Origin of the sequence: Micromonospora phaseoli (assembly GCF_900109115.1) — a bacterium.
Classification (GTDB): domain Bacteria; phylum Actinomycetota; class Actinomycetes; order Mycobacteriales; family Micromonosporaceae; genus Micromonospora; species Micromonospora phaseoli.
The window spans coordinates 148194-205864 of record NZ_FNYV01000003.1; the positions used below are offsets into that span (position 1 = coordinate 148194).

A 57671-nucleotide genomic window follows, 5' to 3' on the forward strand; every position below is an offset into this window, starting at 1 on the left:
CGAGGCGTACGCGCTCCTCGACCGGGTGTTGCGTACCACCCGGGATCCGCATGCCCGGGCCGACGCGCTCGTGCAGCGGCTCTCCGCACTGATCAATCTCGGTCGCACAGCGGAGTACACCCGCGCCATCGAGGAGGCCTCCGCGGCGGTACGCGATCTTGCCGAGCCCTACCTGCACGGGCACCTCAACGCGCTGGCCGCGCTCGCCGCCCACCACCAGGGCGCGCTGGACCGCTGCGTCACGCACCTGGTGAAGGCGGCCCGGGCGCTCGGGGCCGTGGAGGACCCGGACCGGGACACCGCCTGGGGTTGGCACGACCTCGCGATGGCCTACTCCTACCTCAGCTTCCACGGTTACGCACTCGGCGCGATCGAACGTGCCCGGCAACTCGGCACCGCCGCCGCGATCCCCGAGGAGACGTTCGCCGCCCCGGGTATCCGACTGCGCAACGCGGTTGCCCTGGACCATACCGGCGACAGCGACGGTTGCCTGCGGGTACTGCGGGACGTCGCCGGCGACCTCGACCGGTTCGTCTCCGCCGGGCGCGCCGACCGGCTGCGCCCCAGCAGCCTGGCCGCCTACGGCTATGCCGCGGCCCGCCGGGCCGCGCTCGGCGACGGCATCCCCGCCACCGGGGGCAGCGCCCCGGACCGACTGCTCGGGCACGGCGCGGACAGCGCACGCGCCCGCGACATGCGCCAACTCGGCCAGGTCTGCCTGGCCATCGCCGACGGACGTCCGATCGAGGCGGTCACCCGGCTGGAGACCGTCCACGTCGCCGCCGAGACGCTCGGCGCGGCCGAGCCGGCCCGGCTGCGCAGCATGGCTCTGGGACGGGCGGGCGACCATGCGGCGGCGCACCGGGCCGACCGGCTGGCCTTCCGGCTCGCCGCCCAGCGCCACGACCGGCTCCGCGACGTCTACATCGACGGCATCGCGGCCCGGATCGACCACGAGGAGATGCGGCGCGAGGCGGCCCGGTTCGAGGGCGAGGCGCTGACCGACCCGTTGACCGGGCTGCCGAACCGGCGCCGGCTGGAGCGCTACATCGCGGCGGTGGTCTCCCGGGGTGAACGGGTGGTGATCGGCGTCTGCGACCTCGACGGGTTCAAGGCGGTCAACACCCGGCACGGGCACCACTCGGGGGACCTGGTCCTCCAGCGGGTCGCCGGAGTGATCAACAGGGTGATGCGCCGGGGAGATTTCGTAGCCCGCTACGGCGGCGACGAGTTCGTGGTGGTGCTGCCCGGCGCGGGGATGTCCGAGGCGGCCGAGGTGGCCCGCCGCATCGATGCCGCCGTACGCACCGAGGACTGGGAGTCACTGGTACCGGGCACCCCGGTCGGGGTCAGCATCGGCCTGTCCGAGGTCAGCGCCGCCGGACCGGGCCAGCGGGACGCGCTCGGCGCCGCCTTCGAGGCCGCCGACCGGGAGATGCTGCGGGCCAAGACCCGACCGCGATCCGCCTGAGCGGGTCAGCGACGGGCCAACTCCGCATCGCCGGCCAGGCGGGCCGCCCGATCGGCCTCGCCGAGGGCGTCGAGCACGCCGTCCAGGTCCCCGGCGAGCGCCAGGTCGAGGTTGTACGCGGTGTACCCGATCCGGTGGTCGGTGATCCGGTTCTGCGGGAAGTTGTACGTGCGGATCCGCTCGGAGCGGTCCACCGTCCGCACCTGGGCCTTGCGGGCGTCCGACGCGGCCGCGTCGGCCTGCTCCTGGACGGCGGCGAGCAGCCGGGCGCGCAGGATCCGCATCGCCTGCTCGCGGTTCTGCAACTGCGACTTCTCGTTCTGGCAGGAGACCACGATGCCGGTGGGCAGGTGGGTGATCCGCACCGCCGAGTCGGTGGTGTTCACCGACTGGCCGCCCGGCCCGGACGAACGAAACACGTCGATGCGCAGCTCGTTGGGGTCGACGGTGACGTCGACCTCCTCGGCCTCCGGCAGCACCAGGACGCCGGCGGCGCTGGTGTGGATGCGTCCCTGCGACTCGGTGACCGGGACCCGCTGCACCCGGTGCACGCCGCCCTCCCACTTCAACCGGGACCACACGCCGTTGCCGCCCTCGGGCACGCCCTTGGTCTTGATCGCCAACGAGACGTCCTTGACGCCGCCCAGGTCGGAGTCCTGAGCGTCGAGCACCTCGGTGAGCCAGCCGTGCCGCTCGGCGTACCGGGTGTACATGCGCAGCAGGTCACCGGCGAACAGCGCCGACTCCTCGCCGCCCTCGCCGGCCTTGATCTCGACGATGACGTCCTTGGCGTCGTGCGGGTCGCGTGGCATGAGCAGCTCGGCGAGCCGTCCCTCCAGCCCCGGCAGCGTCGCCGCGATCGACTCCGCCTCGGCCGCGAAGGAGGCGTCCTCGGCGGCCAACTCCCGCGCGGCGGCGAGGTCCGCCTGGGCCCGCCGCAACTCGCCTGCCGCCTTGTTCAGCGGCACCAGCTCGGCATAGCGCCGGCCGACCCGCCGCGCGGTGCCCTGGTCGGCGTGGATGGCGGGATCGGCCAGCCGCTTCTCCAACTCGGCGTACTCGTCGAGGAGTGCGGCCAGGCGTTCGCTGCTCATGCTGGGGATAGCTCCTTGGACGCGGGGAGACCGGGACACAGACGGACGACGCCCGCGCCCGGCGGGAAACCGGACGCGGGCGTCGGACGAGGAGCTACTTGGCCTTCTTGGCCTGAACCTTGGCGTACTTCTGCTGGAACTTCGCGACCCGGCCAGCGGTGTCCAGGACACGCTGCTTGCCCGTGTAGAACGGGTGGCACGCGCTGCACGTCTCGACGTGGATCGAGCCGCCCTTGGCGGTGCTGCGGGTGGTGAAAGTGCTGCCGCAGGAGCAGGTGACCTCGGTGGTCACGTACTCCGGGTGAATGTTGGACTTCATCTCGCCTCGGTCCTCTCGTCGTGGTCGCCGGGTCGCCCTGGTGCGCCGCTCGCGCACTCATCGGGCGTGAACCGGAACCGGTGGCCGATTGACCAGTCTGCCATGGGCATCGGCCGACCCGGAAAGCGGGCCGTACCGCTGGTCCGACCAGGTCAACAGCGGGCCGTAGGTGAGCATTCCCGCCGCCCCGCGAGGCATTCCTGTCGCCCGGCCCAGCTCGAACTACAGTCACTCGTTGTGACGCAATCGGTGCGCCGTGGCTCACGTGGTCAACGTGTGGTGCGGGCCGGCTGGGACGCGCGTACGCCGAGGGGCGCGGCCGGTCTCGGCCGCGCCCCTCGGCGCTCTGTTCCGGCGGAGGTCACTCCCCCGGCGTCGACTTGGCGATCTGCATCAGGAACTCGATGTTGGTCCGGGACTGCTTGAGCCGGTCCAACAGGAGGTCGAGCGCCGCCTGCGAGTCCAGCGAGTGCAGCACCTTGCGGAGCTTGTGCACGATGGCCAACTCCTCCGGCGCGAGCAGGATCTCCTCCTTGCGCGTACCGGACGGGTGGATGTCGATGGCCGGGAAGGTCCGCTTGTCGGCGATCTTCCGGTCCAGCTTCAGCTCCGCGTTACCGGTGCCCTTGAACTCCTCGAAGATGACCGTGTCCGCCATGGAACCGGTCTCCACCAGGGCGGTGGCGAGGATGGTCAGCGAGCCGCCGTTCTCGATGTTGCGGGCCGCGCCGAGGAACCGCTTCGGCGGGTAGAGCGCGGTGGAGTCGATACCACCGGACATGATCCGGCCGCTGGCCGGCGCCGCCAGGTTGTACGACCGACCGAGCCGGGTCACCGAGTCGAGCAGTACGACCACGTCGTGGCCCAGCTCGACCAGGCGCTTGGCCCGCTCGATCGCCAGCTCGGCGACCGTGGTGTGGTCCTGCGGCGGACGGTCGAACGTGGCCGCGACGACCTCGCCCTTGACCGAGCGCTGCATGTCGGTGACCTCTTCGGGCCGCTCGTCGACCAGCACCACCATCAGGTGACATTCCGGGTTGTTGTGGGTGATCGCGTTCGCGATCGCCTGCAGCACCATGGTCTTGCCGGCCTTCGGCGGCGAGACGATCAACGCCCGCTGCCCCTTGCCGATCGGCATGACCAGGTCGATCAACCGGGTGGTGAGGATGTGCGGCTCGCTCTCCAGCCGCAGCCGCTCCTGCGGGTACAGCGGAGTGAGCTTGTAGAACTCCGGCCGGCGCTTGGCCTCGTCCGGCTCCATCCCGTTGATGGTGTCCAGCCGGACCAGCGGGTTGTACTTGTCGCGCCGCTGATCGCCGTCGCGGGCCGCCCGCACCGCACCGGTGATCGCGTCACCGCGCCGCAGGCCGTACTTCTTGATCTGGGACATCGACACGTACACGTCGTTCGGGCCGGCCAGGTAGCCGGTGGTCCGGACGAAGGCGTAGTTGTCGAGCACATCGACGATGCCGGCCACCGGGACGAGCACGTCGTCGTCGCCGACCTGCGGCTCACGACCGCCGCTGTCGCCACCGGGCTCGCCACGGTCACTACGGCCCCGCCGACGGTCCCGGAAGCGGCTGCGCCGGCTGCGCCGACCGCCGCTGTCGTCGTCGTCACCGTCGTTGTCCCGCTCGGCGCGCTGCCCACGGTCACCACGGTCACGATCGCCGCGCTCGCCACGGTCGCCACGGTCGCCGCGCTCGCCACGGTCGGCGGCGCGCTCCCCACGGTCGGCCTGCTCGCCACGATCGGCCCGCTCGCCACGATCCGCCCGCTCGCCACGGCCAGCCCGCTCGCCACGATCGGCACCCCGATCGCCGCGGTCAGTCCGCTCGGTGCGCTCGCCACGGTCAGTCCGCTCAGTGCGCTCGCCACGGTCAGTCCGCTCGGTGCGCTCGCCACGATCGGCGGCACGCTCGCCACGGTCGGCCCGCTCGGCAGTACGCTCGCCACGGTCGCGACCGGACCGGCCCTCGGACCGCTCGCCCTCGGCGGCCGGCTCCTCGGTGCGGGTTTCCGCCACGGCGGTCCGGCTGCGCCGGGTACGACCACGGCCCTCGCTCTCGACGCTCGCCGCCGGTTGCTCGGCGCCACGGCGCTCAGCCTCCGGCCGCTCACCCGCGTCCCGTACCTCCGCGTGGACCTCCTCGCGGGCCGGTGCGGCGGCCGCCGCGACCTCGGCCCGTGGTCGAGGGGCCCCGGCGGCGCCGCCCTGCCGCTCGGTGATCGCGCTGATCAGCTCGCCTTTGCGCATGCGAGCCGTGCCCGAGATGCCGAGCGACGCGGCCAGGCTCTGCAGTTCCGGCAGCAGCATCGCCGACAGACCCGTGCCGCTGCGCCGGCGACGGGCAGGGGCAGCGGTGGTGGCATCGCCAGCGACGTTGGAAACATCCGACGTCACGTCGGTGGTGTCGCTCAATGGATTCCTTCCCTCGGTAAGGCCGGGGCTGCCCGGAATCGACAACAGGTGGCCGGGCGGCCTCGGTGCACCCGCCTCGCATGACGCTTCGCGGGAGTCTGTAACACAGCAGCCGGTCGGTAGCCCGACCCACCGGAGGAGCTGGCGAGCGGGTTTCGCCGTCTGCGGCGACCAGTGAAGACTGCGGTGCGGCGTGGGCCTAGGCAGGGGTGACGGGCTTACCGCCGAAAGCTTCGGGGGTGCGCCGACCCGCAGGAGATCGCATGCTTCGCGGCTGTGCTAAGTCTAGAGCGTAATCAACTCTTCCGACCTGCGGCAACAGGGTCCCGCTCCGCGTGTCCGAGTCTACCCCGCCCGACCTGTGCGCCGCGTACCTCTACCGCCAACCGTAGCAGTTGCCAGTCTGTTCCCGCATCGAAGCCCTCGGGCAGCTCGGACAGGGCGAGCACGGTCGGTCCCGCCCCACTGACCACAGCGGCCACGCCAGCCGCACGCAACTCGCTGACCAGGGCCGCCGTCGCCGGCATCGAGGGCGCACGGTAGTCCTGATGCAGCCGGTCGACGGTGGCCGGCAGCAACAGCGCCGGCTGCGTCGTCAACGCGTGCATCAGCAGCGCTGCCCGACCGGCGTTGAACGCGGCGTCACCGTGCGGCACGGTCGCCGGCAGCGCCGCGCGGGCCGACGCGGTCAGCCCGCGCTCGGCGGGGACCAGCACCGTCGGGCGTACGCCGTCGCCCACCGGCATCGACACCGCCCGCGCGCCGGACGGTTCCGTCCAGGCCACGGTGAAACCGCCGAGCAGACAGGGCGCGACATTGTCCGGATGGCCCTCGATCTGGGCGGCCAGCCGCAGCGCGGCGTCATCGTCGAGACGGCGTTCCCCGTCGATGACCAGCGCCCGGGCCAGCAGCACGCCGGCGACGATCGCCGCCGAGGAGGAGCCGAGCCCGCGCGCCTGCGGGATGCGGTTCACGCACTCCACCGCCAGCCCCGACGGCTGTCCGCCGAGCACGTCGAAAGCCGCCCGCATCGCGCGGACCACCAGGTGCCCGTCGTCGGCCGGCAGCTCGCCGGCGCCCTCTCCGGTCACCGACACGGCCACGCCACCGGCCGTCACCTCAGCGGCGACGTCGTCGTGCAGCGCGAGGGCGAGGCCGAGCGCGTCGAAGCCCGGGCCCAGGTTCGCACTGGTGGCCGGGACCCGGACCCGGACCGGGCCGGCGGCGAATGTGGTCGGCACCCGCTCATGCTAGGGCAGCGCGGCGCGCTGCGGCGGGGCGGCCGGTGCGCTGAGCGAGAGGTTCCGGGTGGCGACCCGCCAACCGATCGCGTAGGTCAGGGTGACCAGGCCGCAGCCGGCCAGCACGACCCGCTCGTCCACCACGTCGACCACCGCCGCCACCGCCAGCTGGCTGACGGAGATCGCCAGGGTCGCCAGCATCATGTCGGTGGCGAAGACCCGGCCCCGCAACCGGTCCGGCACCTCACCCTGCAACGCGAAGTTCGACATCACCCAGTTGCTGCCGCCGGCGAAGTGCGCCACGAAGACCAGGACGAGCACCAGCGGAAACCAGCTCACCAGCGAGGTACCGAGGTAGGCCAGACCGTACGCCGACATGGACAGTGCCAGCCCGGGCAGCAGCCAGGCGCGCCTGGTCAGCAGCCGGCGCATCAGGATCGGGCCGACCAGGGCGCCGGCACCGCGTACGGCGAACAGCAGGCCGGCGCCGAGCGCGCCCACCCCGTACACCCCGGCGAGCAGCGGGAAGACGGTCAGCACGCCGTTGCCGAGCCCCACCGCCGACTTCACTGTCACCAGTGCCAGAACCCGCGGGCGGTGCCCGATGTAGGCCAGCGCCTCGCGGATGGCCGCCCAGGTCTGCGGCGTACCATCCGGTTCGCGCGGCGCCTGCAACGGCCGTCGGATGAGCGTGGCCAGGCCCGCGGCGACCACCAGCCCCACCGCGCCCACCCAGAAGCACACGTACGGCCCGGCGACGGCGCTGAGCACGCCGCCGAGCGACGCGCCGACGATGGTCATCGTGCCCCAGGCCGACCCGGCCACCGCGATGCCCGCGGCCATCTCCTCCGGGTCGAGCACGTTCGGCAGGGCGGCCTGCGCCGCCGGTGAGTAGAACGCCTTGGCCACCGCGACCACGCCGATGCCGAGCATCGCCAGCCAGGCCGTGCCGGCGCTGCGTACGCCCAGCAACAGCAGCACACCGACCAGCGCCGCCACGTTCGCGACAATCATGATCTTACGCCGGTCGAACCGGTCCGCGATGGTGCCCGTGTACGGCAGCAGCAACGCCACGATGCCGGTGTCCACGGCGAGCACCAGGGCACCCCACACCCCACTGCCGGTCAGCTTCGGCAGCAGCACGAGCAGCGGCACCATGACGAACCAGTCGGCGCCGAAGACCACCAGCTCGGCCAGGAACAGGTTGCGGAAGTTCCGGTTGCGGGTGAGTACCGAGAGGGTGGACGCCACCAGCGGACCCTACCGGGCCGCCGCCGGCCGCCGAGTCGGCGTACGGACACCGCCCCCAGCGGCCGGACGAGCGGCTACTCCCCCTTGGGGAAGGGAGAGTTGCGGCCCTTCGGCAGCCGGAGCACCTCGAACTGGTCGGTGTTCTCGATCAGCGCCCCGGAGGGCGCCGCCGGGACCGGCCGGCTCTCCGCGGCGCTCGCGGCACCGACCCCGGCCGCCACCGGAACCCGGTCGGTCGGATCCGGCTCGGTGCCCGCCGCAGGAGCACCCTCCGACGCCGGGCGCTCGTCGCCGCCACCTGCGCCGAAGCGCCGTCGACGCCAGGCGCCCCACGACATCTTGGTGTCCTCCACCATGGCGTACAGCGTGGGCACCAGGATCAGCGTGAGCAGGGTGGAGGAGAGCAGTCCACCGATCACCACGAGCGCCAGCGGGCGGGAGATGAACCCGCCCTCGCCGGTGAGCCCGAAGGCCATCGGCGTCAGCGCGAAGATGGTGGCGATCGCGGTCATCAGGATCGGCCGCAGCCGGTGACGTCCGCCCTCGACCACCGCCTCCCGGACACCCATCCCCCGGGCGCGGTACTGGTTGACCAGGTCCAGCAGCACGATCGCGTTGGTCACCACGATGCCGACCAGCATGAGCACGCCGATCAGCGCCGGCACGCTCAGGGCGGTGCCGGTGGCCAGCAGCAGGGCGACCGCACCGGTGGCCGCAAACGGGATGGAGACCAGCAGGATCAGTGCCTGGACCACGCTACGGAACGTGGCCATCATGATCAGGAAGACGATCGCGATCGCGGCCAGCACGGCCAGGCCCAGGTCCGCGAAGGTCTCCCGCTGCTCGGCGCTGACGCCACCGAGAGTGAGCGTGGCCCCGGGCACGTCGATCGCGTCGAGCTCGCGTTGCAGCTCGGTGCTGATCGCGCCGAGGTCGGAACCGGCGACCGTGCCGGTCACCGTGACGCTGCGCTCGCCGTCGATCCGCCGTACCTGCTGCGGTCCCTCGGCCTCGACGACATCGGCGACGTCGTCCAGCTTGAGCGGGCCGACCGGCAACGCCCGCAGCTCCTCCACCGTCGCCGGCGGCTGCGCGGAAAGGCGCAGCACCACGTCCCGCGCGTCGCCGTCGATGGTCAGCTGCCCCAGCGGCGTACCGCGGAACGCCTGCGACACCAGCTGGCCGACCGCGGCCTCGGTGAGCCCGGCCCGGCTGACCGCCTCGCGGTCGACGGTCACGTCGACGCGCGGTACCCGGTCGGCGAGGGTGCTCGAGACGTCCTCGACGCCCTGGATGCCGGCCAACGCGGTCCGGGCCCGCTCCGCGGCGGCGGCGAGCGCCTCCGGGTCGGCCGCCCGCACCACCACGGCCAACTCGTTGCCGGACGCACCGCCCTGACCGGCCGGGAAGGTGATCTCGCCAGCCTCGGAGCCGAGCGCCGCGAACCGGTCCCGCAGGACTCCGCGCATCTCCTTGGCGTCGGTCTCCTCGCCGAGCAGCAACGCGTAGCTGGCCACGTTGTTGCCGGCGCTGCCGGCCCAGGGCGTGTCCCCACCGCCGGCGGTGACCTGGTACGACTGCACTCCCGGGGTATCCGCCAGCACCGCCTCCACGCGACGGGCCGCCGCGTCGGTGCCGGCCAGACCGGTGCCCACCGGCAGCTCCTGCCGGATGTTGAGGGTGTCCTGGCCGGAGTCGTCCAGAAAGTTGGTCTCCAACTGGCGGGCCAGGCCGAAGGTGCCGACCAGCACCAGCAGGCCCGCTGCCAGGGTCGCCCACCGGTACGCCCGCCGGCCGGTCGCGAACCGGATGACCGGCAGGTACGCCCGCTGCAACGGGCTGCGCAGCTCGCGCTCCTCGGCGGCCCGGCGCACGGCCGCCGCGTCGACCGCGCCGGTCACCGGCTTGAGGAACCAGTACGCCAGCACCGGGATCACCGTCAGCGACACCAGCAGCGAGGCGAGCAGCGCCACGGTGACCGTGATCGCGAAGGGCGCGAAGAGCTGACCGACGAAGCCGCCGACGAGTGCGATCGGCGCGAAGACGGCCACCGTGGTCAGCGTCGAGGCGGTGACCGCGCCGGCCACCTCACGGACGGCGGTGAGGATCGCCTCCCGCTTCGGTCCGCCGTACGACAGGTGGCGTTTGATGTTCTCCAGCACCACGATCGAGTCGTCCACCACCCGGCCGACCGCGACCGTCAGCGCGCCGAGAGTGAGCAGGTTGAGCGAGTAGTCGCCGATCCAGAGGGCGATCAGCGCGACCACCACCGACAGCGGGATGGAGACCGCGGTGACCACCGTGGAGCGCACCGACAGCAGGAACACCAGGATGACCACCACGGCCATGATCAGGCCGAGCAGGCCCTCGGTGCTCAGCGTCTCGATGGACTTCTCCACGAACGGTGCCTGGTCGAGCACGACGGTCAACTCGGCCCCGGTGGCGGCCCGCAGGTCGGCGAGGCGGTCGGCGACCGCGTGCGAGATGTCCACCGCGTTGCCGTCCGGATCCGCGGTGACCGCGATGCCCAGGCTCTCCCGACCGTTGGTACGGGTGATCGCGGTGGCCGGGGCGAGCTGCTCGGAGACCGTGGCGACGTCGCCGAGACGCACCGGCCCGGCCTTCTTCACGGGCGGGGCGACGATCACCTCGCGCAGCTCCTCCACACTGGTCAACGGCGCGCCCACCTGCACCGGGAGTGCCCGGTCGCCGTCGCGCACGGCACCGGCCGGCACCGCCACCCCGTTGGCCTTGAGCGCGGTGCCGATGACCGTCGGCTGCAGCTTCGCGCGGGCCAGCTTGGCCGCGTCTGGCGTGATCACCACGAGGTCGTCCCGTACCCCGGTCAACTCGACGCCGCGGACGCCCTCGATCGCCTCCAACTCCGGCACCACGGTGTCGCGCAGCTTCGCGGCGAGCGCCCGCTCGTCGCCGTCGCCGGCGGCGGCCAGCACCACCGCCGGCAGGTCGTCGGTGCTACCCGCGATCACCTGCGGGTCGACGCCGTCGGGCAGCTGGGTACGGCTCAGCGCGGTCTGCATCTGGCCGACCACGTCGTTGAGGTCGGTGCCGAACTCGTACTGCACCTGGACGGTGGTCAGGCCCTCCCGCGAGGTCGAGATCACGGTGTCGAGGCCACCGATGCCACGCAGGCTGTTCTCGATCGGCTCGGTGACCTGGGTCTCGACGACCTCCGGAGCGGCACCGGGGTACGGGGCCACGATGAACGCGGCCGGGAACTCCAGTGACGGTAGAAGTTGCTGCTTCAGCGACGGTACGGCGTACACACCCAACGCGGTGGTCACCACCGCGATGAGGGCTACCAGCCCCCGGTTGGCGAGGCTGAATCTGGCGAGCAGCGACATCGGTGTGACTCACTCCTGAGGGAGGCGGTCGAGGGGTAGGAGCAGTGTGCCCGACCCGGTCCGCCCGCCGACCTCCGGGGCGGGCGCGGTTCCGCTGGTGCCGATGCGCAGCGACGCCACCAGGTCCCGGTACAGCTCATCGCCGTGCAGCAGGGTCGCGTGGTCGCCGACAGCCCGGATCCGACCGCGGTCCATCACCACGATCTGGTCGGCGTCGAGCACGGTGGACAGCCGGTGGGCGATGGTCACCACCGCGCCCGAGGCGGCCCGTTGCCGGACGCACCGGGCGATCGCCGCCTCGGTCAGCCCGTCGACCTGCGAGGTCGCCTCGTCGAGCAACAGCACGTCCGGGGTACGCAGCACGGCCCGGGCCAGCGCGATGCGCTGACGCTCACCGCCGGAGACGGTGGTGGCGGTCAGCGGCGTGTCCAGGCCGAGGTCCAGCGCAACGACCTTGTCGTGCAGGTCCACCGCGCGCAGCGCGGCCCACAGTTCGGCGTCGGTGGCGTCCGGATGGGTGAAGCGCAGGTTGTCGCCGATCGTGCCCGGTACGACCGGCGCCTCCTGCTCGACGTAGGCCAGCCGGCCCCGGATCTCGCCGGGGGTGTGGTCCGGGTAGGCCCTGCCGTCCAGCAGCAGCCGGCCCCGCTCCGGTTCGAGGAAGCGCAGCAGCAGCGAGAAGAGGGTGGTCTTGCCCGCGCCGGAGGGCCCGACGATCGCGGTGTGGCCGACCCGGGGGATCTCCAGGTCGATGTCGCGTACCGCGGGCGGCACCCCCGGGGCGTACCGCGCGGTTACCCCCCGGAAAGCCAGTACGGCGGCGGAACGCGGCGGCTCAGCTCGCGCGGCATGCCCGGGAGCGGCCTGCCCAGCCGGCGCGGTGCCGGCCGCCGGTCCGCCGGGCTCGACCGCGATGGCCTCGATCTCCCGCAGCCGGCCGGCCGCCGCGATGCCGGCCTGCATGGCGGTCATGTTCTGGGTCAGCTCACTGATCGGGCCCATCAGCTGGAAGGCGTAGAGCAGGAAGGCGATCAGCGTGGAGACCTCGATCAGGCCCCGCTCGGCGCGGGCGGCGCCGAATCCGAGGATGACGATCACGGCGAGTTGGATGCCGGTCCAGGAAGTGGTCCAGACCAACGCGGCGCGCCGGGCGGCGTGGATGCCGTGCCGCGCCGAATCCTCGGCGTGGGTGGTGATCAGCGTTGCCTGGCGCTGCTCGGCTCGGCTGGCCTTGACCGTCCGGATGGCGCGCAGCGAGCCCTCCAGTGCCCCACCGAGGCGTCCCACCGACTCCTGCGCCGCCTCCTGGGCCCGGCCGATCGACGGCAACAGCAGCCCCATCAGCACCGCGACGGCGACCACCGCGATCATGGTGATGCCCAGCAGCACCACATCCAGCGTGCCCATCAGCACCAGCGTCCCGAGCAGCGCCACCGCACCGTTGATCAGCCCGACGAGGCTACCGGAGGCCTGGTGCAGCAGGCCCGGGTCGGAGGTGGCCCGGGTGACCAGCTCACCGCCGGACCGGCGGGTCAGCTGATCGATCCGGGCGACGAAGTAGCGCCGGATGACCCCGGCCCGCGCGTCGAGCACCACCCGCTCGGCGATGCCGCCCATCAGCATCCACTGCCACAGCGAGATGGCGGCGCCGACGACGACGAGGGCCAGCAGCACGGTCACCGGGCGGGCCAGCGAACCTCCGGTGCCGAGAGTGTCCAGCACCCATTTGGTCACCAGCGGGGTGGCCAGCCCGGCCGCGTTGGCCACCAGGCCGAGCAGCAGCCCGAGCAGCATGGCCGGCCAGTGTGGCCGGAGGTACGCCAACAGCAGGCCGGTGCGGGCCCGCTGCTCGGCCGGCTCGGGATCGGCACCGGCCGGCTGAGCCTCCGGCTGAGGGTCGGTCTGGGCGGGAACGGCGGTCTCAGTCACCCCGCAATGGAACATCACTGTTCCACTACGGGCAAGCTAAATTCCGAATCTGGACATTGGTAACCTCTGGCCGTGGTGACTACCGAGGAGAGCGGCAGCCGGGCGCGGACCCGGCAGGCCATCCTGCAGGCGGCGATCGAGGTGCTCAGCCGCAACCCGGCCGCCAGCCTGGCCGAGATCGCCACCGCCGCCGGTGTCGGCCGCACCACCCTGCACCGCTACTTCGCCGAGCGGTCGGACCTGCTGGCCGGCGTGGTCGCCGAGGGCGTCACCCGGCTGAACCGGGCCACCCGCCGGGCGCGGTTGGACTCCGGCAGCGGCGCCGAGGCCCTGCACCGGCTCTGCGCCGAGTACTTCGAACTGGGCGACCTGCTCTCGCTGATCTTCGCCGATCCGCAACTGGTCGCCGACCCGGCCTGGGCCACCGAGGTCTGCGACGACGACTTCCACGGCGTGGTCGCCCGGGGCCACGCCGACGGCAGCATCGACCCGGCCCTACCCTCGACGTGGTTGCAGTCGGTGCTCTGGGCACAGCTCTACGCGGGCTGGAGCTACCTGGCCGAACACGACGTGTCGCGACACGAGGTGCTCGGCCTGGTCACGCGTACCGTCGCCGGAGCCGTCGCCCTCCGCCGCTGACCCGCCCCCGCCGGCTCAGGCGAGGTCGAGGGAGCGAGCCGCGGCGAGCGGATCGTTGGCGATGGTGACCGGCACGGGGGCGGTCGAGATGGCCCACTCCGGGTCCTTCAGGCCGTGCCCGGTGACCGTGCAGACCACCGTGGCGCCGGACGGCACCCGACCGGCGGCGGCCTGCTGGAGCAGACCGGCGACGCTTGCCGCGCTGCCCAGCTCCACGAAGACACCGACCTCCCGGGCCAGCAGCCGGTACGCCGTCAGGATCTCCCGGTCGGAGACCGCCTCGATCAGACCGCCGGAGGCGTCCCGGGCGTCCAGGGCCTTCGTCCAGCTCGCCGGGTTGCCGATCCGGATCGCGGTGGCGATGGTGGAGGGCTCGGCCACCACCTGGCCGGTCACGATCGGCGCCGCGCCGGCCGCCTGGAAGCCGTACATCTTCGGGGTACGGGTGGCGTTGCCCGCATCGAGATCCTCGGTGTAGCCCATCCAGTACGCGGAGATGTTGCCGGCGTTGCCGACCGGCAGGCAGTGGATGTCGGGGGCGTCGCCGAGCGCCTCGACGATCTCGAACGCCGCCGTCTTCTGACCGTGCAACCGGTCGATGTTGACCGAGTTGACCAGCGCCACCGGATAGTCCTGGGCGAGCTTGGCCGCCAGCGCCAGGCAGTCGTCGAAGTTGCCGTTGACCTGGAGCAGCCGGGCGCCGTGCACCAGCGCCTGGGCAAGCTTGCCCAAAGCGATCTTGCCCTGCGGCACCAGCACCGCGCAGGTCACCCCGGCGCGGGCCGCGTACGCGGCGGCGGAGGCGCTGGTGTTGCCGGTGGAGGCGCAGATGATGGCCTTGTTGCCCGCCTCGACCGCCTTCGAGACGGCCATCGTCATGCCCCGGTCCTTGAACGAGCCGGTCGGGTTGGCGCCCTCCACCTTGAGGTACACGTCGCAGCCGAGCCGGGCGGAGAGCACCGGAGCCGGCAGCAGTGGCGTGTTCCCCTCGTGCAGCGTGATGACGGGCGTGGCGTCGGTGACCGGCAGCCGGTCCCGGTACGCGTCGATCAGACCCCGCCACATGTCGCTCTCCTCGCCTCTCACAGCCCGCCCTCGACCCGCAGCACACTCGCCACCGACCGGACGATGTCCAGGCCGCGCAGCTCCTGCACGGTCGCCGCCAGTGCCGCGTCCGGCGCGACATGGGTCACGATGACCAGCACCGCTTCGCCGGCCCCGCCGGCGGAACCACCGGCTGGCCCCTGCCGCACGGTGGCGATCGACACGTCGTGCCGGGCGAACACCCCGGCAACCGATTCCAGCACACCGGGACGATCGGCCACGTCGAGGCTGATGTGGTAGCGGGTGAGCGCCTCCCCCATCGGCCGTACCGGCAGGTCGGCGTAGGCGGACTCGCTGGCCGCGCGGACCCCGGCAAGCCGGTTGCGGGCCACCGCCACCACGTCGCCGAGCACCGCGCTGGCGGTCGGCGCGCCGCCGGCGCCGCGCCCGTAGAACATCAACTGCCCGGCCGCCTCCGCCTCGACGAAGACCGCGTTGAACGCGTCACCGACGCTCGCCAGTGGGTGGGTCAGCGGGATCATCGCCGGGTGTACCCGGACGCTGACCGTCTCCTGGCCCTGCCCGTCGGCACCCCGGGCGGCGATGCAGAGCAGCTTGATCGTGCAACCCATCGCCTTCGCGCTGGCCACGTCGGCGGCGGTGACCTCGGTGATGCCCTCCCGGTGCACGTCGGCGGCGCCGACCCGGGTGTGGAAGGCGAGCGAGGCGAGGATGGCGGCCTTCGCGGCGGCGTCGAAGCCCTCCACATCGGCGGTGGGGTCGGCTTCCGCGTACCCCAGCTCGGTCGCTTCCTCCAGGGCCTCGGCGAACCCGGCGCCGGTGGCGTGCATGGCGGAGAGGATGAAGTTGGTGGTGCCGTTGACGATGCCGGTGACCCGGGTGATGCGGTCGCCGTGCAGCGACTCACGCAGCGGGCGCAGCAGCGGGATGGCGCCGGCCACCGACGCCTCGTAGTAGAGGTCGCCGCCCCCCTCGACCGCCGCGTCGTGCAGCGCCCCGCCGTCCTCGGCGAGCAGCGCCTTGTTGGCGGTGACCACGCTCTTGCCGGCCCGCAGCGCCTCTACCAGCCAGCCGCGCGCCGGCTCGATCCCGCCGACCACCTCGACCACCACGTCGACGTCGTCGCGCTTGATCAGCCCGAGCGCGTCGGTGGTGAACAGGGCCGGATCGATCGGCAGGTCGCCTCGGTCGCGCCCGATCCGGCGGACGGCGATGCCGGCGATCTCCAGCGGGGCACCGATCCGGGCGGCGAGGTCGGTCGACTGCTCGTGCAGCAACCGGACCACCTCGGCACCGACGGTGCCGCAGCCGAGCAGGGCGAGGCGCACAGGTGACGTCATCCCACATCCAAAGCGAGCAGGTCCTCTTCGGTCTCCCGTCGAACGATCAGCCGGGCCCGGCCGTCACGTACCTCGACCACCGGGGGGCGGGGTACGTGGTTGTAGTTGCTGGCCATACTGCGGCAGTAGGCACCCGTGCCGGGTACCGCGACAAGATCTCCGGGCTGCACGTCGGCGGGCAGGAATTCATCCTTCACCACGATGTCCCCGGACTCACAGTGCTTTCCCACCACGCGGGCGAGCATCGGCTCCGCGGTGCTCGCCCGGGAGGCCAGCGTCGCCGAGTACGACGCGTCGTACAACGCGGTACGGATGTTGTCGCTCATCCCGCCGTCGACGCTGACATAGGTGCGGATTCCGTCGACGTCCTTGACCGTGCCCACCTGGTAGAGGGTGAACACGGCCGGGCCGACGATCGCCCGGCCCGGCTCGATGGAGAGCTGCGGCACGACCAGCCGCTCCGCCGCGCACTCCGAGTCCACGATCTTGCGTAGCCGCTTGGCGAGGTCCTGCGGGGCCGCCGGGTCGTCCTGCGAGGTGTACGCGATGCCGAAGCCGCCGCCGAGGTCCAGCTCGGGCAGCTCGATTCCGCGCGCGTCGCGGATCTGGGCCTGCAGGGCGAGCACCCGGCGGGCGGAGACCTCGAACCCGCTGGTGTCGAAGATCTGTGAGCCGATGTGTGAGTGCAGCCCCCGCAGCTCGAGCACGCCCTCGTCGAGGATGCGCAGCGCGGCGGCGATGGCCGCCCCGCCGGCCAACGAGAAGCCGAACTTCTGGTCCTCGTGGGCGGTGGCGATGAACTCGTGGGTGTGCGCCTCCACGCCGACGGTGACCCGGATCAGCACCCGGGGCCGCACACCGCGCTCGCGGGCCAGCGCGGTGAGCCGGTCGATCTCGGCGAACGAGTCGACGATGATCCGACCGACCCCGGCGTCCAGCGCCCGGCTCAGCTCGGCCGTCGACTTGTTGTTCCCGTGGAACCCGATCCGCTCCGGCGGCATCCCGCCGGCCAGCGCCACGGCCAGCTCACCGCCGCTGCACACGTCGAGGAACATGCCCTCCTCGGCGATCGTCCGGACCACGGCCCGGCAGAGGAAGGCCTTACCGGCGTAGTAGATGTCCTCGGTCGGGAAGGCCGCCCGGAAGTCCCGGCAACGCGACCGCAGGTCGTCGGAGTCCAGGACGTAGACCGGGGTGCCGAACTCGGCGGCGATGTCGCGTACGCCCAGGCCCGCGACGGCAAGCGAGCCGTCTTGGCCGCGCGTCACGTTGCGCGGCCACAGCTGCGGCACCAGCGCGTTGACGTCGGCCGGGGCACGCAGCCAGGCCGGTCCCCGGTTGCCGATGTCGCCGTGCAGCGCACCCGCCTCGTGAGCCCGCATGGGTTACATCCTCTCCGGGGCCGAGACGCCGAGCAGGCGCAGGCCGTTGGCGATGACCACCCGGGTGGCGTCGTTGAGCCAGAGCCGAGCCCGGTGCAAATCGGTGATCTCCTCGTCGCCGCGGGGCAGGATCCGGCAGTTGTCGTAGAACCGGTGGTACGCCCCGGCCAGGTCTTCCAGGAAACGGGCCACCCGATGCGGTTCGCGCAGCTCGGCGGCGGCGGCCACCACGGCCGGGAACTCGGCGAGCGCCTTGAGCAGCTCGTTCTCCTTGTCGTGGTCGAGCAGCTCGGGGCGGAACGACTCGGCGTCGCCCCGGGTCAGGCCGACCTCGGCGGCGTTGCGCCCGACGCTGGCCGTCCGGGCCGCCACGTACTGCACGTAGTAGACCGGGTTGTCGCGGGTCGCCCTGGTCCAGAGTTCGATGTCGATGTCGATCGGCGAGTCGGTGGAGTAGCGGGCCAAGGCGTACCGGGCGGCGTCCACGCCGATCGCGTCGACCAGGTCCTCCAGGGTGATCACGGTGCCGGCCCGCTTGCTCATCCGCACCGGCGCGCCGTCGCGGACCAGGTTGACCAGCTGACCGATGAGGATCTCCAGGGTCTGCTCGGGGTCGTCACCGAAGCAGGCTGCCATCGCCTTCATCCGACCCACGTAGCCGTGGTGGTCCGCGCCCAACATGATCACGACCCGGTCGAAGCCGCGCTCGCGCTTGTCCAGGTAGTACGCGCAGTCCGCGGCGAAGTACGTCCACTCGCCGTTGGACTTGCGCAGTACCCGGTCCTTGTCGTCACCGAAGTCGGTGGTGCGCAGCCAGGTCGCCCCGTCGGAGTCGAAGAGGTGGCCCTGCTCGCGCAGCCGGGTCAGGGCGTGCTCCAGCTCACCCCGGTCGTGCAGGTCCTTCTCGTTGAAGTAGGTGTCGAACTCGACCCCGAAGGCACGCAACGAGGACTTGATCTCGGTGAACATCAGCGCGACGCCCTCGACCCGGAAGACCTCCTGGGCGGCGGCGTCGTCCAGGGTCAGCACGTCCGGCCGCCGGGTGGTCACCTGCTCGGCGATCTCGGCGAGGTACGCCCCGCCGTAGCCGTCCTCCGGTGCCGGCTCCCCCTTGGCGGCGGCGAGCAGCGAGCGGGCGAACCGGTCGATCTGGGAGCCCGCGTCGTTGAAGTAGTACTCGGTGCCGACCTCCGCGCCGGTGGTGCGGAGCAGCCGGCTCAACGCGTCACCGACGGCCGCCCAGCGGACCCCGCCGATGTGCACCGGGCCGGTCGGGTTGGCCGAGACGAACTCCAGGTTGATCTTCAGGCCGGCGAGCCGGTCGCTACGGCCGTACTCCTCGCCGGCCTCGACGATCGAGCGGGCGAGCTGGCCGGCGGCGGCGGCGTCGAGCCGGATGTTGAGGAAGCCCGGACCCGCGATCTCCACCGACTTGATCCCCGGCGCTCTGCCGAGGTGGGCGGCCAGCGCGGCGGCCAGCTCACGCGGCGGCAGACCCACCTTCTTGCTGAGCTGAAGCGCCAGCGTGACGGCATAGTCGCCATGATCGGGGTTGCGGGGGCGCTCCACCGTCGTGTGCTCCGGCAGCACGGAGCGGTCCAGCCCTCGTTCGGCGAAGACGGCGTGAGCGGCGACGAGGACTGCTTCGGCGAGTTCTGCGGGAGTCACCGACCCATGTTATCGGGGGTAGACTCGGTCCCCGCGGCGGCGACCCGGCATCGGGGGCCGGGCCGCCGGAGCCCCTGACCGACCGACCTGACGAGGACCGATGAGCATCAGCACCCCGGGCGGCCCGCAGCGCCGCCCGACCGTGGTCAGCACCGGCAAGAAGCCGGCGGCGGGTCGGCCCGCCGCCGACGCCAAGCCGACGGCCGCCAAGGCCGGCTCCGGCAAGCCCCAGCGGGCGGGCGGCGGCAAGGGGCCACGCAAGCCGGTCACTCCGGTCAAGGTCAGCCAGGGCCGCCCCTGGGGGCCGATCGCGATGTTCGTCGCGGTGGGCGTGCTCGCCACGGCGATCATCGGATTCGGTGCCTGGGCGACCTTCAAGGGGAGCCAGTCCTGGGAGGACAAGGCAGCGGAGATCGACGGCATCGTGAACTACCGGGAGACCGACCCGGAGGGCATCAGCTACGAGTCGCACCAGTCCGGCCCGATCGAGTACAAGTACAGCCCGCCGGTCGGTGGCGCCCACAACAACGCCTGGCAGCGCTGCCTCGGCGACGTCTACGACGCGCCGATCGCCTCCGAGCACGCGGTGCACAGCATGGAGCACGGCGCGGTCTGGCTCACCTACCGCCCCGATCTGCCCGCGGCCGAGGTGGAGCGGTTGGCCGGCCTGATCCGCAACAACGACTTCATGCTGATGAGCCCGTACGAGGGCCTGGACGCGGCGGTCTCGGTCCAGGCGTGGGGCTACCAGCTCAAGGTCGACAGCTCCGACGACCCGCGGATCGAGCAGTTCACCACCACGCTGGCACAGAACGCCTCGATCGAGCCGGGCGTGCCCTGCTCCTCCGGCAACTACACGACCGGCACCGGCACCGAACCACGCGAGCTCGCACCGCCGACGGGTGGCTGACGTGTCCAGCGCGGTACAGGAGCCACCGGTGACGCAACGGACGGAACCAGCGGAACCCCGCCGGTCAGTCCGGACGCTGCGCTACCTGACCCTGGCCCTGACCGCGCTGCTCCTGCTCGGCGTGGGCTGGACGGCGGCCACGCTCACCACCGGCCGCACCCCGGGCGAGGAGTCGGCCGAGGCCGGCTTCGCCCGGGACATGTCCCGCCACCACGCCCAGGCGGTGGAGATGGCCATGATCGCGTACGACAAGGGGCAGGATCCGGCGATCCGGCAGATGGGCTACGACATGGCCCTGACCCAGCAGGCCCAGATCGGTCACATGCAGCGCTGGTTGCAGGAGTGGGAGCTGCTGCCCACCGGTTCCCGGCCGGCGATGGAGTGGATGCCCGATGGCGTGCGGGTGGGCCAGGACGGGCTGATGCCCGGCATGGCGACCCGTGACGAGATCACCCAGCTGCACGAGGCGCCGGATGCCGAGGTCGACCGCCTCTTCATCCGGCTGATGATCAACCATCACCTGGGCGGCGTCCACATGGCCGACGGCCTGCTCAAGGTCTCCGACCGCCCCGAGGTGGTCCGGATGGCCCAGGCGATGAAGCAGACGCAGCAGAAGGAGATCAACGAGCTGCGCAAGCTGGAGCTGGCCGCCGGCGGCTGAGCCTCCCACCGCACTCCCGGCAGACGACGCCGCCCCGCTCACCCGTCGAGCGGGGCGGCGTCGTCTGGGCAGTGCCCGCACCGCGACCGGGATCGTAGGCTCCGATACGCCTTGATGGCATAAGACCGATTTTCCCTCTAGGGGTTACTTCGAGCGAAGTGCACTCGTTGTCCAGCACGTGGGGGTTGCACTCAGAGACGCACGGCGTTCGGTCACCAGCTGGTGCCGGCGCCACACCATCGGCGGTGACGGGGCGGTGGCAGCCGTCCGTCGCGGACAGCGGCAGGGCGAGCCGGGAACGCTCAGCCGCGAACAGGAGCTGGAACTCATCGACACCCTCCGGGGCGTCCACCCCGACGCGTTCGGCCTGGACGAGGAGCTGTGGACCCGCCAGAGTCTGCACATCCTCATCGAACGGCACTTCGGGCTGAAGCTGGACGCGGGAGTGGTCGGGACGTACCTGCGGGCCTGGGGGCTGGGCCCACGCGAGCCCCGGGAGCGGGCCTGCGGACTCTGCGTCGGCGCCGTCGAGCGGTGGGTACGCGGCGAGTACCCGGCCATCACCCGGGCCGCCCAGGAGCACCTGGCCGAGGTCTACTGGATCGGTCGGGTCCGGCTACGCGGCACCATGCCGGCGGCCGACGTGATCTCGGCCGTCTCCTCGCGGGGGCGGGTCCGGTTCATGATCACCACGCCCTCGGTGGACCCAGCGCTGTACCGCGACTTCGTGCTCCGGCTCAGCGGTCCGGAACAGCGCACGGTCCACCTGATCGTGGACGGCTCGTGGGCCCGCAACGAATGGCCGCGCCGGCTTCCCCGCCGCATAGTGCCGCACCCGCTGCCCAGTTGCGGGCGCGCTCAGGCCGCCTGACGGCCACCGGTTGACCATCGGCGGCCGGAGCCGACCCGCCGATACCGATTCGGCGATCGGGTACGCGGTTTGCTAGTCTTCTCCAGTCGCTGAGCCCCCGTAGCTCAGGGGATAGAGCACCGCCCTCCGGAGGCGGGGGCGCAGGTTCGAATCCTGCCGGGGGCACCACGCCTGAACAGCCGAAACGAAAACCCCGACCGGGTAATCCGGTCGGGGTTTATGGCTATCTCTGCACGAGGTCGGGACCTTGGTCCCGCCGGCTTCGGGCGCTCTGGCCCGCGCGCCGCTGCCCCTCCCGGGGCGAGAGTGGTCATGTAGGAAGCTGACCACGGAGGCAACGATGACCATCCAGCACGGTACCCACCGATCGATCGAGCGACCGCTCGAGCACGCCGAACTGCCCGGCGCCATGTTGACCACCACCGCCGCCCGCGCCCTGGCCGTGCTGCGGATCTCCACCGGGCTCGTCTTTCTCTGGGCGTTCCTCGACAAGACCTTCGGCCTCGGCTACGCCACCCCGGCCGAGCGGGCCTGGATCAACGGCGGCTCGCCCACCAAGGGCTTCCTCGCCAACGTCGAGGTGGGACCGTTGCAGTCGATGGCCCACTCGATCGCCGGAACGTGGTGGGCCAACACGCTGTTCATGGTCGGCCTGGCCGCCATCGGCCTCGCCCTGGTCGCCGGCGTCGGCCTGCGGATCGCCGCCGCCTCGGGCACCCTGATGATGGCGCTGATGTGGCTGGCCGAGTTCCCGCTGGCCCGGTTCACCGCCGGCGGCGACCCGACCGGCTCCACGAACCCCGTCGTCGACTACCACCTGATCTACGCCGTCGTTCTGGTCGCCCTGGCCGCCGCGTACGCCGGCCACACCTGGGGCCTGGGCCGCCGCTGGGCCCGGCTGCCCTTCGTGCAGCGCCACCGCTGGATGCTCTGATCCGCTCGACAACCGCTGGGCCGGACCGCCACCATGGTCCGGCCCAGCGGCGCGTCGGGCGGTAGCGATGGCCTCCTCCTCCGCAGTGCCCACCACGGCCAGGACCCGCCTCCACCGCCCTGTTGCCGGTCTCTCTCAGTCGGCGGCGGCGCGTCTGGCGCGGGCCCGGCGGCGGCCCTCGTGCATGGCCTGCACCCTGGGCACCGGGATGGCCCGCCCCTGCTCGACCAGGTCGGCCGGGAGGTGCTGCGGCGGCGGCATCAGCTCCACCCACGGGTCCCGGTCCGCCAGCAGCGCACCGGCCGTCCGGATGGTGAAGTCGCCCGGCGTCACCGACTCCAGGTCCGCCCAGGGCACCGGGAACGAGACCGGCACGCCGGGCCGCAACCGAGGGCTGTACACCGACACGACGGTCGCCCCGCCGGTGCGGGTGGGATCGACGAAGACCTTGCCACCCCGGTCCTCCCGGATGAACGCGGTGGTCGCCAGCGCCGGGTCCAGGCGTTCCGCCCGGGCGGCCAGGGCCCGGGTGGCGGCGGCCAACTCCTCGGCGTCGGGGCCGGGCGCGACCGGGACGAAGACGTGGACCCCCTTGGCACCGCTGGTCTTCACCGCGCCGGCCAGCCCGGCGTCCGCGAGAGCCTGCCGAACCAGCAGCGCGGCGGCCACTGCGGCGGCGAACCCGTCGCCCTCCGGCGGGTCGAGGTCGAGCACCAGGTGGGTGGGGCGGCTCAGGTCGTCGGCCGTGGCCAGGGTGGGGTGGTACTCGACCGCCCGCTGGTTGGCGAACCAGAGCAGCGTCCGGCGGTCGTCGCAGAGCCCGTACGAGATCTCCCGGCGCGACGCCTCGGCCCAGATCGGCACCCGGCGTACCCATTCCGGGGTGTAGCGCGGCAGGTTCTTCTGCATGAACGGCGGCTGGCCCGGGCGCACCCGGACCACCGACAGTGGACGGCCGCGCAGCTGCGGGACGATCCGGTCGGCCACAGCGTCGAGGTAGTCGACCAGGTCACGCTTGGTCGCCTCCGACCCGTCGAACAAAGCCTGGTCGAGGTTGGTCAGCGCCACCCCGTCCCGGGTCTCGTCAGCTCCAGTCACCCGATCACCATCCCGGTCGGGCACCCGGTGGTCAACGGGACACGGCCACTGATCCGTCTGTGCTCTCAGCTCGACAGGCTGCCCACCCGGTACGTCGCGCGCCGCGAGGGGCCGCCGCACACCTGGAGGGGCCGCCGCGCTCAGCCGAGTGGCCCGCCGGCGGCCACCGCGGCCAGCAGCCGGGCGGTGTACGCGCGGGTCGCCGCGTACACGCCGGCGCCGTGGCTGACCCGGGCCACGCCGAGCGCGGCCAGTTCGGCGACCGTCGGCGTCCCCGGCCGGGCCAGCACGTTCACCGGCGCCGCCACGGCCTGGACGACGGACCGCAACTCGGCCGGTCCGGCGAGCAGGATCGGGTAGACGCAGTCCGCGCCGGCTGCCAGGTACCGGCAGGCCCGGCGGACCGTCTCGCCGAGCCAACCGGCCGGCTCGCCGGCCTGCCGGAGGAAGACGTCGACCCGGGCGTTGACCACGATCGGCACCCCGGCTGCCTCGGCGGCCGCCCGCACTCCGGCCAGCAACTCGGTCTGCCGGCCGTCGTCGACCAGGGCGCCGGACCGTGGGTCGGAGTCCTCCAGGTTGAGCCCGACCGCGCCGGCTTCGAGCAGCCGCTCGACCAGTTCGGTGGGGCGCAGGCCGTAGCCGCGCTCCAGGTCGGCGGTGACCGGTACGTCGACCGCGCGGGCCACCCTGGCCACGGCGGCGAAGATCTCCCCCACCGGGGCGTCCTCACCGTCCGCGTAGCCGAGCGACTCGGCGACGGCCGCGCTGCTGGTGGCTACCGCGGCGAAGCCGGCGTCGACGACTGCCCGGGCCGAGCCGGCGTCCCAGGCGTTGGGCAGCAGCAGCGGATCGCCGGGTCGGTGCAGGGCACGCAGTGCGGCCGCCCGGGCCGCCGGGGAGGTGGTCACAGGTCGATTCTCGGCGCGGCGCAGCGCCGCCCGGAGAGCCAATTCGCCGCCGCTGGCTGTGTGGTGAAGGACACTGATCTGACCGATCGGTCAGCTCTGACCGATCGGTCAGGCATGCTGGGGCCATGGTCCGCTCCACCCCGCAGACGCACGGCGACATCCTGGCCGCCGCGTCGAGACGCTTCGCCGTCACCGGCTACCGAGGGACTTCGTTGCAGGACATCGCCGGCGAGGTGGGCTGTTCCAAGGCTGCGGTGCTCTACCACTTCGCCAACAAGGAGGCCATCCTCACCGAGCTGATGGCCCCGGCGATCGGCGTGCTGCGGTCGCTCGACGACCAGATCGCCGCCCAGCCCGACCCGGCCTCGGCGCAACGGGTCGCCGCCGAGGGCTTCGTCGACCTCGCGGTCCGGTTCCGCAGCGAGATCGCCCTGCTCCGCGGGGAGTTCCCGGAGCTGCTGCAACAACCGGTGTTCGCGCACATCCAACTGATCTCCGAACGGCTCATCGACGCCCTCGCCGGCCATCCCGAACGGCCCTCGGCCCGGATCACCGCGCTGGTGCTGCTCGCCGGCATCGCCGAGACCTGCGGCCAGTTCGCCGACGTACCCGACAAAGAACTGGGCGACGCCCTGCTGGCGCTGCTCCGACGGGCGCTGGAACCCGCCCACTGACCGTCCCACAAATCCAAACGACCGAGGGAAAGGACCTCATGGCGACCCTGCTCTACCGCCTTGGCCGGGGCTCGATGCGCCGCCGGCGACTTGTCGCCGCGATCTGGCTCGTCGTACTCGTCGGGCTCGGCCTGGCCGCGGCGACCCTGCGTGGCCCGACGGCCAGCAACTTCACCATGCCCGGCACCGAATCGCAGCAGGCGCTGGACCTGCTCAACGAGCAGTTCCCGGCCGCGGCCGGCGCCACCGGCACCATCGCGGTCAAGGCACCCTCCGCCGGCCAACTCGGGGCGCCCGAGGGCCAGGAGGTGATCCAGGCGATCACGGCCGAGGCCGCCACGGTGCCCGGCGTGGTGGCCGCCGTCGACCCGTTCCAGGTCGGCGCGGTATCCCCCGACGGCCAGTACGCCCTGATCCAGGTGCAGTTCAGCGTCGGCGCCGACCAGGTGACCGAGGAGCAGCGGGAGGCGTACGAGGAAGTCGGCGCCGAGGCCCAGGCGCAGGGTTGGCAGGTGGCGCCCGGTGGCGAGGTGCTCAACACCGAACCCGAGGTCGGCTCCACCGAGGCGATCGGTGTCGCGGTGGCCCTCGTCGTCCTGGTGGTCACCTTCGGCTCGCTGGTGGCGGCGGGAATGACCATGCTCAACGCGCTGATCGGTGTCGGGGTCGGGATGGCCGGGCTCTTCGCGCTCAGCGGCGCGGTCGAGCTGACCACCACCGCGCCGATCCTCGCGCTGATGCTCGGCCTCGCTGTCGGCATCGACTACTCGCTCTTCATCACCTCGCGGTACCGGCAGAACCTGCTCGACGGCCTCCCAGCCGACGAGGCGGTGGGCCGAGCGGTCGGCACCGCCGGCTCGGCGGTGGTCTTCGCCGGCGCCACCGTGGTCATCGCCCTGGCCGGCCTGGCGGTGGTGAACATCCCGTTCCTGACCGTGATGGGTCTGGCCGCCGCCGGCACGGTGACGATCGCGGTACTGGTGGCGATCACCCTCCAGCCGGCCCTGCTCGGCTTCGCCGGACGCCGGGTACTGCCCCGCCGGCTGCGCTCCGCGATGCCGGCGACCACCGCCGGCGTCGAGGACGACACCAACCAGCAGAGCGACGTGACGAGCCACCGTGCGGCACCGGAGGCCGCCGCCGTCACCGGCGAGGACCGCTCCACGTTCGGGTTCCGCTGGGCCCGCCTGATCACCCGCTTCCGGATCCCGGTGATCCTGGTCGGCGTGCTCGGCCTGGGGCTGCTCGCGCTGCCCGCGTCGGACATGCGTCTCGCCCTCCCCGACGCCGGCACCGCGCCGGCCGGGTCAGCCGCCCGGGTCTCCAACGACCTGATCACCGAGGGCTTCGGGCCGGGCTTCACGGGCCGCCTCGCGGTGGTCGTCGCCGGTGACGACGCCCAGGCCACCGCCGCGGCCGTTCCGCAGGTGACCGCCCTGGTCCAGCGCACCGACAACGTGCTCGCCGTGGCCCCGCCGCAGCTCAGCCCGGACGGCCGGACGGCGCTGCTCGGGGTGATCCCGCAGACCGGCCCGACCGACCCGGCGACCGAGACGATGGTGCACGACATCCGTACCGCCGTCGGCGGGGTAGACGGCGCGAACGTGCTGCTGACCGGGGTGACCGCGATCGGCATCGACATCTCGGAGAAGCTCTCCGACGCGCTGCCGATCTACCTGGGCCTGGTGGTCGGCCTGTCGATCCTGCTGCTGATGCTGGTGTTCCGGTCCCTGCTGGTGCCGGTCAAGGCGGCCCTGGGCTTCCTGCTCACCGTCGCCGCCACGTTCGGCATCACGGTCGCGGTGTTCCAGCAGGGTCACCTCGCCGACCTGGTCGGGCTGGACACGCCGGGGCCGCTGATCAGCTTCCTACCGATCCTGCTGATCGGCATCCTGTTCGGTCTGGCCATGGACTACGAGGTCTTCCTGGTCTCCCGGATGCGGGAGGACTTCGTCCACGGTGACACCGCCCAGCAGGCCACCATCAACGGGATGGGGCACGGTGCGCGGGTGGTCACCGCCGCCGCGCTGATCATGACGTCGGTCTTCGGTGGCTTCGTCTTCCTCGACGATCCGGTGATCAAGTCGATCGGCTTCGCGCTCGCCATCGGCGTGGCGATCGACGCCTTCGTGGTCCGGATGACCATCGTTCCGGCGGTGATGTCGCTGCTCGGCAAGGTCGCCTGGTGGCTGCCTCGCTGGCTCGATCGGGCGCTGCCCAACGTCGACATCGAGGGCGAGAAGCTGCGCGCCCAGCTCGACGAGAAGGTCCCCGCCGGCACCTGAGGTGTAAGGAGGGGCCCCCTGTTAACGCCTGGTGCATAGCAGGGGGCCCCTGTTAACGCCCGCCCCCAACGCCGCACGCCGGAAACGCCGCACGCCGGCAACGCCGCACGCCGGAAACGCCGCACGCCGGGCAATGCTCGCGAGGCTCACACGCCGGCCGGGTACGTCTCCATCTCGCCCGGGCTGGCCAGAGCGGGCAGCGGGTGCAGCGCCGTGGTCTCGTCGCACCAGATGAGGGCGTCGTACCGCTGCCCCAGCCGGGTCGGCACATAGTTGCCCCACGACTCGAACGACGGGTCGTAGACCACACCGATGGCCCGGTGGTCGAGGGTGTCGGTGACCCAGCCCGGCTGGTCCGGCCCGCCGAAGACCAGCACCGCCCGTTCCGGCATCAGCTCGTGCAGCCGGTGTTCCACCGAGCCTTCGCGGGCCGGCGGCACCACCATCGCCTCGGCGGGCGATCCCCAGCGCGGCGCGGCGATCACGGTGCCGCGCCAACTGCCGAACCCGATCAGCACCACCCCGTCGGCGCCGTGGCGCTCCCGGGCCAGTTGACCGATGTTCACCATCCCGTCGGTGGCCATGTCGGTCGCCCGCGCGTCACCCACGTGCGTGTTGTGCGCCCAGACGACACCCCGGGCACCCGGCCCGTAGCGTTCCAGCAGCCGGTCCAGGGTGTCAGCCATGTGGGTGTCCCGGACGTTCCACGACCCGGGCCCACCGGCGACCATCTCCCGGTAGTAGCGCTCCGCGCCGGCCAACACCTCCGCGTTCTGCCAGGCCGAGAAGGCTCCCGGTCCGTCGGTGGCGGCGAATTTCCGAGTACGCGCGAGCAGCCGGATCACCTCCTGCTCGCATCGGGCGGAGACGAAACGGCTCGCCACCCCGTACTCCTCGACCCGCTTGCCGTACGGCTCGAAGCACCGGTACGCGTCCTGCGCGGCCTCCAGCGAGGCCGGGTCCTCTTCGCCGAGATAGTCGAAGATCGCCTGCATCGACTCCCAGAGGCTGTAGACGTCGAGGCCGTGGAACCCGACCCGGGACGGCTGCGCGCGCTCCATGTTCCAGGAGCGCAGCCACCGACAGAAGCGGGCGACCTCGGCGTTGGCCCACATCCAGGTGGGCCAACGCTCGAAGCGTTCCAGGGCGATCTGCGGCTCGGCCAGTCCGTCGGTGGCACCGGTCACCGAGCGGTGCACCCGGTCGCAGTCCGGCCAGTCGCCCTCCACCGCCACGAAGGAGAAGCCGCACTCGGCGATCAGGCGGCGGGTCAGTTGCTCCCGGATCCGGTAGTAGTCGTAGGTACCGTGCGTCGCCTCCCCGATCATCACCACCCGCGCGTCCCGGACACGCTCCAGCAACGGGTCGAGGTCGCTCGGCGCGCCGAGCCGCTGTACCTGCATGCCTGCGGCTACCCGGGTCCCGGTTGGGCAAACGCCCCGGCTCGGCGGTGCTGGGCCGGGGCGGTGGCCCGGGTACCCGGCCGGGCACGACCTCAATCTGTCAGCGGGCGCGCAGCAGGCGGTGCAGCACCAACCACTGCTCCGGCCAGACATGCCCGACCGGGGTGTCCGGGTCGAGCCGGCTGGCGCGCAGCGCCGCCATCAGCCGGGCCCGCCGATGCTCGCGGGCCAGCGAGGCCGCGAGCGAGCCGCCGACCCCGCTGAACCCGAGCTCCACCATCCGGCGGTACGCCGGCAGGGCCGGCGCCGGCAGCAGCGGCTGCTCCCGACGCTCGATGCGCAGGATGCCGGCGTCGACCCGGGGCACCGGACGGAACGCGGCACGTGGGACCCGCCCGGCGAGCCGCCAGCTGAACTCCGGCCAGGTCAGCACCGTCAGCCGGGTCCACCGGCCGTAGTCACCGGCCCGGCGGCGGGCGTACTCCAGTTGGGTCAGCAGGGTTGCCTGACGCAGCCCCGGCGCGGCCAGGCACCAGCGCACCACGGCCGCGGTGAGCGACCACGGGATGTTGCCGACCACGGCGAACTCCGCCGGAGGCGCTGCCGCGGCGAGGAAGTCGGCCTGACGGTACGTGACATTCGGCAGGGCCGCGCAGACCCGGGCCAACTCCACGCGGGCGGCGGGATCCACCTCGTACGCCATCAGGTGCCCGCAGCGTGCGGCCAGCGGGCGGGTCAGTTGCCCGCGCCCGGCACCCAGCTCCAGCACCAGGCCGCCGGGATCGGGGCGGGCGGCGTCGACGAGCCTCGCGATGGCGGCCGGGTCGACGAGGTAGTTCTGCGAAAGTACGCGACGGGACCGGTCGCGTTCGGTGCTGCGGAGGCGGCGGGGCGCCATGGCGTCGTCCTGTCTGTCGCCGTCGGGGCGACGGATCCGGACAGGCAGCCGTCATCGGGGCCTGTCCGAGCGGTTCGGGACTCGGACGGCCCTGGTCATGGCGCGAGAGGTGGCACCGTGATGCGCGGTGCCGGGAACGTACGCGAAAGGCGTCAGTCGCGGGTCGCGCCGGCCAGGGCCGGACGCCGGACTCGCAGGCGGGCCGCCAGCAGCGGCCAGTACGCGGCCGGCGAACCGACCGCGTTGATCAGAGCGTGCATACCCATGCCCGCGACCCTAACCACACCCACCCCAACCCCGCCCCCCAATTCCCCACGCCCCACCAGCCCTTGTCGATCATGACGTCGACGGGCGGCTTGGAGATCAAACGGCCCCGATCGGGGGAAGTAGGTCTACCTCCGAGTCAGGCGGATAGCTCGACGACGGTGGCTTGGGTGCGGGCGGTCTCGGCGGCGGCGAGCACCGCCACCACCTCGCGACCGAACCGCACGTCGCAGCGGTGATCCCGGGTGCCGGCGTCGACCTCCGCCAGCAACTGGTCGATCGCCACTGCGAACGCCGTCGCGGCGCTTCCGCCGCCGTTGGGGAGCCTCTCGATGCCGTTCTCTCCGTAGAGCACGAACTCCGCGGCGACCGATTCCGGCGGCGCGTCGAGGGTCAGCGACACCGTGCTGGTGGCTCCGTCGGCGTGGCTGAGCAGCAGGTGGACCAGGCCGCCGGGCCCGTCGGTGGCCGCCACCCGGGTGACCCGGCCGAGCACCGGCAGCAACACCGCCAGGGCGTGCGGTCCGATGTCCCACAGCGCGCCGTGCTCTCGGCGCCACGGCGACTGGGCGTACGGGCTGCTGGGCTGGAAAATCGAGGCGAAGCGGATGACGTTGGCGGTGTGCCAACCTCCGGCCGCCGCGGTCGCTGCGATGAACCCGGCGACGTCCGGCTGATAGCGGCCGGTGAAGAAGACCACCGAGGCCGCGCCCGATCCGGCTGCGGCCTCGACCACCCGGTCGGCGTCGGCGACGGTCAGCGCCAGCGGCTTGTCCAGCAGCAGGTGCCGGCCGGCGGTGGCGGCCCGGACCGCGATCTCCGCCTGCACCTGCGGGGGCAGCGCCACGGCGACCGCGTCGCACGCCTCGATCAACGCGTCGACGTCGTCGAAGGCCGGTACGCCGTAGCGGGTGGCCAGCGCGGCGGCCTTGTCCTGGTTGCGACCCCAGACGCCGGCCAGCTCCGCCCTCGGGTGTGCCTCAAGCGCCGCAGCGTGCGTCTCCGCCGCCCAGTGGCCGGTGCCGAACAACCCGAACCGCATCACGTACCTCCGCCGTCGCCTGGCCGCGGCTGGCCCACGGCAAGGTCCACGCTAGCCTCCCGGCCGGCCCGGCCCGCCGCCCCCGCTGCCTTTCACGCCCTCCGTTGGAGCCCGCGTCCGCCACCGCCCGGCCTACGCGGGCTCTTACTACGTGGGTTAGTAGAGTGGCCCGGTGATCGGAACGAGCACCGGGTGGACCCGGTGACCGCCGCGCCCGCCACCGGGTCGCCGGTCGACGGCGGGCTGGCGGTGGCCGCCATCGTGCTGTCGCTGTTGGTCGCCGGCTGGGCACTGGTGGCCACGCTGCGCCACCGGCCGCCGGACCGGGTACAGCTGATCGGACTGGCCGTGCTGGAGCTGCTGCTGCTCGCGCTGGCGGTGGTGGCCGCCGTGGCGCTCGGCGGCGGCGAGCGGCCGGGCGAGCCGGGGACGTTCTTCGGGTACCTGGTGACGCTGATCTGCCTGCCGCCGCTGGCGGCGGTGCTGGCCCGGATGGAGCCGACCCGCTGGGGATCGGCGATCGTCTGCGCGGTCTGCCTGGTGACGCCGGTGGTCGTGGTCCGGCTTCAGCAGACGTGGGAGGTGCTCGGTGGCTGAGGTGGGGGCCGCCCGCATGCGGACCAACGCCGGTCCCGGGCGACTCCTGATCGCGGTGTACCTGCTCTTCGCGATCGCCGCCACCAGCCGCGCCGGGCTGCAGATCGCCACGCGGTTCGACGAGGCGCCACTGGCGTACCTGCTCTCCGCACTCGCCGCGGTGGTCTACATCGTGGCGGCGGCGGGCCTGGCGCGAGCCGGGCACGCGGGCCGTCGGGTCGCCCTGGCCTGCTGCGCCGTGGAGCTGGTCGGCGTGCTCGGGGTCGGCGCGTTCAGCCTGGCCCGCCCGGACCTGTTCCCCGACGAGACCGTCTGGTCCGGATTCGGCAGCGGCTACGGCTACATCCCGCTGGTGCTGCCGGTCCTCGGCCTGGCCTGGCTCTGGAAGACCCGTTAGGAAGGGCCCCTTCCTAACGCCTGGGGTAGAGGAAGGGGCCCTTCTTAACACCGGTCAGTCCTTGGGACCGCCGGCGACGTAGACCACCTGGCCGGAGACGAAGGACGCGCCCTCGCTGGCCAGGAACGAGATGGTGTGGGCCACGTCCTCGGGCCGGCCCACCCGGCGGACCGGAATTTCCGACACGGCGTGCTTCTGCATCGCCTCGAAGTCCACCTTCATCCGGGCCGCGGTGGCCGCCGTCATGTCGGTGACGATGAACCCGGGCGCGACCGCGTTGACGGTCACCCCGAACGGTCCCAGCTCGATGGCGAGCGTCTTGGTGAAGCCTTGCAGACCCGCCTTGGCGGCCGAGTAGTTGGCCTGGCCCCGGTTGCCCAACGCCGAGGTGCTGGAGAGGTTGACGATGCGGCCCCACTTCGCCTCGACCATGTGCTTCTGCGCGGCCTGGCTGAACAGGAAGGCGCCGCGCAGGTGTACGCCCATGACCGTGTCCCAGTCGGCGTCGGTCATCTTGAACAGCAGGTTGTCGCGGAGCACGCCGGCGTTGTTGACCAGCACGGTCGGCGCACCCAGCTCGGCGGCGACCCGCTCGACGGCGGCCTCCACCTGGGCGCGGTCCGCCACGTCCGCGCCGACACCGAGCGCCCGGCCACCGGCCGCCACGATCGCGTCCACGGTCTCCTTCGTCGCCGATTCCTCGATGTCGACCACCGCGACGGCCAGGCCGTCGGCGGCCAGCCGCCTGGCGGTGGCCGCCCCGATCCCCCGCGCCGCGCCCGTCACGATGGCGACCCGTTGCCCCTCCGACATGCCTACCTCCCGGTAACCTCGCTCGACGGCAGGAGCCTAACCCACCCTGCGGGTTGGCCAGGAGGACCAGGATCACGAGGACCAGGAACGGCAGAGCCTGATCCAGCGGTAGCCGTGGCCGGCGAGCTTCAGCTTGTCCAGCTTGCCGACATCGTCGTAGTTGCGGTCGGCGAGCACGTCGATGGGCAGGTCCGCCTCCGGCCGGAGCAGACTGAGGTCCACCTCGACGTCGGTGGTGCCGAGGTTGTGCAGGAAGACCATCGTCCCGGTCGGCCCGTCCGCACGGTGCGCCAGCACCCCCGGGGGCATCGGGGTGTCGATGTGGTTGGTGCGGCCGAAGCCGATCTCCGGGGCCTCCCGCAGCGTACGGATCATCCGCTCGAACCAGGCGAGCAGGGAGTTGCGGTCCCGACGCTGGAGGGTGACGTTCACCTTCTCGTACCCGAACTCACCCTTGTCGATGACCGGGCGGACCAGCTTCTCCGACTCCGCCGTGGAGAAGCCGGCATTGCGCTGGTGCGACCACTGCATCGGGGTACGGATCGCCTCCCGCCCCGGCAGCGACAGGTCCTCCCCCATCCCGATCTCCTCGCCGTAGCGCAGCACCGGGGTGCCGCGCAACGAGAACTGCAGGGAGTACGCCAGTTCGATGCGCCGCCGGTCGTTGCCCAGCATCGGCGCCAGCCGGCGGCGGATGCCCCGGTCGTAGATGCGCATGTGCTCCTCGGGACCGAACTGCTCGTACACCTCGTTGCGCTGTTCGGCGGTGAGCCGAGAGAGGTCGATCTCGTCGTGGTTGCGCAGGAAGGTGGCCCACTGCCCGCCCTCCGGCAGCGCCGGGGTGTCGCGCAGCGCCTCGATCACCGGCTCCGGGTCCTGCCGGGCCAGGGCCAGCATCATCCGCCCGTTGAGCATGAAGTCGAAGAGCATGTGCACCCGGTTCGCCGAGCCGCCGCTGTCGCCGAAGAAGGCGGGAAGATTGTCGGGCTCGACGTTCGCCTCGGCCAGCAGTACCGCGTCGCCACGACGCCACTGCACGTGCTGGCGCAGCTCGGTGAGGAACTCGAAGTCCAGCTCCGGGCTCGGGTCGCCCGGCTCGGTGCGTTCGATGATGAACGGCACCGCGTCCATCCGGAAACCGGCCACGCCGAGCTGGAGCCAGAACGACATGATCTTCTTGATCTCGTCGCGTACCTCGGGGTTGGTGGTGTTGAGGTCCGGCTGGAACTTGTAGAAACGGTGGTAGTACCAGGATTTCGCGGTCCGGTCGTAGGTCCAGGTCTCGTGCTGCTCACCGGGGAAGACCATGCCCTGATGCCGGTCGGCCGGTTCCTTGTCCGACCAGACGTACCAGTCTCGGTACGGCGAGTCCGGCGACGAGCGGGCGGAGACGAACCACGGGTGCTGGTCGGAGGTGTGGTTCACCACCAGGTCAATGATCACCCGGATGCCCCGGTTGCCGGCCTGGTGCAGCAGTTCGGCGAAATCGCCCAGGGTGCCGAAACGGGGGTCGACGTTGTAGAAGTCGGTGACGTCGTACCCGTCGTCGTCGTTGGGCGACGGGTGGATGGGGTGCAGCCAGAGGCAGGTCACACCGAGCCGGGCCAGGTAGTCCAGCCGGCCGATCAGACCCCGGAAATCCCCGACCCCGTCACCGTTGGAGTCCGCGTACGTGTCGATGTCGAGGCAGTACACGACCGCCTCCGAGTACCACCTGTCAGACATGCCCCAGAACCTTCTCCCGAGCGGGGCAGCGGCAAACCCCGGCGGCTCGGTACGGTGCCGTGATGCGCAGCGTCGAGTGGTCCAGCGGCACCTGGTGGGGACAGCCGGTCCGGGCAGTCGAGGAACCGGACGGTGCGCTGAGCGTCGAACCGGGATCGGGCAGCGACCTGTGGCGCCACACCAGCTACGGCTTCGTACACGACGACGCTCCGGCGCTGCTCGCACCCTTCCCGGCCGGCAGCGCGGTGGAGGTGGACTTCCAGCTGGGCTGGACGGGGCAGTTCGACCAGGCCGGCGTGCTGGTCCGGGTGGACGACCGGAGTTGGGTGAAGGCCGGGGTGGAGGTCAGCGACGGCCAACCCCAGGTCGGCGCGGTGGTGACCCGGGACTTCTCCGACTGGTCGGTGGCGCCGGTACCGGACTGGGCGGGCCGGGAGGTGACCGTGCGGGTCAGCCGGGCCGGTGACGCGCTGACCGTACGAGCGCGGGTCGCCGGCGAGCCGTGGCGGCTGGTCCGGCTCGCTCCGCTGGCCCCGGAGGCCACGGCCTCGGCCGGGCCCTACTGCTGCTCGCCAAGCCGGGGCGGCCTGACCGTCCGGTTCACCGGCTGGCGGCACGGCCCGGCCGACGAGGCACTGCACCCCCAGGAGTGACGACGCCGACCCGCGGTGTGCAGGGCCTTCCCGACGGGTAGGACGGCCTTTCACGCCGACCCGCGGAGGCAATCCCATGGCAGTCGCCCAGGACGTCGATCCCGGCCAACTCGGTGGGCTGACCGGGTGGGTCGCCGGGGTGATCGAGGCGAGCGGCGAGGTGGGGGTGGCCCTGCTCGTCGCCCTGGAGAGCATCGTCCCGCCGATCCCGAGCGAGATCGTCCTGGCCATGGCCGGATACCTGGCCGGTGAGGGCCGGTTCAACGTGGTCGTGGTGACGGTGGCGGCCACCATCGGCTCGGTACTCGGCGCGCTGATCCTCTACTGGCTCGGCGCGCTCGTCGGCGAGGACCGGCTCAAGCGCTGGCTCGACCGGCTGCCGCTGGTCGACCTTGACGACCTGGAGAAGGCCGACCGGTGGTTCGAACGGTACGGCCGCCGGGCGGTGTTCTTCGGCCGGATGGCACCGGTGATCCGCAGCCTCGTCTCGGTGCCGGCGGGGGCGAACCGGATGCCGCTGGTCGAGTTCGTCACGCTCACCACGCTGGGCAGCGGCATCTGGAACGGGCTCTTCATCGGTCTCGGCTACGCGCTCGGCTCGCGGTGGGACCAGATCGACCGTTACAGCTCCTGGTTCGACTACGGCATCCTCACCATCCTGGCCCTCATGATCATCTCCTGGGCCGTCAAAAAACACCGCCGCCGCTCCCACCGCCCCCGCCCCACCCACTCCCCCCACTAACCCCACCCTGCCCCCTGCCCCCTGCCCCCTGCCCCACCCCACCCCACCCCACCCCACCCCCGCGATCATGCAGTTGTGGCACCGGAAATAGTCAGTTATGCGACTTTTGTGAGGTGCCACAACTGCATGATCGGCACGAGGGTCAGGTCCAGTCGTTGTGGGGGGCGGCGGGCGGTGAGGCCAGGGACTTCGCGGCGGGGCTTGCTAGGGGAGGGTACGGAGGTGGGGGGCGACGGTGCGGGCGAAGGTGTTGCCGTTGGTGACGTCCCAGTTGACCGACCAGGTCATGGCGCCACGGAGGCCGGGGTAGGTACGCGGCGGGCGGAAGCTGCCGCAGTTGGTTGCCCTGGTCAGGCAGTCCAGCGCGGCGTTGACCACGCTGGGCGTGACGATGCCTCCGCCGGCCGCCCCGGCACCGGCCGGTAGGCCGAGCCCGACCTGGTCGGGCCGCAGCCCCGCCTCCAACTGGATGCAGGCCAGCGCGACGATGAAGTTGACCGTCCCCTGGGCGTACGCGGCGTTGTTGTCACAGCCGAGCATCGCCCCCGAGTTGTAGAACTGGGTGTTCACCACGGTCAGGATGTCCTTGATGTCCAACGCCAGCTTGAAGTAGCTGCTGGCCGGGTTCTGCATGTCGATGGTCTGGGGTGCCATCGCGATGATCAGACGGCTGCCCACCTTCGACCGTAGCGACCGCAGCGCCTGCGCCATGTACGTCGGGTTCAGCCCGTTCTCCAGGTCGACGTCGATCCCGTCGAAGCCGTAGCGCTGAATCAGGGCGTACACGCTGTCCGCGAAGGCCACCGCGGACGCGGCGTCGTTGACCGCGACCCGGCCGGTCTCACCACCGACCGAGATGATCACCTTCTTGCCCCGACTCTGCAACGTCCGCACGTCGGCTGAGAACTCGGCGTCGGTGTAGCCGCCGAGGGCGGCGGAGAGCCCGGGGTCGATGGCGAAGCCGACCGCGCCGGGGGTGCTGGTGGCATCGGCGAACGCGACCGCGACCAGGTCGTACTCGGTGGGCACGTCGCGCAGCCGCAACTCCACCGCGGGGTTGTCGAAGTTGTGCCAGTAGCCGGTCAGGATGTGCTTCGGCAGCCCGGTGACCGGCGGCGGGCTGGTCGGCGGCGGCGTGGTCGGGGGTGGCGTCGTGGGAGGCGGCGTGGTCGGGGGCGGCGTGGTCGGGGGCGGCGTTCCACCGCCGCAGGCCGACCCGTTGAGCTGGCAGTTCGCCGGTACGCCGGGACCGCTGCCCAGGAAGCCGAAGGAGACCGAGGCGCCGGGAGCGACCGTGCCGTTCCAGGACCGGTTGGTGAAGGTGTACCGCTGTCCGCTGGAGGTCAGCAACGCGTCCCAGTATGTGCCGACCGTGGTGCCGGCCGGCAGGTCGAAGGCGAGACTCCAGCCGTTGACGGTGGCGCCGCCACCATTGGTGATCGTGTACTTCCCTTCCCAGCCCGAGCCCCAGTCGGACGTCTTGACGAACGTGGCGGTGACTCCGGCGGCGTAGGCGGCCGGTGCCAGCCACACCGCTCCGAGCGCGGCGGCCAGCGCACCGACCACCGACATCACCAGGGTTCTGGACCGTTTCATGCAAGCCTCCCGGCTGGACAGAAATCCATCAGCATCGACCTGGCGCCCATTATTAAGACTGTTAACTATTTCTGTCCAGAGCTGGCGGAAGGTTGTTAAGAGGGGCCCCCTGCTCTACCCGAGGCGTTAACAGGGGGCCCCTCCTTACACCTCAGCGGCGGAAGTGGAACCAGTTGACGTTGACGAAGTCGTTGGGCTGGCCGCTGCTGAACGTCAGGTACACCGTGCGCCGGCCGGTCACGCCGGAGACGTTGCCCGGCACCGAGCGCCAGCTCTGCCAGCCGCCGGTGTTGGCGATGGCGAAGCTGCCGATCGTCGTACCGGTCGGGCTGTCCAACCGCACCTCGACCAGACCGCTGACCCCGGCTGCCGCGCCGGAGGCCACCCGGGCCACGAAGTCACGTGGCCCGCCGGAGCCGAACTCCACGTTGTCGAAGCGGACCCAGTCGCCGTTGCGCAGTGCCCCGATGTTCTGGCCACCCTCGGAGCACGCCTCGACGATCACGCCGTTCTGCGCGTTGAACGACTCGGCCTGGATGGTCGCGTACGCGTCGCGCACCCCGCTCGGAGGCGGCGTCGTCGGCGGAGGTGTCGTCGGCGGCGGGGTGCTGCCGCCACCCCGGCTGTAGACGGCCACGTAGTCGACCAGCATCGGCCGGCCGGGCACGGTCGCGGCGGTCGGCGTCGTGCTGCCGGCCACCCCGTTCGGGAAGGCCCCACCCATCGCCACGTTCAGCAGCAGGAAGTAGCCGGCGTGGCTGGTCATCTGCGACCAGTACGGCTCACCGACGCGGCTCTGGCTCACCGTGTGGTACAGCTGGCCGTCGACGTACCAGCGCAGCTGCTGCGGGCTGGTCGAGGCGTCCCACTCGAAGCGGTAGGTGTGGAAGGCCGACTGGCAGGTGCTGCCGGGGCAGGCCCGAGAGGCGCCGATGCCGTTGAACTCGTCGCACGGGCCACCGGGCGCGACACCGCAGTGCAGCACGCCCCAGACCGAGTTGAGCCCGTTGACGTTCTCCATCACGTCGAACTCGCCGATGCCCGGCCAGTTCTGGTAGTTGCCCCGGTAGGGCGAGCCGAGCGCCCAGAACGCCGGCCAGTAGCCGGAGGCGGCGGCGCCGGTGACGTTGGGCATCTGGAGGCGCCCCTCGATGGCCAGCACCCCACCGGCCGGGGCCTTGAAGTTGCTGCGGACCGTCTCGATACGCGCCGAGGTCCAGTTTCCGGCGCCGTCGCGCAGCGGGGTGATCCGAAGGTTGCCGGCACCGTCGTGGCTGACGTTGGCGGTGCTGTTGGTGTACGTCTGGATCTCGCCGGTGCCCCAGTTGGGCGGGCCGCCCGGGTAGCTGGTGCCGGTGTCGATGATCCAGTTGCTGGCCGACGGGAGGGTGCCGGCGGCGCCGGTGAAGTCGTCGCTCCACACCAGGCTCCAGCCCGACGGGGGCGGTGGCACGGCGGCGTCGGCGGTGGCGGCGAGTCCGGCCAGGGCGGTGGTGGCGGCGGTGAGCAGCGCCAACGCCAGCGGCAGCCGGCGTCGTCGCGCAGGCGGGGCGGCGGGTGCCGCCGGGGCAGGTGTCATCGGACGTGCCTCTCTACGGGACGGGATGAGAGAGCGCTCTCTGAGGAGTTGTACGTCCCGCCGGGACAGTTGTCAATGTCGATCGATCGACACTCCCGCGCCTCGACAACCGGGCCGGACGGGGAAGGAGTTTCCCGCGCCCACCACTGTGGGTAATTGCCGGCCGACCGGAAGCGGACGGACCGCCCCGGCACGAGCGGACGGTGGTAGCGATGGTCAGTCAGGTGGCGGCGGCCCCGAATCCTCCGGTCGAGGAAACCAACCTGCTCACCGTGGGTGTCGAGGAGGAGTTCCTGCTCGTCGACCCGCGCACCGGCGCCGCGGTGCCGGCCGTCGACGCGGTACTCGAGGAGGTGCCCGCCGAACTGCGGGGGCAGGTGGAGCGGGAGTTCCAGACCAGCCAGATCGAGATCGGCAGCCCACCCGGGGTGGAGCTCTCCTCGATCCGTCACTCCCTCGGCCTGCTGCGCACCGCGCTCGCCGACGCCGCCGAGCGGGCCGGCGCCCAACTGCTCGCCATCGGCACCGGGCCGGTCGACGGTCCGGTGCCACCGGTGGTCGACAAGCCCCGCTTCGACCGGATGATCGAGCGGTTCCGGCTGCTGGTACCCGGGCCGGGCAACAACGGCATGCACGTACACGTGGGAGTGCCGGACCCCGACACCGGCGTGCAGGTACTCAACCATGTGCGGCCGTGGCTGCCGATCCTGCACGCCGTCACCGCCAACTCACCATTCGCCCGCGGGGCGGACACCGGCTACGCCAGCTGGCGCTCGGTCGAATGGGAACGCTGGCCGTCGGTGGCGCCGACCCCCTACCTGGTCTCGCACGAGCACTACCAACGGCTGATCCGGCAGCTGATCGGCAGCGGCGTGATGCTCGACGAGGGGATGCTCTACTGGTACGCCCGGCTGTCGGCCAGATATCCAACGGTCGAGCTGCGCATCGGTGACGTCTGCCCGACGGTGGACGACGCGGTGCTGGTCGCCGCCCTGGTCCGTGGGCTGGTGGCGACCGCGATGGACGACATCGCCGCCGGCCGGCCGGCCCTGCCGACCGATCACCACCTGCTGGTCGGCGCGCACTGGCGAGCGGCCCACGACGGCCTCGAAGGATCGGCGGTCGACCTGACCAGTGGCGAGCTGCGGCCGGCGTGGGACCTGCTGCACCAGCTCGTCGGGCGACTCGGCCCGGCCCTGGAGCGGCACGGCGACCTCGCCGAGGTGACCGCTCTGCTGGAGGGGCTTCGGCGGCACGGCACCGGCGCGGCGCGGCAGCGTTCCGTGTACGCACGCACCGGTCGGCTGGAGGATGTGGTGGTGGACGTGGCACGACAGACCCGGGGTACGAGCCCGGAATGACAGGAGGGGTGGTGCCGTGGCGGAACGGTTGATCGTCGTCGGCGGGGATGCCGCCGGCATGGCGGCCGCCTCGCAGGCCCGGCGTCGCCGGAGCCGGGACGACCTGGAGATCATCGCGTTCGAGCGAGGACACTTCACCTCGTACTCGGCGTGCGGGATCCCGTACTGGATCAGCGGCCTGGTGACCGACCGGGAGCAGCTGGTCGCCCGCTCGCCGGCCACCCACCGCGAGGAGTTCGCCATCGACGTGCGGCTACGGCACGAGGTGGTCGGCATCGACCTGGTCCGCCGCGAGGTGGTCGCCCAGGACCTGGACGGCGGCGGCGAGGTCCGCGAGCGGTTCGACACCCTGATGTACGCCGCCGGCGCGATTCCGAAGAAGCCGGACTGGGCTCGCGGTGACATCGCCGGAGTGTTCGGGGTGCAGACCCTCGACGACGGCTCGGCGCTGCGGGCATGGCTGGACGCCGACCCGCAGCCCAGGAGGGCGATCGTGGTCGGCGGCGGCTACATCGGCGTCGAGATGGCCGAGGCGCTGGTCCGCCGCGGGATGTCGGTCACCCTGGTCGAGCGCGACGAGCAGCCGATGTCCACCGTCGATCCGGACATGGCCCGGCTGGTCACCGAGGCGATGCACGGGTTGGGCGTGACCATCCGTACCGGGGTGCGGGTCACCGGCCTGTCCGAGCACGACGGCCGGGTGTCCGAAGTGGTCACCGACGACGGGCCGATCCCGACCGACCTGGTGGTGCTCGGCCTCGGCGTAGCACCCAACACCGCGCTCGCCGATGCGGCGGGCCTGCCGCTCGGACCGACCGGCGGAATCCGGGTGGACCGCCGGATGCGGGTCACCGGGATGCCCGGCGTGTGGGCCGCCGGTGACTGCGTGGAGACCCTGCACCGGGTCAGTGGGATGCCGGTGCACGTGCCGCTCGGCACCCACGCCAACAAGCAGGGCCGGGTCGCCGGGATCAACATCGGCGGCGGGTACGCCACCTTCGCGGGCGTCATCGGCACGGCCGTGACGAAGGTCTGTGACCTGGAGGTGGGCCGCACCGGGCTGCGTGAGCGGGACGCCGAGGCGGCCGGCTTCGAGTTCGTCTCGGTCATCGCCGAGTCGACCAACCGCGCCGGCTACTACCCGGGCGCCCGGCCGATGACGGTGAAGCTGATCGCCGAGCGTCCCAGCGGACGGCTGCTCGGCGCCCAGATCGTCGGCTGGACCGAGGCGGCGAAGCGGATCGACACGCTGGCCGTGGCGTTGTGGAACAACATGACGGTGGACGAAATGACGGCCCTGGACCTCGGCTACGCCCCGCCGTACGCCCCGGTCTGGGACCCGGTGCTGGTCGCCGCCCGCAAGGCCGTGGACGCGCTCGCCCGCTGAAGGCGCTGGGTGGATCTGTGGTCGCTCGACGACAACAGATCCACCCGGATTCCTGTCGGTGGGCAGAGTTAGGGTGGGCGCGCCGCCCGGTCAGGGCCAACGCGAACCCCTCGGAGGATCCCCCATGTCGCAGGAGACGACCTACCTCGAACTGTCCGAAGTGGACGGTGGAGCGCACAAGTTCTACGAGGTGGTGGTCGACGACGCCACGTTGACCGTGCGCTACGGCCGGATCGGCGACCACGGCCAGGTGCAGACCACCGGTTACCCCGACAACGCGCGGGCGCGGGCCGTCGCGGCGAAGAAGATCGGCGAGAAGGTCCGCAAAGGGTACGCCCCGGCGGTGCCCGGCGTGCGACAGAAGCGTGCCGTCTCCCGGCGGCAGATCGTCAGCACCCGCTCGACCGCCCGCACCGCCCCGGTGCTCTGGCGTTACGACTCCGGCGCACCCGCGTTCGGCATCTTCATCGACGGGCGCACCTGCATGGTGGGCAACGAACGAGGGGTGATCACCACCCTCGACCATGACGCCCGGGTGCTGGACCAGGTCCGCCTGCCCGAAGGGGTGAAGTGCATCGTGGCCGACGACGCCTGGATCTACGCCGGCTGCGACGACGGCAACGTCTACGACCTCTCCGGCAAGATCCCCCGCGTGGCGTACGCGATCGCGCCCGACATCGACATCTACTGGCTGGACATCCACGACGGAGTGCTGGGCGTCTCCGACGCCGACGGCGGAATCGCCGCCATCGACCACGAGGACGAGTTCCTCTGGCGCCGGGGCGGGCGCGGCAGGTCGGCATGGATGGTCCGCTGCGACACCGACGCCGTCTACCACGGCGACTCGACCGGAGTCAGCGGCTACGACTGGCGCACCGGGCGGGAGCTGTGGCACACGCCGACCGGTTCGGTGCTGTTCGGCTGGCAGGAGCGCGACGCCGTGTTCGCCGGCACCGCGACCCGCGAGGTGGTGCGGATCGACAAGGACGGTCGTACCGCCTCCCGGACGTACCGCGCCGACGCGCCGGTCTTCTCCTGCGCCACCGCCTCCGACGGCGAGTACGTCTTCGCCGGCGACAGCCAGTCGTCCATCTACTGCTTCGCCGCCGACGGCACCCGGCTGTGGAAGCTCGGCACCGGCTGCGGCTCGGCCTACTCCATGCAGTACCACGAGCAGCGCCTCTACGTGGTGACCACCAGCGGCCACCTGGCCTGCATCGACGCCAGCGAATCCGCGATCCGGGCGGCGGAGGCGGGCAGCGTGCCCGAGGTGGTCGACGTCAAGGCACCGGCCCGACTGCCGGAGACCGCCGCGTACCACCAGGTCGAGGTGGTCGGCGACACCGGCGACGGGGTCGTCGTGGAGTGCGTCGAGCAGGGCGGCCGGATGCGGGTGCACGTGCTCTCCACCGGCTACCACCGGGGCTGGTCGGTGCAGTTCCCCAAGGGCATCCGCGAGCCGGGGGCACGCTACCTGGTCACCGAGATCCGCGAGTCCGGCCGAGGCGGCTTCTACCGGGCGTACGGCGACATCCGCCGCCTACGCTGACCCGGCCGCAGGCGGTGGCGGATCGAGTCGGGGCAGTTGGCGGGGCGATCGGGTGGCGACACCGATTCAGGTTGTCGCGGCAATGCGCCTCAGCCACGATGGGCCGATGACCGACGCGTTGCGGATCCCCGACGAGTTGACCTGGCTGCACGGCATGGCGGGCGGTCCGCAGTGGTTGGCCGAGCTGCCGGATCGGTTGGCCACCTGTGCCCGGCGCTGGTCGCTGCGGGTCGGGCCACCGTTCGGGTACGCCATGGCGTCGCTGGTGGTGCCGGCCGACCTACCGGACGGCACCCCGGCGGTGCTGAAACTGCAGTTCCCCGACGCGGAGAGCGAGCACGAGGCGACCGCGCTGCGCCGCTGGGACGGCGACGGTGCTGTCCGGCTGCTCGCCCATGACCCCGACCTGCGGGCGCTGCTGGTCGAGCGCTGCCACCCCGGCACGCCGCTGCACGCGCTGCCGCTGGACGAGGCGCTCGACGTGGTGGTGGGGCTGCTCCCCCGGCTCTGGGTGCCGGCCGGTGAGCCGTTCACGTCACTGGCCGAGGCGGCAGCCGGCTGGACGGTAAGGCTGCCGGTCAAGTGGGAGCGGGCCGGCCGGCCGTACGAGCGCCGGCTGGTCGACCTGGCGCTCGACCAGCTCGCCGGGCTGGCCGGCAGCCAGGGCGAGCAGGTGCTGGTCAATCAGGACATGCACGCCGCCAACGTGCTGCGGGCCGACCGCGAGCCGTGGTTGTTGATCGACCCGAAGCCGCTGATCGGTGAGCGGGAGTTCTCGGTGGTGCCGATGGTGCGCGGCATCGAGCTGGGCCACTCGAAGGCGGCGGTCCGTCGCCGACTGGACCGGCTCAGCGACGAGTTGGGGCTCGACCGCGAGCGGGTACGCGGCTGGACGATCGGCCAGACCATGGCTTGGAGCATCACCGGCGACGAGGTTTTCGACGATCACGTCGACGTGGTCCGCTGGCTCCACGACTGACGCGCGCCCGACAAGCCCGACGCGCGGCCCCGCCGGACGCTCGACGGACGTTAACAGGGGGCCCCTGCTATACCCCAGGCGTTAGTAAGGGGCCCTTCCTTGCACCTGGCACCGGGGGCACCAGTAGAGGTTGCGGGCGGCGATGGTGCCCCGGCTGACGGGGGTGCCGCAGACGTGGCAGGGCTGCCCGGGGCGACGGTAGACGTACACCTCGCCGCCGTGCCGGTCGACGCGGGCCGGGCGGCCCATCGCCTCGGGCAGGTGGGCGGGGCGGACGGTGTCGATCCGGCCGGTGGCCACGGCGAGCGTCATCAACTCGACCAGGTCGGCCCAGATCGCCTGCCAGCCGGTGCGGGTCAGCGACCGGCCGGGCAGGGTCGGCGACAGCCCGGCGCGGAACAGCGCCTCGGTCACGAAGATCAGACCGGTGCCGGCCACCACCGACTGGTCCAGCAGCAGCGCTGCCAGCGGCGTCGAGCTGCGGGAGATCCGGGCGTACGCCCGCTGCGGGTCGGCGTCGGCGCGCAGCGGGTCGGGGCCGAGGCGGGCCCGGAGCACCGCCACCTCGGGTGGGGTGAGCAGTTCGCAGGCGGTCGGGCCGCGCAGGTCAAGCCAGTGCCGGTCGCTGCTCATTCGCAGTCGGATCTGCCCCACCGGCTCCGGTGGCTCGCCGTCCCCGTCGGTGACCTTGCCGTAGAGGCCGAGGTGCACGTGCAGCGTCAGCTCATCGGCGTAGTGGTGCAGCAGGTGCTTGCCGTAGGCCTCGGTGCTGTCGAGCACGGTGCCGGAGATGCGGGCCGCGCCCTCGGCGAAGCGGCCCTGCGGGCTGGCGGCGAGCACCTTGTCCCCGCCGAACAGCTCGGCGTGCCGCGCCGCCAGGCGATGAATGGTGTGTCCCTCTGGCACGAGCACCAAGGGTAACCACCACCCAGCGTGACCAGCGGGAAGGAGGGGCCCCCTGTTAACGCCTCAGGTATAGCAGGGGCCCCCTGTTAACACTCAGCGCCGGTTAACACTCAGCCCCTGATAACTCTCAGTGCCGGGTGCGCCGCAGTTCGCCGAGGAACGCGGACCAGCGGGCGGGGGTGACGGCGAACGCCGGGCCACACGGGTCCTTGCTGTCGCGTACGGCCACCACGTCGGGCAGGTTGTCGGCCGCCTCGACGCAGTCGCCACCGCTTGCCGCTGCGGCTGCTCTTGCGTCAAACGACACCGCCAGATCAGCCCCGATGCTCCTCGATGATCGCCTGATCGAATTCCTGAGTCTGCCTCACCGAGGGCGAGCGCCTCCAGTCGTGCCAGACATGCTCGAAGGCGGCGACCTCGGCCGGCTTGTCGAGGTAGCGCGCGCCGGTGATGTTCTCCAGGTAGACGGGGGTGGTCGGTTCGGCCGACGCCCGACCGAACGCCTGCGGGAAGCCCACCAACAGACGCGATGGTCTCGACTGACAACCGTTGCATGGCTCGAAGCAGAGCGAGGAGGCGAGGGGACACCCCACACCGACAGCGACGCACGGGCTCAACGGCGCCGGGCGGGGGTTACGCGGGGGCACGGGACGGCGGCTTCTGCTACTCGGCGGTAGGAGTTGACCGAGTGCGTCTGGTTCAATTGCCCGTCGGGCCCCGGAACGGCGGGCACCACGTCGACTCGACGAGGACGGTGGGTCATGGCGGATCGGGTGCACCGTGCGGTGATCATCGGCAACAGCGATGGGATCGGGCTGGCGTTCACCCGCCGGCTGCTGGCCGACGGCTGGCGGGTCGCCGGGCTGTCCCGGCGGGACAACGGGATCAACGTCCCGACGTACGCCCACCATACGATCGACGTGACCGCGGCGGACTATCCCGACGTGCTGGACAAGGCGATCGACGAACTCGGCGGGGCGGATCTCTGCGTGTACGCCGCCGGCATCGGCGAACCCGTCGACCTGGCCGACCTGGACGCGCAGACCCGTACCCTCGAAGTGAACCTGCTGGGGGCGGCACGCACCGTGGCCACGGTCGTGCCGAGGATGATGGCCGCCGGAGACGGGCATTTCATCGGCCTGTCCAGCCTCGCCGACCGGATGGTCTCCGGCGATGCACCCGCCTACGCCGGGTCGAAGGCAGGGCTGTCGGCGTACCTGATGGGGCTGTCGGCGGCGCTGCGCGGAAAGGGCGTCAGCGTGACCACCGTGCGGTTCGGTTTCGTCGACACCAAGATGGCCAAGGGCACCGTCCGACCGCTGATGATCCCGGTCGACCGCGCCGTGGAGATCCTCGCGCGTTGCGTCCGCACCCGTCCGGTACTGGTTTCCCGCCCCCGCCGGATGGCCCTGCTCACCTCAGCCCTGGCGCCCCTCACCCGCCCCCGCTGACCCCACCCCACTCCACCCCCGCCCGCCCGCCCGCCCGCGTCGATCATGCAGTAGTGGTCGCCGGTGCGACACATTCGCATCTTTCGTCGCAACCAACAACTGCATGATCGCGCAGCTCGTGCGGGGTTGCGGGGCTGGGGACGGGGTTGAGGGCGGGGGTGGATCGGTGGGTGTCAGTGTGGTCGGGGATGGGTAACTCCGGGGTGCTACCGCGTGGCTGGCGAATACGGGGCTGATGCCGCCGCCCACGCACAATCAGGAGGTGAAGCTGTGAAATTTCCTTCGCTGTCGCGCCGGGAGCAACCGGTGCCGCCGGCCGACGACACCAGCGTCGACCGGACCGGGGCGGTCGCCACGGCCCCCCGCGCTACCGGGCAGTCCACGGTCGAGGAGCGCACCGACGGTGGGACCAACCATCGCAGCGCACCGGCCGCAGGCCCGACGACCAGCAGCCCGACGACCAGCAGCCCGACGACCAGCAGCCCGACGGCCGCCGACCGGACGACCGACCAGACCGATACCATCGACCAGGTAGCCGACCGGAGCGCGGAACGCGCCGCCGCGGAACGAGCCGCCACCGCCCGCTCCACCCTCCAGGGTTCCCAGCGCGCCCGCGCCGCCACACCCGCAGCGGCCGCCGACCGCACCATGGACCGCGACCGCACCACCGACGGGGACCGCACCACCGACGGGGACCGCACCACCGACCGTGTTGGAACCGCCGGCACCATCGATCGCGGCACGACCACCGATCGCGACACGACCACCGACGCGACTCCCGAGCGCGACGCGACCACCGACACGGCCTCCGATGCGCCGCCGGCGCCGGTCGGTCCTCGGCCCCGGGCCAGCCTGCTGGCCACGCTCGGCCTGATCGTCGGTGTCGCCGGTGTGCTCTTCGTGCTCACCGGCGCCCTCGCCGGGTACGGCATCGGGCTGGGCGCGGTCGGCGCGGTGCTCGCCGTGCTCGGGCTGATGGCCACCCGTCGGCGGCACATCGCCGGCAAGTCCGACGCGCTGTTGGGAATCGCCTTCGGCCTCGGCGCGGTGGTGATCGGCGTGCTGGCGATGACCGGGCAGTACGACTGGCCGACCACCGACGGCGACACGGTTGCCCGCTTCCGTGAGTGGCTTGATTCACAGTTTGTCGATCGTCTGTAGCGGGCACTGTCCGGCCTGCCGGTGGTTCACCGGCACCGGCCGGTGCGGAACCGGCCGCAGCCCGATCAGCTCTGGTGGTTCACCAGCCGGGCACAACGGCTCGTCAGGGGCGGCGGTTCGCCGCCCCTGACGTATGTCCGTCCGGCTCAATCCTGGACGCCGAAAGTGGGCGCTCCCGCACCGTTACGCCGCTATGGCGGTATCAGTCCAGACGCAACCCCGCCGTTCCGCCGGAACGGAGTTGATCAAACCCCGCCTGCGCCCAACGCACCCGCCCGCGAGCCCCGGCACCTCACCCGCAAGCCCAGGCCGCCTCACTCGCGCCCAACGCACCCGCGCCCGCGAGCCCCGGCATTTCACCCGCAAGCCCGGGGCCGCCGCGACCAGGACGGCACGCCCGCGAGGTCATCTCGCCGGCCGCGCCAGGACCGCCCGGCCGCCTCACTCGCGCCTCACCTGACCGGGACGCAACGATCAGGTGCCCGTGACGCTCCAGACGCAATGATTCGACGGCATCCGCAACACTCAGTGGTGGATTCTGCTCATCCGGGCCGCATACCGTTGAGCAACGGCGCCAGCCCGTGGGCCGACGGTGGCCGGGCGCGCGGAGACCCTGGGAGCAGGACAATGACGATGGACGCCACCCGCCAGCGCTTTCTGATGTGCCGGCCGACGTACTTCGCCGTCGACTACGCGATCAACCCGTGGATGGACCCGAGCGCCCCGGTCGACACCGACCTCGCCGTCCGGCAGTGGGAGCGGCTGCGCCAGGTCTACCTGGACCTGGGCCACACCGTCGAGGAGATCGCCCCGTTGCCGGGCCTGCCCGACATGGTCTTCGCCGCCAACGGTGGCACCGTCATCGACGGCCGGGCGATGGCCGTGCAGTTCCGCGACCCGCAGCGCGCCGACGAGGCCCCTGCCTACCGCGCCTGGTTCGAAGGCGCCGGCTTCGAGATGTACGACCCGAAGCACGTAAACGAGGGTGAGGGCGACGTCCTGCTGGCCGGCGACCACCTGCTCGCCGGCACCGGATTCCGCACCGCGCACGCCTCGCACGCCCAACTCCAGGAGGTCTTCGGCTATCCGGTGATCACCATGCAGCTGGTCGACCCGCGGTTCTACCACCTGGACACCGCGCTGAGCGTGCTCGACGAGCGGACCGTGGCGTACCTGCCGGAGGCGTTCTCGCCCGGCAGTCAGGCCGTGCTGCGCCGGCTCTTCCCGGACGCGGTGCACGCCACCATGGCCGATGCCGAGGTGCTCGGTCTCAACGCGGTCAGCGATGGCCGGCACGTGGTGCTGCCCGAGCAGGCCACCGGCCTGGCCGCCAAGCTGCGCGACCGGGGCTACGAGACGATCGGCGTCGACCTGTCCGAGCTGCGTCGGGCCGGCGGTGGCCCGAAGTGCTGCACGTTGCGACTCCGTCAGGGAAAGGCTAGCCAGTGATCGAGGACATGCTCCGGACTCCCGCCGCGATGCAGGACGCGGAGCGCCACACCGCGCACAACTACCACCCGCTGCCGGTGGTGATCTCCTCCGCCGAGGGCGCCTGGGTGACCGATGTGGACGGCCGGCGTTACCTCGACTGCCTGGCCGGCTACTCGGCGCTCAACTTCGGGCACCGGCACCCGACCCTGATCGCCACCGCGCACGCCCAGCTCGACAGGCTGACGCTGACCAGCCGGGCGTTCGTCCACGACCAGTTTGCCGACTTCTGCCGCGAACTCGCGGCGCTCTGCGGCAAGGACCTGGTGCTGCCGATGAACACCGGGGCCGAGGCCGTGGAGACCGGCGTCAAGGTGGCTCGCAAGTGGGGCTACCAGGTCAAGGGCGTACCGGCCGGGCAGGCCAACATCGTGGTCGCGGAGGGCAACTTCCACGGGCGTACGACCACCATCGTCAGCTTCTCCACCGACTCCGACGCGCGGGCTGACTTCGGGCCGTACACCCCCGGTTTCCGAATCGTCCCCTACGGCGACCTGGCCGCGCTTGCCGAGGCGATCGACGAGCACACCGTCGCGGTGCTGCTGGAGCCGATCCAGGGCGAGCAGGGCGTGGTGGTGCCGCCGGAGGGCTACCTGCCCGGCGTACGCCGGCTCTGCACCGAGAGCAACGTGCTGTTCATCGCCGACGAGATCCAGTCCGGTCTGGGCCGCACCGGCGCCACCTTCGCCTGCGAGCAGGAAGGCGTCGTGCCGGACATGTACCTGCTGGGCAAGGCGCTCGGCGGCGGCATCGTGCCGGTCTCCGCGGTGGCCGCCGACGCTGATGTGCTCGGTGTGCTCAAGCCGGGTCAGCACGGCTCCACCTTCGGCGGCAACCCGCTGGCCTGCGCGGTGGCCACCGAGGTGGTCCGGCTGCTGGCCACCGGCGAGTTCCAGCACCGCTCCGCCGAGTTGGGCGAACGGCTGCACGCCGGCCTGCGCGCGCTGATCGGCAAGGGCCTGGTGGCCGTACGCGGCCGAGGGCTCTGGGCCGGCCTGGACATCGACCCGGCACTGATGAGCGGCCGGGTGGCCTGCGAGCGGCTGATGGAGCGGGGCGTGCTGGCCAAGGACACGCACGGCTCGACCATCCGCCTCGCCCCACCGCTGGTGATCACCGCCGAGGAGGTCGACCACGCGGTGGCACAGCTGGCCGCTGTGCTGGCCGACTGACCAGCCGTACCGCTTCTGCGGGCGCCGGGACCACGGTCCCGGCGCCCGCACTCGTACCGGAGCTCAGCGGGGCAGGCGCATGGCCATCGTCGGCGCCTCGGACATTACGGAGTCGGGGTTGTACGACGCACCCGCCGGGAACTCGCTCGGGCGGCCGACCTGGACCCCCGGGTACAGCTCCACCATGTCGCCGGCCCCGAGGACCCGGGACTGCTGCGGGGCCAGCGGGACCCGGTCCGCCTCCGCCATCGAGCCCGCCGGTCGTACGCCGGAGCCGTTGGTGCTGATGTCGGTGGCGACGACGTCGCCACCGCGCAGCTCCAACCTCAGGTGGCTGCGGCTGATCCAGCGCCGGGCCTCGTCGTTGAGCCACTGACCCAGCATGATCGCACCGGAGCCGTCCGGGGCTCGACCGATCACCGCTGACTGCTCCTCGGTGAGCACGAATCGGCGGCGGATCAGGCCCCCGACGCGTACCGCGAGGACCTCGCTGCGGGGCCGGGGACCGGCGTCCCGCAGCCGCGAACCGTGCCGAGGGCAGGTCGGCACTCCGTTACGAAGCGACGGTGGCGGCTGCCCGGTCGGCGCGCGATCCACCAGGGCCAGGTCCGCGAAGGCGCCGCCACCGCCGGCACCACCGAAGAGGGTGCAGCCCGACTCCGGGCAGCGCCACTCACGGGCCAGCAGCTTGGCACCGGCCGGCGACGGCGGCCCGGCCACCGGCGTGTGGCCGCCGCCGACGTGTGCGATGAAGACCGGCCCGCCGGCACCCGGCACCGGCGCGAGGACCCGGCCCGGCTGCTCCACCAGCCAGGGAAACCGCCCCCGCAGGCCGTCGAAGCGAACCCGGCTGAGCACCGGCAGGCCGAGCAGGTCGGCCACCTCCAGCATCCGGTCACCGGGGTTGTCGAGCACCTCGACCAGGCCGTCGTCGGCCCAGCGACGGACCACCATCCGCTCGTTGGAGGTGAGGTCAGCGTCGGAGAGCATGCCCCGGTGCACCACCGCGTAGACCGGGACGGTGTCCTCCTCCAGGCTGCGGGCCAGCGCGTCGATGACCATGCCGAGCCGCAGCGAACTGGCCGGACGCCCACCGTCGAGGTCCTGGTAGCGGATGACCTCCGCGAGGTCGAGCACCGCGCGGGCCAACTGTGGGTCGGTGCAGACCCGCCCCTCGATGGCGTCCAGCACCTTGCTGATCTCGAACCTCATCGGGTGCCCTCCACGATCTCGTCGATCCGACGGGCCAGGTCCATGTCCCGCATGGTGACGCCGCCGGCCGAATGGGTTACGCAGCGGAAGGTCACCGTGCGCCACCGAATGTCGATGTCCGGGTGATGATCCAGCTCCTCGGCGGTAACCGCGACCCGGTCGACCACCGCGACGGCGTCGGGAAAGCTGGCCAGCTCCACGGTGCGGATGATCCCGGCGGGGTCCCCCGACCAGCCCGCCAGCCCACCCAGCTCGTCTCGCACCGCCTCGGCGGTGAGCACCTCTGCCATGGCCAGACCCTACCGCTGCCCCCCAGGACCACGACCACCCGCAGAGCGCCCCACCGCTCTGGATCTTGTCAGCTCATCTGGCTGACGGTGGAACGCAACTGACGCAGGTCGCGGCGGCGGCGCTCGTAGGTGGCCGCCAGGCCGATCAGCGCCAACCCGGCGGCGGCCAGGAAGACCCACCGGGGCAGCAGGTCCCAGCTGCGCACCAGCTCGTGCAGGGCGAGCAGGGTCAGCGTCACCCCACCGAGCAGCACCGGCGCCTGCCAACGGCGGACCGCACCGAGCAGCGTCGCGGCGAGCGCGGCGGTGCCGAGCAGCAACCGCCGCCACGGTTGCGGATCGGGGCCGAAGAGCACGGCGGCCAGGCTGGGCAGCAGCACGGCGGCCAGGCCGGGGCCGAGCGCGAGCCAACTGGTCAACCCCGGGCGGGTACGCAACGCCGCCACACCCGCGCCGAGCCCCACCAACGCCAGCGGCACCGTGTACGCCTCCAGCACGGTCACCCCGCCGGTCAGCAGCAGCAGCCAGACGGCCAGCACTTCGCTGCCACCGGCGATGCCGGCGAAGAACCACCGCTGCCCGGCCGACTCGCCCCGGCGCAGCAGCCGCACCCCGACCGCGGCGCCCCAGAGCACGCAGATCGTCGCGGCGTGCCGGGCTGCGCCGACGGTGAGCAGCAGCGCGAGCAGCGCAACCGCCTGCGCGGCGGCGTCCAGCACCCGGTTCGACAGCACCGCCGACCGCAGCCCGGAGGGCACCGGCCCGGAGGGCACCGGCCCGGGGGGCACCGCCGCCATCGGCGCGGAGGGCACCTGCGGCGCGGTCCGCCGGCTGGCGGGCAGCGTCGCGGCGAGCGCGAGGGCGAGCACCGCGACGCCGAGCACCGCGAACGCCGCGATCCGCAGCGGCAGCCCGCCGGCCAGCGGGGCGGCGATCGCGAACCCGGTGGCCGCCGCGAGCGCGACCAGCCAGCCGGTCACGCGTACCGCCGAGTGACGGGCGGCCACCGCGGCCACGGTCGCCGTCACCACCAGCAGGCCCAGCCCGGCGAGGGTGCCGGCCCGGGTGGCCTGCAGGTTGAGCAGGCCCGCGACGGCCAGCAGCAGCCCGACGGACATACCGGCGGCAACGAACGACACCCGGGTGGGCAGCAGCGCGATGGTCAGCAGCAGGGCCACACCGGCGAGCAGCGCCGCAGCCGGCACCACCGGCCACGGCACGGCGGCGGCGACCAGCAGCACCGGGCCGGCGGCCGCCAGGAACGGCAGCACCACCGCGGCCACCCGCCAACCCTGCGCGCCAGCGCCGAACCGACCGCCAGCGCCGGCTGGCACCTGCGCATTGTCCGCGCGGACGGTCGGCCAGGCGGCGAGGACCGCCGCCACGGCCAGCACGGCCAGCGCCAGACCCACCACCGGCGCGTCCGGCGACGGCTGGGTGGTCGGGGCACCGGACCACAGCGCGGGTGGCGGTCCGTACGGCGTCAGCAGCGCCGTCACGACCACCGGCAGGGCCGCCAGCGCCGCCACGGCGGTCAGCCCCAGCCCGACCACCGGCAGCGCCGCCGCCGGACGGGTCCGGAACCCGGCCAGCGCGATCAGTAGCGCCGCCACCGCCGCGTAGACCGTCACCGGCTCGTCGCCCGGTACGGCCGGCGGCGAGAGGCCGGTCAGCACGGCCACCACGGCGAGCCCGGTCGCGGCGTACCCGATCAGGTCGGGCCAGGCTCGGCGCAGCGCGAGCAGTGCGACCGCCGGCAGCGCGACGGCGGCCAGCGCGGCCCGGGCCTGCCACCACGGCGGGGCTCCGGCACCGATCAGGGCGACCGCCGCGCCGGCCGGCACCACGAGCACCGCGGCGGTCAACCCGCAACCGGCCACGGCACGCTGCACCGCGCCGCCACGCCGGCCGGCCACGGCCGCCCCGAGGCCGACGCCCAGGATCACCGCGCAGGCCGCACCCGCGCCGGCCGGGCCGGCCAGCCCGACCAGCAGCCCGTGCCCGAGCAGCGCGGCACCGGCCAACGCCGAGGCCAGCACCGCCGATCCGCGTACCGCCGGGCGGGCCACCGCGGCGGCCACCAGGACGGCCCCCACCGCCAGGTCGACGGCGAGCACGGCCGGCCACGGCGCGGCCCAGGCCACCGGCACCGCCAGCGCGGTCGCGGCGAGGCCCGCCGCGGCGACCGCCGGCCGGGCCGAGCGGGGCAGCAACCAGGCCACCGCCGCCGAGGTCAGCGCCACCACCACCGGCAGCTGCCAACCCCAGGCGTACGCCGGCCCCGCCGTGGCCCCCCGCCACGGCGGCAGCGACCGCCCCACGGCGGCGCCGGCCAGCACCACCCCCGCCAGTGCCGTCAGCAGCCCCCCGCCGCCGGCAACCAGCAGCGCCCCGACCCGTGGACCGGCCCGCCAGCCGGCCGGCAGCAGCCGTACCGCGCCGGCCAGCGCCACCGCGACCAGCCCGACCACCAGCAGCCACACCGACGCGCGCAGCTCCACCGCCGGGCGGATCACCGCAGCGGCCAGCACCGGCACCAGCGCGCCGGCCGCCACCGCCCGCGCCGGCTCGCCGCCGGTGAGCAGCGCCGCGCCGAGCACGGTCAGCGCCACCAGCAGCATCGGCGTGCCGGCCAGCAGCGGTACGCCGCCCGCCCGACCGACCAGCAGCGGCACGATCGCGCAGCCCGCCGCGAGCACCAGCGCGCCGGCGAACCCGGTCCAGGCCAGGACCTGGCCGGCCAGCGGTACCGCCGGAGTCGTCGTCGTGGCCCCCTCGCCCGCGACGTCTCCACGGCGCCGCCGCAGCCGCACCACCACCGCCAGGTCGACCAGCGCGACCCCGACGAAGACGATGGCCCACCCGGCCGGCTCCGGACGGGCCGGCGCGGCGAGCAACGGCAGTACCGGCTGCACGGCCAGCAGCGCGGCGAACCACGGCACGGCCAACCGGCTGAGCCGGGCGTACCCGAGGGCGACCGCCGCGCAGCCGGCCGAGACGAGCGCGGCGTAGCGGCTGCCCGGCCAGGCGGTCACCCCGAGCAGGTCCACCGTCCAGGCGGCGTACCCGTCGAGGAGCACCAGCAGCAGCCCGACGGCGGCGAAGGTCTCGGCGGTGCCGCGCAGCCCCCGCCGGCGGGCGATCAGCGGCACGGCGAGCAGCAGCGCGGTGAACGCCAGCAGGATCAGCGCCCGGCCGGCCACCCCGACCGATGACCAGGCCACCGCCGTGAAGACCGTCGCCGCGGTGCCGAGCAGCAACCCGCCGATGACGAAGAGCAGTCCCTGCACGGTCCGCGTCGAGGTTTCGGCCCCGCCCGGCCGGGCCGGGGTGGGGACGGGCTGCCACCCGGCGACCGGCGCGGGTGCGGCGGAAACCGATCCGCCGGGCGCCGGTGCGGCGCCGACCGGCATCGGTGGCACCGCGCCGGGTCGCACGGGCGCGCCGGCCGCCGGCGGCTGACTGGGACCGGATGGCGTCGCCTTGGCGGCTGCCGGGAACTCCGCCCGAACGGCGGTGGCCAGCTCGCCCCGCCGCTGCCGGACCGCCGCCAGCCGACCGGCCAGCCCCTCGTACGCCTGCCGAGCCCGCTCCACCTCGCCGCCGAGCGCCACGATCTCCCGGTCGAGCCGGATCACTTCCGCCGCAGCCGGGTGCGGTGGCCGGCCGCAGCCGGTGCAGCCGGAGGAGAGAGTCGCCGGTGCGCCGCAGGCCGGGCAGGGGTAGCCGTTGTCCACGGGGTCATCCTCGACGGTGGCACACCGCCCGCACCAGAGTGTGCGTACTCAGGGCCGGGTGTGCTCGAAGACCCAGGTGGCGTATTCGGGGTGGCCGCAGTCCACCCGGCTGACCAGGATCTCCGGCACCTGGTACGGGTGGCTGACCCGCAGGTGCTCCACCAGCGCGTCGACCCGGTCCGGTGCGGTCTTGAACTGCACCGACCATTCGGTGCTGCTCTCCACTCCCGACCGCCACCAGTATGTGCTCTCCACCTGGCCGCCCACCTGCGCGCAGGCCGCGAGCCGCCCGGCCACCGCGGCGGCGGCCAGCAGATCGGCGACCGATCGCGCGTCGACCACCGTCGTCACCACGCAGATCTGCTCCACCTGCGAACTCTACGTCGCACCGTTGTGGTTTGCCGCGACCCACTCGTCTATCCGACTCCACCAGTCGTAGAGCCAGTCGATCCGCTGCTGCGGGTCGTCCGGGATCTCCTCGGGGGGCACCGACCAGAACCGCATCACGAGTTGCTTGTCCATCGGCAACTCCCGCCACACGTCGGTGATGGTGAGCATCCGGTCCAGACCGGTGTGGGCGACGAAGATGACGCCGGCGTCCGGGGCGGCGTCCAGCGCCGCCAGCACCCCGCCGGGCTGCGGCGCGAGCACGTGCCGCATGGTCTCCGCCTTCAACGCCATCCGCTCGTGTCCCCGGTCGCGCAGCCTTGCGATGGCCCGCAGCCGGCGCGTCGGCGTGAAGTTGCCGCCCTCGGGGAAGATCACGAAGGCGTCGTTTTCGTCCAGGCCGGTGGCGAGGTGGCCGACCTGCTCGACGAGCGACCCACGCCCGTCGGAGCCGGGCGCGATGAACCGGCTCGGCAGCCGGTTGAGCAGCACGTCGATCGCCGGATCCCACTGGAGGGTGTCCTTGAGCACGATCCGTGGCTCGCGCCGGAACCAGTTCACCAGGGCGTGGATCAGGATGAACGAGTCGCCCGGGCCGGCATGCCGACACAGCACCAGCTCCGGCCGGCCGGGCAACGCGGTGTCCGGGTCGGTGCCGACCACGTCGATGCTCAGGTGCAGCGTCCACCGCGCCTGCCAGAAGAGCACCCGCAGGAACCAGCCCGCCAGCACGTAGTGGGCGCGCTGGAAGGCCGGCGAGTTGACCCGCCAGCCGAATCCGGAACCGACCCAGAGCCCGAAGAGACAGAGCAGTGCCGCCGCGTCCCAGATCAGGTAGAAGCAGCCGATCCAGAGCAGCCGCAGCGGCCGCAGGTGCCCCGGGACGAACGGGGACGCGGCCAGCGTCAGCAGGGCCCACACCGGCACCGTGGACACCAGCAGGATCGCCAGCAGGACCACGCCGGGCGCCAGCAGCAGTCGGCGGAGCCATCGGGGCGGTAACGGCATCAGCGCTCCAGGTTCGCCAGATAGTGCCGGGACGCCGAGTAGGCGCGGCTGATCCGTCGCCCCACCGCGGCCATGTCCCGGTAGGCCCAAGGGGTGTCGTCGCGCGGTTCCAGCCCTCCGGTCGGCAGCACGTGCACCTCCACCCCGTCGGGCAGGGCGGCCATCTCCCGAGCGAACCGGTGCCGGCGGGCGATCTCGAACGCGACCTGGGCGATCTCCCAGGGCCGCCGGGGCGGGGCCAGCGCCCGTTCGATCCGACCCACCTGGAGTACGAAGATGCGGCTGGCGCCGGCAGCGACCGCCTCCCCGATCGGGATCGAGTTGACGATGCCGCCGTCGACGTA

At 72.4% G+C, this 57671-nt stretch carries 48 protein-coding genes, 1 tRNA gene and 1 pseudogene (2 of these 50 cut by a window edge); 21 read left to right on the forward strand and 29 right to left on the reverse strand.

Going from position 1 to position 57671, the window contains the following annotated elements; genetic code table 11:
* Positions 1-1471, forward strand: the 3' portion of a protein-coding gene (locus tag BMY89_RS08985; protein WP_092377926.1) for a GGDEF domain-containing protein. The gene continues 80 nt to the left of window position 1, outside the view; only the last 1471 of its 1551 coding nucleotides appear in the window; its start codon lies off the left edge, out of view; it ends in the stop codon at positions 1469-1471.
* A gap of 5 nt (positions 1472-1476) precedes the next feature.
* On the opposite strand, the gene prfA is transcribed toward BMY89_RS08985, so the two are convergent.
* From prfA to BMY89_RS09020, 7 genes are all read right to left on the reverse strand, one after another.
* Positions 1477-2565 carry a peptide chain release factor 1 gene (gene prfA, locus BMY89_RS08990; RefSeq protein ID WP_092377928.1) on the reverse strand — a complete coding sequence of 363 codons (1089 nt, stop codon included), beginning with the start codon at positions 2563-2565 and terminating at the stop codon, positions 1477-1479.
* Positions 2566-2659: 94 nt separating this feature from the next.
* Positions 2660-2884 (reverse strand): 50S ribosomal protein L31, encoded by a 225-nt coding sequence (rpmE, locus tag BMY89_RS08995; protein ID WP_092377931.1) that lies wholly within the window; start codon positions 2882-2884, stop codon positions 2660-2662.
* A 361-nt stretch (positions 2885-3245) separates the two neighbouring features.
* Positions 3246-5306: a transcription termination factor Rho gene (gene rho / locus BMY89_RS09000; protein WP_092377933.1), complete on the reverse strand. Its 2061-nt coding sequence runs from the start codon at positions 5304-5306 to the stop codon at positions 3246-3248.
* Between the two features lie 296 nt (positions 5307-5602).
* Positions 5603-6547, reverse strand: coding sequence for a homoserine kinase (gene thrB / locus BMY89_RS09005; protein ID WP_092377935.1), 945 nt, complete (start codon positions 6545-6547; stop codon positions 5603-5605).
* A gap of 9 nt (positions 6548-6556) precedes the next feature.
* Entirely contained in the window at positions 6557-7798 is a 1242-nt protein-coding gene (locus BMY89_RS09010) for an MFS transporter (RefSeq protein ID WP_092377937.1), read from the reverse strand.
* Positions 7799-7872: 74 nt separating this feature from the next.
* The gene (locus BMY89_RS09015; RefSeq protein WP_092377939.1) at positions 7873-11163 is read right to left on the reverse strand and encodes an efflux RND transporter permease subunit; all 3291 of its coding nucleotides are present in this window, start codon (positions 11161-11163) and stop codon (positions 7873-7875) included.
* A gap of 9 nt (positions 11164-11172) precedes the next feature.
* Positions 11173-13092, reverse strand: coding sequence for an ABC transporter ATP-binding protein (locus BMY89_RS09020; protein ID WP_232521148.1), 1920 nt, complete (start codon positions 13090-13092; stop codon positions 11173-11175).
* Positions 13093-13164: 72 nt separating this feature from the next.
* Here BMY89_RS09020 and BMY89_RS09025 point away from each other — a divergent pair, with 72 nt between their 5' ends.
* Complete coding sequence (locus tag BMY89_RS09025) at positions 13165-13731, forward strand: TetR/AcrR family transcriptional regulator (protein ID WP_232521150.1); 567 nt, start codon at positions 13165-13167, stop codon at positions 13729-13731.
* A gap of 15 nt (positions 13732-13746) precedes the next feature.
* Here BMY89_RS09025 and thrC read toward each other — a convergent pair whose 3' ends face one another.
* Genes thrC through argS form a run of 4 tightly spaced genes read right to left on the reverse strand, consistent with a single transcriptional unit; the run spans position 13747 to position 19186 of the window.
* Positions 13747-14796: a threonine synthase gene (thrC, locus tag BMY89_RS09030; RefSeq protein ID WP_092377943.1), complete on the reverse strand. Its 1050-nt coding sequence runs from the start codon at positions 14794-14796 to the stop codon at positions 13747-13749.
* Between the two features lie 17 nt (positions 14797-14813).
* Positions 14814-16124: a homoserine dehydrogenase gene (locus BMY89_RS09035; RefSeq protein ID WP_175510346.1), complete on the reverse strand. Its 1311-nt coding sequence runs from the start codon at positions 16122-16124 to the stop codon at positions 14814-14816.
* A gap of 8 nt (positions 16125-16132) precedes the next feature.
* Positions 16133-17518 (reverse strand): diaminopimelate decarboxylase, encoded by a 1386-nt coding sequence (gene lysA / locus BMY89_RS09040; protein ID WP_092377950.1) that lies wholly within the window; start codon positions 17516-17518, stop codon positions 16133-16135.
* Between the two features lie 3 nt (positions 17519-17521).
* Complete coding sequence (gene argS / locus BMY89_RS09045; protein ID WP_092377953.1) at positions 17522-19186, reverse strand: arginine--tRNA ligase; 1665 nt, start codon at positions 19184-19186, stop codon at positions 17522-17524.
* Between the two features lie 100 nt (positions 19187-19286).
* Here argS and BMY89_RS09055 point away from each other — a divergent pair, with 100 nt between their 5' ends.
* The 5 genes from BMY89_RS09055 (at position 19287) to BMY89_RS09075 (ending at position 22562) form a co-directional block, all read left to right on the forward strand.
* Positions 19287-20096: a thioredoxin-like domain-containing protein gene (locus BMY89_RS09055; RefSeq protein WP_092377959.1), complete on the forward strand. Its 810-nt coding sequence runs from the start codon at positions 19287-19289 to the stop codon at positions 20094-20096.
* Positions 20097-20124: 28 nt separating this feature from the next.
* Entirely contained in the window at positions 20125-20757 is a 633-nt protein-coding gene (locus tag BMY89_RS09060; RefSeq protein ID WP_232521151.1) for a DUF305 domain-containing protein, read from the forward strand.
* A gap of 178 nt (positions 20758-20935) precedes the next feature.
* Positions 20936-21628: a winged helix-turn-helix domain-containing protein gene (locus BMY89_RS09065; protein WP_092377965.1), complete on the forward strand. Its 693-nt coding sequence runs from the start codon at positions 20936-20938 to the stop codon at positions 21626-21628.
* Between the two features lie 93 nt (positions 21629-21721).
* Positions 21722-21796: transfer RNA gene (locus tag BMY89_RS09070), tRNA-Arg, on the forward strand.
* Between the two features lie 172 nt (positions 21797-21968).
* Positions 21969-22562 (forward strand): DoxX family membrane protein, encoded by a 594-nt coding sequence (locus tag BMY89_RS09075; protein ID WP_092377969.1) that lies wholly within the window; start codon positions 21969-21971, stop codon positions 22560-22562.
* Positions 22563-22697: 135 nt separating this feature from the next.
* Here BMY89_RS09075 and BMY89_RS09080 read toward each other — a convergent pair whose 3' ends face one another.
* Positions 22698-23660 carry a DNA polymerase domain-containing protein gene (locus BMY89_RS09080; RefSeq protein ID WP_092379171.1) on the reverse strand — a complete coding sequence of 321 codons (963 nt, stop codon included), beginning with the start codon at positions 23658-23660 and terminating at the stop codon, positions 22698-22700.
* A 140-nt stretch (positions 23661-23800) separates the two neighbouring features.
* Complete coding sequence (locus tag BMY89_RS09085) at positions 23801-24571, reverse strand: isocitrate lyase/PEP mutase family protein (protein WP_092377972.1); 771 nt, start codon at positions 24569-24571, stop codon at positions 23801-23803.
* A gap of 125 nt (positions 24572-24696) precedes the next feature.
* On the opposite strand from BMY89_RS09085, the gene BMY89_RS09090 reads away from it, so the two are divergent.
* Both BMY89_RS09090 and BMY89_RS09095 read left to right on the forward strand, forming a co-directional pair.
* Positions 24697-25245, forward strand: coding sequence for a TetR/AcrR family transcriptional regulator (locus BMY89_RS09090; protein WP_092377974.1), 549 nt, complete (start codon positions 24697-24699; stop codon positions 25243-25245).
* 38 nt (positions 25246-25283) lie between these two features.
* Positions 25284-27530, forward strand: a complete 2247-nt coding sequence (locus tag BMY89_RS09095) for an MMPL family transporter (protein ID WP_092377977.1) — start codon at positions 25284-25286, stop codon at positions 27528-27530.
* Between the two features lie 146 nt (positions 27531-27676).
* Here the strand turns inward: BMY89_RS09095 and BMY89_RS09100 are convergent, their stop codons facing one another.
* From BMY89_RS09100 to BMY89_RS09110, 3 genes are all read right to left on the reverse strand, one after another.
* Positions 27677-28933: an erythromycin esterase family protein gene (locus BMY89_RS09100; protein WP_092377982.1), complete on the reverse strand. Its 1257-nt coding sequence runs from the start codon at positions 28931-28933 to the stop codon at positions 27677-27679.
* Between the two features lie 100 nt (positions 28934-29033).
* Positions 29034-29831: an ErmE/ErmH/ErmO/ErmR family 23S rRNA (adenine(2058)-N(6))-methyltransferase gene (gene erm, locus BMY89_RS09105; RefSeq protein WP_092377986.1), complete on the reverse strand. Its 798-nt coding sequence runs from the start codon at positions 29829-29831 to the stop codon at positions 29034-29036.
* Positions 29832-30234: 403 nt separating this feature from the next.
* Positions 30235-31140, reverse strand: a complete 906-nt coding sequence (locus tag BMY89_RS09110) for a Gfo/Idh/MocA family protein (RefSeq protein ID WP_175510329.1) — start codon at positions 31138-31140, stop codon at positions 30235-30237.
* 189 nt (positions 31141-31329) lie between these two features.
* On the opposite strand from BMY89_RS09110, the gene BMY89_RS09115 reads away from it, so the two are divergent.
* Positions 31330-31734 (forward strand): hypothetical protein, encoded by a 405-nt coding sequence (locus BMY89_RS09115; protein ID WP_092377992.1) that lies wholly within the window; start codon positions 31330-31332, stop codon positions 31732-31734.
* A 16-nt stretch (positions 31735-31750) separates the two neighbouring features.
* Positions 31751-32213 (forward strand): annotated as a pseudogene (locus BMY89_RS09120) (hypothetical protein).
* On the opposite strand, the gene fabG reads toward BMY89_RS09120, so the two are convergent.
* Complete coding sequence (gene fabG, locus BMY89_RS09125) at positions 32186-32944, reverse strand: 3-oxoacyl-ACP reductase FabG (RefSeq protein ID WP_092377994.1); 759 nt, start codon at positions 32942-32944, stop codon at positions 32186-32188. The pseudogene BMY89_RS09120 and the gene fabG overlap by 28 nt on opposite strands.
* A gap of 72 nt (positions 32945-33016) precedes the next feature.
* Positions 33017-34669, reverse strand: coding sequence for an alpha-amylase family protein (locus BMY89_RS09130; RefSeq protein ID WP_092377997.1), 1653 nt, complete (start codon positions 34667-34669; stop codon positions 33017-33019).
* A 62-nt stretch (positions 34670-34731) separates the two neighbouring features.
* Here BMY89_RS09130 and BMY89_RS09135 point away from each other — a divergent pair, with 62 nt between their 5' ends.
* Positions 34732-35322: a DUF1349 domain-containing protein gene (locus tag BMY89_RS09135; RefSeq protein ID WP_092377999.1), complete on the forward strand. Its 591-nt coding sequence runs from the start codon at positions 34732-34734 to the stop codon at positions 35320-35322.
* A 76-nt stretch (positions 35323-35398) separates the two neighbouring features.
* Positions 35399-36064: a DedA family protein gene (locus BMY89_RS09140; RefSeq protein ID WP_092378001.1), complete on the forward strand. Its 666-nt coding sequence runs from the start codon at positions 35399-35401 to the stop codon at positions 36062-36064.
* Between the two features lie 204 nt (positions 36065-36268).
* Here the strand turns inward: BMY89_RS09140 and BMY89_RS09150 are convergent, their stop codons facing one another.
* Positions 36269-37660, reverse strand: a complete 1392-nt coding sequence (locus BMY89_RS09150) for a chitinase (protein WP_092378003.1) — start codon at positions 37658-37660, stop codon at positions 36269-36271.
* Positions 37661-37811: 151 nt separating this feature from the next.
* Entirely contained in the window at positions 37812-39239 is a 1428-nt protein-coding gene (locus BMY89_RS09155; protein WP_092378005.1) for a carbohydrate-binding protein, read from the reverse strand.
* A 212-nt stretch (positions 39240-39451) separates the two neighbouring features.
* On the opposite strand from BMY89_RS09155, the gene BMY89_RS09160 reads away from it, so the two are divergent.
* The 4 genes from BMY89_RS09160 to BMY89_RS09175 all read left to right on the forward strand — a co-directional run bounded on the left by BMY89_RS09160 (position 39452) and on the right by BMY89_RS09175 (position 44515).
* Entirely contained in the window at positions 39452-40600 is a 1149-nt protein-coding gene (locus tag BMY89_RS09160; protein WP_092378007.1) for a carboxylate-amine ligase, read from the forward strand.
* A gap of 16 nt (positions 40601-40616) precedes the next feature.
* Positions 40617-41987 carry an FAD-dependent oxidoreductase gene (locus tag BMY89_RS09165; protein WP_092378010.1) on the forward strand — a complete coding sequence of 457 codons (1371 nt, stop codon included), beginning with the start codon at positions 40617-40619 and terminating at the stop codon, positions 41985-41987.
* A gap of 124 nt (positions 41988-42111) precedes the next feature.
* A complete protein-coding gene (locus tag BMY89_RS09170) occupies positions 42112-43536 on the forward strand; it encodes a WGR domain-containing protein (RefSeq protein WP_092378012.1) in 1425 nt (474 codons plus the stop codon).
* 106 nt (positions 43537-43642) lie between these two features.
* Positions 43643-44515: an aminoglycoside phosphotransferase family protein gene (locus tag BMY89_RS09175; protein ID WP_092379177.1), complete on the forward strand. Its 873-nt coding sequence runs from the start codon at positions 43643-43645 to the stop codon at positions 44513-44515.
* Between the two features lie 81 nt (positions 44516-44596).
* Here the strand turns inward: BMY89_RS09175 and BMY89_RS09180 are convergent, their stop codons facing one another.
* The 3 genes from BMY89_RS09180 to BMY89_RS30290 all read right to left on the reverse strand — a co-directional run bounded on the left by BMY89_RS09180 (position 44597) and on the right by BMY89_RS30290 (position 45939).
* Positions 44597-45421 (reverse strand): Fpg/Nei family DNA glycosylase, encoded by an 825-nt coding sequence (locus BMY89_RS09180; RefSeq protein ID WP_092379180.1) that lies wholly within the window; start codon positions 45419-45421, stop codon positions 44597-44599.
* A 127-nt stretch (positions 45422-45548) separates the two neighbouring features.
* Positions 45549-45728 carry a DUF397 domain-containing protein gene (locus tag BMY89_RS09185; RefSeq protein ID WP_232521152.1) on the reverse strand — a complete coding sequence of 60 codons (180 nt, stop codon included), beginning with the start codon at positions 45726-45728 and terminating at the stop codon, positions 45549-45551.
* Positions 45729-45735: 7 nt separating this feature from the next.
* Entirely contained in the window at positions 45736-45939 is a 204-nt protein-coding gene (locus BMY89_RS30290) for a hypothetical protein (protein WP_175510330.1), read from the reverse strand.
* Positions 45940-46182: 243 nt separating this feature from the next.
* Here BMY89_RS30290 and BMY89_RS09195 point away from each other — a divergent pair, with 243 nt between their 5' ends.
* The 4 genes from BMY89_RS09195 to rocD all read left to right on the forward strand — a co-directional run bounded on the left by BMY89_RS09195 (position 46183) and on the right by rocD (position 50693).
* On the forward strand, positions 46183-46872 hold the full coding sequence (locus tag BMY89_RS09195; protein WP_092378019.1) for an SDR family NAD(P)-dependent oxidoreductase: 690 nt from the start codon (positions 46183-46185) through the stop codon (positions 46870-46872).
* 270 nt (positions 46873-47142) lie between these two features.
* Positions 47143-48033 carry a DUF4383 domain-containing protein gene (locus tag BMY89_RS09200; RefSeq protein ID WP_139217926.1) on the forward strand — a complete coding sequence of 297 codons (891 nt, stop codon included), beginning with the start codon at positions 47143-47145 and terminating at the stop codon, positions 48031-48033.
* Positions 48034-48666: 633 nt separating this feature from the next.
* Positions 48667-49482: a dimethylargininase gene (ddaH, locus tag BMY89_RS09205; protein ID WP_175510331.1), complete on the forward strand. Its 816-nt coding sequence runs from the start codon at positions 48667-48669 to the stop codon at positions 49480-49482.
* Positions 49479-50693 carry an ornithine--oxo-acid transaminase gene (rocD, locus tag BMY89_RS09210; RefSeq protein WP_175510332.1) on the forward strand — a complete coding sequence of 405 codons (1215 nt, stop codon included), beginning with the start codon at positions 49479-49481 and terminating at the stop codon, positions 50691-50693. Before ddaH ends, rocD begins: the two co-directional genes overlap by 4 nt.
* 63 nt (positions 50694-50756) lie before the next feature.
* Here the strand turns inward: rocD and BMY89_RS09215 are convergent, their stop codons facing one another.
* The 6 genes from BMY89_RS09215 to BMY89_RS09240 all read right to left on the reverse strand — a co-directional run.
* Positions 50757-51905 (reverse strand): FHA domain-containing protein, encoded by a 1149-nt coding sequence (locus BMY89_RS09215; RefSeq protein ID WP_092378027.1) that lies wholly within the window; start codon positions 51903-51905, stop codon positions 50757-50759.
* Positions 51902-52195 carry a 4a-hydroxytetrahydrobiopterin dehydratase gene (locus BMY89_RS09220; protein ID WP_092378029.1) on the reverse strand — a complete coding sequence of 98 codons (294 nt, stop codon included), beginning with the start codon at positions 52193-52195 and terminating at the stop codon, positions 51902-51904. Before BMY89_RS09220 ends, BMY89_RS09215 begins: the two co-directional genes overlap by 4 nt.
* 68 nt (positions 52196-52263) lie before the next feature.
* Positions 52264-55932 (reverse strand): SCO7613 C-terminal domain-containing membrane protein, encoded by a 3669-nt coding sequence (locus BMY89_RS09225; RefSeq protein WP_092378032.1) that lies wholly within the window; start codon positions 55930-55932, stop codon positions 52264-52266.
* A gap of 48 nt (positions 55933-55980) precedes the next feature.
* Positions 55981-56301 carry a divalent-cation tolerance protein CutA gene (cutA, locus tag BMY89_RS09230; protein ID WP_092378034.1) on the reverse strand — a complete coding sequence of 107 codons (321 nt, stop codon included), beginning with the start codon at positions 56299-56301 and terminating at the stop codon, positions 55981-55983.
* Between the two features lie 9 nt (positions 56302-56310).
* Positions 56311-57327 carry a 1-acyl-sn-glycerol-3-phosphate acyltransferase gene (locus BMY89_RS09235; RefSeq protein ID WP_092378037.1) on the reverse strand — a complete coding sequence of 339 codons (1017 nt, stop codon included), beginning with the start codon at positions 57325-57327 and terminating at the stop codon, positions 56311-56313.
* Positions 57327-57671: the 3' end of a patatin-like phospholipase family protein gene (locus BMY89_RS09240; protein ID WP_092378040.1), read on the reverse strand. It continues 486 nt past the right edge of the window; only the last 345 of its 831 coding nucleotides appear in the window; its start codon lies off the right edge, out of view; it ends in the stop codon at positions 57327-57329. Before BMY89_RS09240 ends, BMY89_RS09235 begins: the two co-directional genes overlap by 1 nt.

Excerpts from the sequence above, each read along its gene's own strand:
- BMY89_RS09160 (WP_092378007.1), top strand. The coding sequence starts at position 39,452 with ATGGTCAGTCAGGTGGCGGCGGCCCCGAATCCTCCGGTCGAGGAAACC.
- BMY89_RS09100 (WP_092377982.1), bottom strand. The coding sequence starts at position 28,933 with ATGCAGGTACAGCGGCTCGGCGCGCCGAGCGACCTCGACCCGTTGCTG.
- BMY89_RS09235 (WP_092378037.1), bottom strand. The coding sequence starts at position 57,327 with ATGCCGTTACCGCCCCGATGGCTCCGCCGACTGCTGCTGGCGCCCGGC.
- BMY89_RS09130 (WP_092377997.1), bottom strand. The coding sequence starts at position 34,669 with ATGTCTGACAGGTGGTACTCGGAGGCGGTCGTGTACTGCCTCGACATC.
- BMY89_RS09015 (WP_092377939.1), bottom strand. The coding sequence starts at position 11,163 with ATGTCGCTGCTCGCCAGATTCAGCCTCGCCAACCGGGGGCTGGTAGCC.
- BMY89_RS09140 (WP_092378001.1), top strand. The coding sequence starts at position 35,399 with ATGGCAGTCGCCCAGGACGTCGATCCCGGCCAACTCGGTGGGCTGACC.
- BMY89_RS09220 (WP_092378029.1), bottom strand. The coding sequence starts at position 52,195 with ATGGCAGAGGTGCTCACCGCCGAGGCGGTGCGAGACGAGCTGGGTGGG.
- ddaH (WP_175510331.1), top strand. The coding sequence starts at position 48,667 with ATGGACGCCACCCGCCAGCGCTTTCTGATGTGCCGGCCGACGTACTTC.
- BMY89_RS09090 (WP_092377974.1), top strand. The coding sequence starts at position 24,697 with ATGGTCCGCTCCACCCCGCAGACGCACGGCGACATCCTGGCCGCCGCG.
- erm (WP_092377986.1), bottom strand. The coding sequence starts at position 29,831 with ATGGCGCCCCGCCGCCTCCGCAGCACCGAACGCGACCGGTCCCGTCGC.
- lysA (WP_092377950.1), bottom strand. The coding sequence starts at position 17,518 with ATGCGGGCTCACGAGGCGGGTGCGCTGCACGGCGACATCGGCAACCGG.
- BMY89_RS09095 (WP_092377977.1), top strand. The coding sequence starts at position 25,284 with ATGGCGACCCTGCTCTACCGCCTTGGCCGGGGCTCGATGCGCCGCCGG.
- BMY89_RS09170 (WP_092378012.1), top strand. The coding sequence starts at position 42,112 with ATGTCGCAGGAGACGACCTACCTCGAACTGTCCGAAGTGGACGGTGGA.
- BMY89_RS09150 (WP_092378003.1), bottom strand. The coding sequence starts at position 37,660 with ATGAAACGGTCCAGAACCCTGGTGATGTCGGTGGTCGGTGCGCTGGCC.
- BMY89_RS09215 (WP_092378027.1), bottom strand. The coding sequence starts at position 51,905 with ATGAGGTTCGAGATCAGCAAGGTGCTGGACGCCATCGAGGGGCGGGTC.
- BMY89_RS09055 (WP_092377959.1), top strand. The coding sequence starts at position 19,287 with ATGAGCATCAGCACCCCGGGCGGCCCGCAGCGCCGCCCGACCGTGGTC.
- BMY89_RS09175 (WP_092379177.1), top strand. The coding sequence starts at position 43,643 with ATGACCGACGCGTTGCGGATCCCCGACGAGTTGACCTGGCTGCACGGC.
- BMY89_RS09075 (WP_092377969.1), top strand. The coding sequence starts at position 21,969 with ATGACCATCCAGCACGGTACCCACCGATCGATCGAGCGACCGCTCGAG.
- rpmE (WP_092377931.1), bottom strand. The coding sequence starts at position 2,884 with ATGAAGTCCAACATTCACCCGGAGTACGTGACCACCGAGGTCACCTGC.
- BMY89_RS09195 (WP_092378019.1), top strand. The coding sequence starts at position 46,183 with ATGGCGGATCGGGTGCACCGTGCGGTGATCATCGGCAACAGCGATGGG.
- fabG (WP_092377994.1), bottom strand. The coding sequence starts at position 32,944 with ATGTCGGAGGGGCAACGGGTCGCCATCGTGACGGGCGCGGCGCGGGGG.
- BMY89_RS09135 (WP_092377999.1), top strand. The coding sequence starts at position 34,732 with ATGCGCAGCGTCGAGTGGTCCAGCGGCACCTGGTGGGGACAGCCGGTC.
- prfA (WP_092377928.1), bottom strand. The coding sequence starts at position 2,565 with ATGAGCAGCGAACGCCTGGCCGCACTCCTCGACGAGTACGCCGAGTTG.
- thrC (WP_092377943.1), bottom strand. The coding sequence starts at position 14,796 with ATGTGGCGGGGTCTGATCGACGCGTACCGGGACCGGCTGCCGGTCACC.
- BMY89_RS09155 (WP_092378005.1), bottom strand. The coding sequence starts at position 39,239 with ATGACACCTGCCCCGGCGGCACCCGCCGCCCCGCCTGCGCGACGACGC.